At 68.2% G+C, this 56,555-nt stretch carries 48 protein-coding genes (2 of these 48 running past the window's edge); 19 read left to right on the top strand and 29 right to left on the bottom strand.

The annotated features are described in order from the left end of the window. The 5 genes from EV675_RS18020 to recD all read left to right on the top strand — a co-directional run. Positions 1 to 1,265 carry the 3' portion of an ABC transporter permease gene (locus EV675_RS18020; RefSeq protein WP_130358585.1) on the top strand. Its footprint begins 361 nt before the window's first position, so only the last 1,265 of its 1,626 coding nucleotides appear in the window; the start codon falls outside the window, past its left edge; it ends in the stop codon at positions 1,263 to 1,265. A gap of 76 nt (positions 1,266 to 1,341) precedes the next feature. Then, positions 1,342 to 2,367, top strand: a complete 1,026-nt coding sequence (locus EV675_RS18015; RefSeq protein WP_130358584.1) for an extracellular solute-binding protein — start codon at positions 1,342 to 1,344, stop codon at positions 2,365 to 2,367. 66 nt (positions 2,368 to 2,433) lie between these two features. Continuing rightward, a complete protein-coding gene (recC, locus tag EV675_RS18010; RefSeq protein ID WP_130358583.1) occupies positions 2,434 to 5,922 on the top strand; it encodes an exodeoxyribonuclease V subunit gamma in 3,489 nt (1,162 codons plus the stop codon). Further along, complete coding sequence (recB, locus tag EV675_RS18005; protein WP_130358582.1) at positions 5,919 to 9,641, top strand: exodeoxyribonuclease V subunit beta; 3,723 nt, start codon at positions 5,919 to 5,921, stop codon at positions 9,639 to 9,641. Before recC ends, recB begins: the two co-directional genes overlap by 4 nt. Beyond that, positions 9,638 to 11,701, top strand: a complete 2,064-nt coding sequence (recD, locus tag EV675_RS18000; protein ID WP_130358581.1) for an exodeoxyribonuclease V subunit alpha — start codon at positions 9,638 to 9,640, stop codon at positions 11,699 to 11,701. The genes recB and recD overlap by 4 nt, the downstream gene beginning before the upstream one ends. 53 nt (positions 11,702 to 11,754) lie before the next feature. On the opposite strand, the gene EV675_RS17995 is transcribed toward recD, so the two are convergent. The 5 genes from EV675_RS17995 to EV675_RS17975 all read right to left on the bottom strand — a co-directional run bounded on the left by EV675_RS17995 (position 11,755) and on the right by EV675_RS17975 (position 20,030). After that, the gene (locus EV675_RS17995; protein ID WP_130358580.1) at positions 11,755 to 12,135 is read right to left on the bottom strand and encodes a hypothetical protein; all 381 of its coding nucleotides are present in this window, start codon (positions 12,133 to 12,135) and stop codon (positions 11,755 to 11,757) included. Further along, the gene (locus tag EV675_RS17990) at positions 12,122 to 15,589 is read right to left on the bottom strand and encodes a hypothetical protein (RefSeq protein WP_130358579.1); all 3,468 of its coding nucleotides are present in this window, start codon (positions 15,587 to 15,589) and stop codon (positions 12,122 to 12,124) included. Before EV675_RS17990 ends, EV675_RS17995 begins: the two co-directional genes overlap by 14 nt. Before the next feature lie 211 nt (positions 15,590 to 15,800). Continuing rightward, on the bottom strand, positions 15,801 to 16,766 hold the full coding sequence (locus EV675_RS17985; protein WP_130358578.1) for a Bug family tripartite tricarboxylate transporter substrate binding protein: 966 nt from the start codon (positions 16,764 to 16,766) through the stop codon (positions 15,801 to 15,803). A 73-nt stretch (positions 16,767 to 16,839) separates the two neighbouring features. After that, the gene (locus EV675_RS17980) at positions 16,840 to 18,306 is read right to left on the bottom strand and encodes a benzaldehyde dehydrogenase (protein ID WP_130358577.1); all 1,467 of its coding nucleotides are present in this window, start codon (positions 18,304 to 18,306) and stop codon (positions 16,840 to 16,842) included. Further along, positions 18,303 to 20,030, bottom strand: coding sequence for a thiamine pyrophosphate-requiring protein (locus tag EV675_RS17975; protein WP_130358576.1), 1,728 nt, complete (start codon positions 20,028 to 20,030; stop codon positions 18,303 to 18,305). The genes EV675_RS17980 and EV675_RS17975 overlap by 4 nt, the downstream gene beginning before the upstream one ends. A gap of 137 nt (positions 20,031 to 20,167) precedes the next feature. Between EV675_RS17975 and EV675_RS17970 the strand changes: the two genes are divergently transcribed. Continuing rightward, positions 20,168 to 21,067, top strand: a complete 900-nt coding sequence (locus EV675_RS17970) for a LysR family transcriptional regulator (RefSeq protein ID WP_130358575.1) — start codon at positions 20,168 to 20,170, stop codon at positions 21,065 to 21,067. Positions 21,068 to 21,219: 152 nt separating this feature from the next. Here EV675_RS17970 and EV675_RS17965 read toward each other — a convergent pair whose 3' ends face one another. Then, positions 21,220 to 21,660, bottom strand: a complete 441-nt coding sequence (locus EV675_RS17965) for a GNAT family N-acetyltransferase (RefSeq protein ID WP_207221998.1) — start codon at positions 21,658 to 21,660, stop codon at positions 21,220 to 21,222. Between the two features lie 86 nt (positions 21,661 to 21,746). Next, positions 21,747 to 23,060: a serine hydrolase domain-containing protein gene (locus EV675_RS17960; RefSeq protein WP_242621487.1), complete on the bottom strand. Its 1,314-nt coding sequence runs from the start codon at positions 23,058 to 23,060 to the stop codon at positions 21,747 to 21,749. Between the two features lie 219 nt (positions 23,061 to 23,279). Between EV675_RS17960 and EV675_RS17955 the strand changes: the two genes are divergently transcribed. After that, a complete protein-coding gene (locus EV675_RS17955; protein ID WP_130358574.1) occupies positions 23,280 to 24,809 on the top strand; it encodes a TerC family protein in 1,530 nt (509 codons plus the stop codon). Then, positions 24,806 to 26,221 carry an MFS transporter gene (locus EV675_RS17950; protein WP_130358573.1) on the top strand — a complete coding sequence of 472 codons (1,416 nt, stop codon included), beginning with the start codon at positions 24,806 to 24,808 and terminating at the stop codon, positions 26,219 to 26,221. Before EV675_RS17955 ends, EV675_RS17950 begins: the two co-directional genes overlap by 4 nt. On the opposite strand, the gene EV675_RS17945 is transcribed toward EV675_RS17950, so the two are convergent. Further along, the gene (locus EV675_RS17945) at positions 26,218 to 26,787 is read right to left on the bottom strand and encodes a FecR domain-containing protein (RefSeq protein WP_130358572.1); all 570 of its coding nucleotides are present in this window, start codon (positions 26,785 to 26,787) and stop codon (positions 26,218 to 26,220) included. The genes EV675_RS17950 and EV675_RS17945 overlap by 4 nt on opposite strands. 45 nt (positions 26,788 to 26,832) lie before the next feature. Beyond that, on the bottom strand, positions 26,833 to 27,741 hold the full coding sequence (locus tag EV675_RS17940) for a LysR family transcriptional regulator (RefSeq protein ID WP_207221997.1): 909 nt from the start codon (positions 27,739 to 27,741) through the stop codon (positions 26,833 to 26,835). 95 nt (positions 27,742 to 27,836) lie between these two features. Between EV675_RS17940 and EV675_RS17935 the strand changes: the two genes are divergently transcribed. From EV675_RS17935 to EV675_RS17920, 4 genes are all read left to right on the top strand, one after another. Continuing rightward, positions 27,837 to 29,093: an MFS transporter gene (locus EV675_RS17935; RefSeq protein WP_130358571.1), complete on the top strand. Its 1,257-nt coding sequence runs from the start codon at positions 27,837 to 27,839 to the stop codon at positions 29,091 to 29,093. A gap of 181 nt (positions 29,094 to 29,274) precedes the next feature. Next, on the top strand, positions 29,275 to 30,114 hold the full coding sequence (locus tag EV675_RS17930) for a universal stress protein (protein WP_130358570.1): 840 nt from the start codon (positions 29,275 to 29,277) through the stop codon (positions 30,112 to 30,114). A 43-nt stretch (positions 30,115 to 30,157) separates the two neighbouring features. Then, entirely contained in the window at positions 30,158 to 30,559 is a 402-nt protein-coding gene (locus tag EV675_RS17925) for a carboxypeptidase-like regulatory domain-containing protein (RefSeq protein ID WP_130358569.1), read from the top strand. A 34-nt stretch (positions 30,560 to 30,593) separates the two neighbouring features. Next, on the top strand, positions 30,594 to 31,079 hold the full coding sequence (locus EV675_RS17920; protein ID WP_130358568.1) for a universal stress protein: 486 nt from the start codon (positions 30,594 to 30,596) through the stop codon (positions 31,077 to 31,079). Here the strand turns inward: EV675_RS17920 and EV675_RS17915 are convergent. From EV675_RS17915 to EV675_RS17885, 7 genes are all read right to left on the bottom strand, one after another. After that, complete coding sequence (locus EV675_RS17915; protein ID WP_130358567.1) at positions 31,069 to 33,039, bottom strand: PhoX family protein; 1,971 nt, start codon at positions 33,037 to 33,039, stop codon at positions 31,069 to 31,071. The genes EV675_RS17920 and EV675_RS17915 overlap by 11 nt on opposite strands. 157 nt (positions 33,040 to 33,196) lie before the next feature. After that, positions 33,197 to 33,691: a TPM domain-containing protein gene (locus tag EV675_RS17910; protein WP_130358566.1), complete on the bottom strand. Its 495-nt coding sequence runs from the start codon at positions 33,689 to 33,691 to the stop codon at positions 33,197 to 33,199. 2 nt (positions 33,692 to 33,693) lie between these two features. Then, complete coding sequence (locus EV675_RS17905) at positions 33,694 to 34,605, bottom strand: TPM domain-containing protein (RefSeq protein ID WP_130358565.1); 912 nt, start codon at positions 34,603 to 34,605, stop codon at positions 33,694 to 33,696. Continuing rightward, positions 34,602 to 35,183: a LemA family protein gene (locus EV675_RS17900; protein WP_130360186.1), complete on the bottom strand. Its 582-nt coding sequence runs from the start codon at positions 35,181 to 35,183 to the stop codon at positions 34,602 to 34,604. The genes EV675_RS17905 and EV675_RS17900 overlap by 4 nt, the downstream gene beginning before the upstream one ends. A gap of 80 nt (positions 35,184 to 35,263) precedes the next feature. Further along, entirely contained in the window at positions 35,264 to 35,782 is a 519-nt protein-coding gene (locus tag EV675_RS17895) for an anti-virulence regulator CigR family protein (protein WP_165404644.1), read from the bottom strand. A gap of 108 nt (positions 35,783 to 35,890) precedes the next feature. Then, entirely contained in the window at positions 35,891 to 36,697 is an 807-nt protein-coding gene (locus EV675_RS17890; RefSeq protein ID WP_130358564.1) for an ABC transporter permease, read from the bottom strand. Next, positions 36,694 to 37,308 carry an ABC transporter ATP-binding protein gene (locus tag EV675_RS17885; protein WP_207221996.1) on the bottom strand — a complete coding sequence of 205 codons (615 nt, stop codon included), beginning with the start codon at positions 37,306 to 37,308 and terminating at the stop codon, positions 36,694 to 36,696. Before EV675_RS17885 ends, EV675_RS17890 begins: the two co-directional genes overlap by 4 nt. A gap of 160 nt (positions 37,309 to 37,468) precedes the next feature. On the opposite strand from EV675_RS17885, the gene EV675_RS17880 reads away from it, so the two are divergent. After that, positions 37,469 to 38,434 carry a Bug family tripartite tricarboxylate transporter substrate binding protein gene (locus EV675_RS17880; RefSeq protein ID WP_130358562.1) on the top strand — a complete coding sequence of 322 codons (966 nt, stop codon included), beginning with the start codon at positions 37,469 to 37,471 and terminating at the stop codon, positions 38,432 to 38,434. Positions 38,435 to 38,523: 89 nt separating this feature from the next. On the opposite strand, the gene EV675_RS17875 is transcribed toward EV675_RS17880, so the two are convergent. The 6 genes from EV675_RS17875 to EV675_RS17850 are packed head-to-tail and all read right to left on the bottom strand — an operon-like array spanning position 38,524 to position 43,453. Continuing rightward, a complete protein-coding gene (locus EV675_RS17875; protein ID WP_130358561.1) occupies positions 38,524 to 39,516 on the bottom strand; it encodes a tripartite tricarboxylate transporter substrate binding protein in 993 nt (330 codons plus the stop codon). A gap of 40 nt (positions 39,517 to 39,556) precedes the next feature. After that, entirely contained in the window at positions 39,557 to 39,919 is a 363-nt protein-coding gene (locus tag EV675_RS17870) for a cupin domain-containing protein (RefSeq protein WP_130358560.1), read from the bottom strand. Then, complete coding sequence (locus tag EV675_RS17865; protein WP_242621486.1) at positions 39,916 to 40,938, bottom strand: quinone oxidoreductase family protein; 1,023 nt, start codon at positions 40,936 to 40,938, stop codon at positions 39,916 to 39,918. Before EV675_RS17865 ends, EV675_RS17870 begins: the two co-directional genes overlap by 4 nt. Before the next feature lie 17 nt (positions 40,939 to 40,955). Next, a complete protein-coding gene (locus EV675_RS17860) occupies positions 40,956 to 41,837 on the bottom strand; it encodes a beta-keto acid cleavage family enzyme (protein ID WP_130358559.1) in 882 nt (293 codons plus the stop codon). Next, positions 41,834 to 42,601 (bottom strand): SDR family NAD(P)-dependent oxidoreductase, encoded by a 768-nt coding sequence (locus tag EV675_RS17855; RefSeq protein ID WP_130358558.1) that lies wholly within the window; start codon positions 42,599 to 42,601, stop codon positions 41,834 to 41,836. Before EV675_RS17855 ends, EV675_RS17860 begins: the two co-directional genes overlap by 4 nt. 30 nt (positions 42,602 to 42,631) lie before the next feature. After that, the gene (locus tag EV675_RS17850; RefSeq protein ID WP_242621485.1) at positions 42,632 to 43,453 is read right to left on the bottom strand and encodes a dioxygenase family protein; all 822 of its coding nucleotides are present in this window, start codon (positions 43,451 to 43,453) and stop codon (positions 42,632 to 42,634) included. A 128-nt stretch (positions 43,454 to 43,581) separates the two neighbouring features. Between EV675_RS17850 and EV675_RS17845 the strand changes: the two genes are divergently transcribed. The 3 genes from EV675_RS17845 to EV675_RS17835 are packed head-to-tail and all read left to right on the top strand — an operon-like array spanning position 43,582 to position 46,828. Beyond that, positions 43,582 to 44,628 carry a LacI family DNA-binding transcriptional regulator gene (locus tag EV675_RS17845; RefSeq protein ID WP_130358556.1) on the top strand — a complete coding sequence of 349 codons (1,047 nt, stop codon included), beginning with the start codon at positions 43,582 to 43,584 and terminating at the stop codon, positions 44,626 to 44,628. A gap of 48 nt (positions 44,629 to 44,676) precedes the next feature. Next, positions 44,677 to 45,537, top strand: coding sequence for an archaetidylserine decarboxylase (gene asd, locus EV675_RS17840; protein ID WP_130358555.1), 861 nt, complete (start codon positions 44,677 to 44,679; stop codon positions 45,535 to 45,537). A 31-nt stretch (positions 45,538 to 45,568) separates the two neighbouring features. Further along, positions 45,569 to 46,828, top strand: a complete 1,260-nt coding sequence (locus tag EV675_RS17835; protein WP_130358554.1) for a pyridoxal-phosphate-dependent aminotransferase family protein — start codon at positions 45,569 to 45,571, stop codon at positions 46,826 to 46,828. A gap of 118 nt (positions 46,829 to 46,946) precedes the next feature. On the opposite strand, the gene EV675_RS17830 is transcribed toward EV675_RS17835, so the two are convergent. The 7 genes from EV675_RS17830 to EV675_RS17800 form a co-directional block, all read right to left on the bottom strand. Then, entirely contained in the window at positions 46,947 to 47,222 is a 276-nt protein-coding gene (locus EV675_RS17830) for a PsiF family protein (protein ID WP_130358553.1), read from the bottom strand. A gap of 92 nt (positions 47,223 to 47,314) precedes the next feature. Continuing rightward, positions 47,315 to 47,767 carry an aconitase X swivel domain-containing protein gene (locus tag EV675_RS17825; protein ID WP_130358552.1) on the bottom strand — a complete coding sequence of 151 codons (453 nt, stop codon included), beginning with the start codon at positions 47,765 to 47,767 and terminating at the stop codon, positions 47,315 to 47,317. Beyond that, the gene (locus tag EV675_RS17820) at positions 47,764 to 49,047 is read right to left on the bottom strand and encodes an aconitase X (RefSeq protein ID WP_130358551.1); all 1,284 of its coding nucleotides are present in this window, start codon (positions 49,045 to 49,047) and stop codon (positions 47,764 to 47,766) included. Before EV675_RS17820 ends, EV675_RS17825 begins: the two co-directional genes overlap by 4 nt. A 43-nt stretch (positions 49,048 to 49,090) precedes the next feature. Continuing rightward, positions 49,091 to 49,954: an IclR family transcriptional regulator gene (locus tag EV675_RS17815; protein ID WP_130358550.1), complete on the bottom strand. Its 864-nt coding sequence runs from the start codon at positions 49,952 to 49,954 to the stop codon at positions 49,091 to 49,093. A 76-nt stretch (positions 49,955 to 50,030) separates the two neighbouring features. Next, the gene (locus tag EV675_RS17810; protein WP_130358549.1) at positions 50,031 to 51,002 is read right to left on the bottom strand and encodes a tripartite tricarboxylate transporter substrate binding protein; all 972 of its coding nucleotides are present in this window, start codon (positions 51,000 to 51,002) and stop codon (positions 50,031 to 50,033) included. 49 nt (positions 51,003 to 51,051) lie between these two features. Next, a complete protein-coding gene (locus tag EV675_RS17805; protein ID WP_130358548.1) occupies positions 51,052 to 52,320 on the bottom strand; it encodes an FAD-dependent oxidoreductase in 1,269 nt (422 codons plus the stop codon). Between the two features lie 29 nt (positions 52,321 to 52,349). Then, positions 52,350 to 53,363, bottom strand: a complete 1,014-nt coding sequence (locus EV675_RS17800) for a Bug family tripartite tricarboxylate transporter substrate binding protein (protein WP_165404643.1) — start codon at positions 53,361 to 53,363, stop codon at positions 52,350 to 52,352. Between the two features lie 199 nt (positions 53,364 to 53,562). On the opposite strand from EV675_RS17800, the gene ilvD reads away from it, so the two are divergent. The 3 genes from ilvD to EV675_RS17785 all read left to right on the top strand — a co-directional run. Then, a complete protein-coding gene (ilvD, locus tag EV675_RS17795) occupies positions 53,563 to 55,287 on the top strand; it encodes a dihydroxy-acid dehydratase (protein WP_130358546.1) in 1,725 nt (574 codons plus the stop codon). Between the two features lie 185 nt (positions 55,288 to 55,472). Beyond that, complete coding sequence (locus tag EV675_RS17790; protein ID WP_130358545.1) at positions 55,473 to 56,270, top strand: crotonase/enoyl-CoA hydratase family protein; 798 nt, start codon at positions 55,473 to 55,475, stop codon at positions 56,268 to 56,270. Then, positions 56,267 to 56,555: the start of a feruloyl-CoA synthase gene (locus EV675_RS17785; RefSeq protein WP_130358544.1), read on the top strand. It continues 1,583 nt past the right edge of the window; the window shows 289 of its 1,872 coding nt (coding positions 1-289); it begins with the start codon at positions 56,267 to 56,269; the stop codon falls past the right edge of the window. Before EV675_RS17790 ends, EV675_RS17785 begins: the two co-directional genes overlap by 4 nt.

Raw genomic sequence — 56,555 nt, 5'->3', positions numbered from 1 at the left:
TGCGCGATCTGACCGGGCAGGCCCGGTTGCCGTGGTTCCCGGCCATCCGGTCGTGGTACGGAGCGGCGCTGGTCTTCGTCTTCGCCTTCTATCCCTACGTCTATCTGTTGACGCGCACCGCTTTCCTCGAACGCAGCCCGCGCCTGTCCGAGGCCGCGCGCACGCTGGGCTGCGGCCCGGCGCGGGCCTTTTTCGCGGTGGTGCTGCCGCTGGCGCGGCCGGCGGCGGTGGCCGGCATCACGCTGGTACTGATGGAGACGCTGGCCGATTACGGCGCCGTGTCCTACTTCGGCGTGCAGACCTTCACCACGGGCATCTACCGGGCCTGGCTGTCGATGGGAGACCGCATCGCCGCGGCGCAACTGGCATCGGCCCTGCTTGCGTTCGTGGGCGTGCTGGTCTGGCTGGAGCGCCGCAGCCGGACCCGCCTGCGCTTCCACGCGGGGGCCCAGCGCCAAGTGCAGGCGCCGCGCCGACTGTCGGGCCGCCATGCGGTCTGGGCCAATCTGGTGTGTCTCGTGCCGCTCACGCTGGGGTTCCTGCTGCCCGTGGCCATCATGCTGCGGTTCGCCGCCCAGGACCTCCACGTCATCGACTGGAGCCGCTATGCCATGTGGCTGGGCAATACCCTGCGGCTGGCGGCCGCGACCTCGGTGCTGGCCGTGGCGCTGGCGCTGGGGCTGGCCTACGCCGCCCGCCTGGCGCCCGGCCGGCTGGTGCGCGCCGCCAACAGCGTGGCGGGCATGGGCTACGCGGTGCCTGGAGCGGTGCTGGCTGTGGGCCTGCTGATCCTGGTGGGCGCGCTGGACGGCTGGCTGGAGGCCTGGGGATGGTCCTTCCAGGGGACGCTGACCGGTACGCTGACGCTGCTGGTCTACGCCTACCTGGTCCGCTTCCTGGCGGTCGCGCTGCAAACGACGGAAGCGGGGCTGGCCAAGATCACGCCGTCGCTGGACGCCAGCGCGCGCACCCTGGGGGCGGGAACCTGGGAACTGCTGGTGCGGGTGCACCAGCCGCTCTTGCGGCGCAGCCTGCTGACCGCCGCCTTGCTGGTGTTCGTGGACGTGATGAAGGAGTTGCCCGCGACCCTGGTGCTGCGGCCGTTCAATTTCGACACGCTGGCCGTCATCACCGACCATCTGGCCTCGGACGAACGGCTGGGGGAGGCCGCCGTCCCGGCGTTGACCATCGTGCTGGCCGGCCTGTTGCCGGTGATCGTGCTGGCGCGTGCCATTTCCCGACGGGACAAGCTGACGAAAAGCTGAAAGATTTGACGGAAGAGATGGGAATGACAATAATTCCTATCCGTTTTCAACTCGTCCTTGTCCCGAGGCCTCGTCCATGCTCAAGCCTTCCCTGCTGACCGCCGCCTTGCTGGCCGTCTCCGCCGGCGCCCATGCGCAGGAACTGAACATCTATTCCGCCCGCCACTACCAGACGGACGAGCTCCTCTACAAGGGATTCACCGACCAGACCGGCATCAAGATCAACCGCATCGAGGCCGGCGACGCCGCGCTGGTCGAGCGCCTGAAGAGCGAGGGCGCCAAGAGCCCGGCCGACGTGATCCTGATGGTCGATGCCGCGCGGCTGTGGCGCGCCGAGGCCGACGGCCTGTTCCAGCCGGTCAGCTCCAAGATCCTGGCCGAGCGCATTCCCGCCAACCTGCAAGGCGGCGAACCGGGCAAGGACCCGCAATGGTTCGGTTTTTCCACGCGCGCCCGCGTCATCGTCTACAACAAGGCGACCGTCAACCCGGCCGACGTCGATACCTACGAGAAGCTGGCCGACCCGAAGAACAAGGGCAAGGTCTGCACGCGGTCGGGCTCGCACCCCTACATGCTGTCCCTGCTGGGCTCGCTGATCGAGCGCAACGGCGAAGCTGCGGCCGAGAAATGGGCCCGGGGCATGGTGGCCAACATGGCGCGCAACCCGCAAGGCGGCGACACCGACCAGATCAAGGGCGTGGCCTCGGGCGAGTGCGGCGTGGCGTTGACCAACAACTACTACTACGTGCGCATGGCCCGGTCCGACAAGCCCGAGGACAAGGCCGCGATCGCCAAGATCGGCTTCCTGTGGCCCGACCAGGCGGGGCAGGGCGTGCACATGAACGTGGCCGGCGGCGCGGTGGCCCGCCATGCGCCGCACAAGGAAGCCGCGGTCAAGTTCCTGGAATACCTGGCCAGCGACAAGGCGCAGAACTATTTCGCAGCGGGCAACAACGAATGGCCGGCCGTGCGCTCGGTGAAATCCGACAACGCCGCGCTCGAGGCCCTGGGGGCGTTCAAGGCCGAATCGGTGTCGATCGGCGCGATCGGCCGCAACCAGGTCACCGCCCAGAAGATCCTGGACCGTACCGGATACCGTTGATCGCCCCTGCGGGCACGAGGGCGGCTCGGTAGAATGGGGGATTCACCCCCTTCATCGTGCCCGCGCATGTCCGCTGCCTCGCCGCTCGTTCCCGGTTTCATGGTCGTCCACGGCAATCGCCTGGAAGACCTGCGCGGACTGGCGGTGTCGTGGATGCAGCGGGCGCCGCTGCGGCCGCTGGAAAACGAAACCATCCTGGTGCAAAGCAATGGCATTGCCCAGTGGCTCAAGCTCGCGCTGGCCGAAGACCCGCGCGGGCAGGGGCAGGGCTGCGGCATCGCCGCCGCCATCGATGTCCAGCTGCCCGCCCGTTTCCTGTGGCGGGCCTATCGCCTGGTGCTGGGCCGAGACAAACTGCCGGAGACTTCTTCGCTCGATCGCAACGGGCTGACCTGGCGACTGCTGCGCCTGCTGCCGGCGCAGCTGGATCACGAGTTTTTCCTGCCGCTGCGCCGCTTCCTGGCCGACGACGCCAGCATGCGCAAGCGCCATCAGCTTGCCGAAAGGCTGGCCGACCTGTACGACCAGTACCAGGTCTATCGCGCTGACTGGCTGGACGATTGGGAACACGGACGCGACGTGCTGCGCACCTCGCGCCGCGGCACCGTCCCGCTGGCAGAGGAAGACCGCTGGCAGCCGGCCTTGTGGCGCGCGTTGCTGGCCGACGTGGGCGACGATGGCCTGATCCAGAGCCGGGCCGGGGTGCACCGCCGCTTCGTCGCCCGCATGGCGCAGCTGGACGCGCCGCCGCCGGGGCTGCCGCGGCGCGTGATCGTGTTCGGTATCTCTTCCATGCCCGCGCAGGCCCTGGAAGCGCTTGCCGCATTGGCGAAATTCTCGCAGGTGCTGCTGTGCGTCCATAACCCCTGCCAACATCACTGGGCGGACATCGTGGCCGACCAGGACCTGTTGCGCCACCAGTACCGGCGCCAGCGACGCCGGCCCGACATGCCCGCCACCCTGGATGCCGAAACGCTGCACAACTTCGGCAATCCGCTGCTGGCGGCCTGGGGCAAGCAGGGACGCGACTACATCCACCTGCTCGACACCTACGACGTGCCCGAGCGCTACCAGGAACATTTCGCCTCGATCAGCGACCGCCGGATCGATCTCTTCAACGAGGCCCCCGCCGAACATCTGCTGGCGCAGATCCAGGACGACATCCTGAACCTGCGGTCGCTGGCCGAGACCCGCGAGCAATGGCCGCCGATCGACCCGCAGGCGGACGAATCGGTGCGTTTCCACATTGCCCACAGCCCGCAGCGCGAAGTGGAGATCCTGCACGACCAGTTGCTGGCACGCTTCAATGCCGATCCGCAACTGCGTCCCCGCGACGTGATCGTCATGGTGCCGGACATCGATGCCTACGCGCCGCACGTGCGGGCGGTATTCGGGCTGGTGGACCCGGACGACGCCCGCTACATTCCCTTCACGCTGGCCGACCAGGGACAGCGGGGGCGGGAGCCGCTGCTGATCGCGATCGAGCATTTGCTGCGCCTGCCCGACAGCCGCTTCGCCGTCAGCGATATCCTCGACCTGCTGGATGTGCCGGGTGTGCGCAAGCGCTTCGGCATCCGCGAGGGCGAACTGCCCCAGTTGCATCGCTGGATAGAGGGAGCCGGCGTGCGCTGGGGGCTGGATGCGCAGCAGCGGGCCAGCCTGGGCCTGCCCGGCGGCATGGAGCAGAATACGTGGCGCTTCGGCCTGCGCCGCATGTTGCTGGGCTACGCGGTCGGCGCCGGCGGTCCCTACGGCGATATCGAGCCCTATGACGAAGTGGGCGGCCTGGACGCCGCCCTGGTCGGATCCCTGGACGCGCTGGTCGATGCCCTGGACCGGTTCCGCAGCGAACTGGCGGTGCCGGCGGCGCCGGCGCAATGGGGCGACCGCCTGCGCCGGCTGCTGGAAGCCTTCTTCGATCCTGCTTCGGAGCGGGAAGAGGGTATAGCGACCGGCCTGTCGCAGTTGCTGGAAGATTGGCTGGACACCTGCGAAAGCGTGGCGCTGGACGAGGCGCTGCCCCTGATCGTGGTGCGGGAGGCGTGGCTGGCCGGCCTCGACAGGGGCCGCCTGAACCAGCGATTCCTGGCCGGCTCGGTGAATTTCTGCACGCTCATGCCGATGCGCGCCATTCCGTTCAAGATGGTGTGCCTGCTGGGCATGAACGATGGCGACTACCCGCGCACCCAGGCGCCCCCCGACTTCGACCTGATGAGCGGCGACTATCGGCCCGGCGACCGCTCGCGGCGCGAAGACGACCGCTACCTGCTGCTGGAGGCGCTGCTGTCGGCCCGCGAGCAGTTGTACATCAGCTGGGTGGGGCGCAGCGTGCGCGACAACAGCGAGCGGCCGCCGTCGGTGCTGGTGGGCCAGTTGCTGGACCACATCGCGGCCGGGTGGACGCTCGAGGCCGAAGACCACGGGCGATCCCCGGTTGACGCACTGACCACCGTCCACCCGCTGCAACCCTTCAGCGCCCGCTATTTCCTGCACGGCGACGATGCATATTTCAGCTACGCCAGGGAATGGGCCGCGATGTACCAGTCCCCCGACAGCGGCACCGATGCGGCACCGGCCGCCTTGCCCCCTCCCGCCCCACCGGTGTCGACGCTGGACCTGTCCGCGCTGCAGGGCTTTGTCCGCGACCCGCTCAAGGCCTTTTTCAACCAGCGCCTGAAGGTGCATTTCGACGACACCGATCTTGCCTCCGAAGACGAAGAACCCTTCGCGCTCGACGGCCTGGGACACTACCAATTGAGCGAGCAGTTGCTGCAAGCGGCGCTGGACGCTCCCGACGAGGGCGCGGCGCAGGCCAGGCTGAGCGAGGCGGCCCGGGTCCTGCTGCGCAGCGGCCGGCTGCCATTGGCGGGTTTCGGCGAACATGACCTGGCGGCGCTGCTCGAGCCCTTGCCGGCGTTGCTGGACCGCCACCGGGCATGGCGGGCCGCCTGGCCGTGCGAGATCGGGACTTCGGTGGCCGTGGACGTCATGCATGAGGGACTGCGGCTGGAAGGCTGGCTGAGTGGCCTGCGTGGCGACGACAGCGGTGGACATCTGCTGATCGAAGTGGTGCCCAACGAACTGAAGGCCAGGGACAGAAGCCTGAAGTGGCACAGGCTGGTCCGGCCCTGGGTGGCCCACCTGGCCGGCAATGCCATGGGTCTGCGGCTGCGCACGGTGTTGATCGCCACCGATGGCGATGTGACGCTGCCGGCGTGCGCGGCCGAACCGGCACGCCGGTGGCTGGGCGAATTGCTCGATGCCTGGAGGGCCGGCATGCAGGCGCCGCCGCCGGTGGCCGTGCGCACGGCCTTCGCCTGGTTGTCCGCGCTGCCGGACCAGGAGGCGGCGCGCGCCCAGGCGCGCAGGGTCTACGAAGACGGCTTCAATACCGCGGGAGAGTCAGGACGCAGTCCCTACCTGGCGCGTCAGTATCCGGACTTCGAGGCACTGTGGTCCGATGGCGCCTTCGCCGCCTGGGCGGCCACCTTGTATCAGCCGCTCTTGGACGCGGTGACCGGCGCATCCTCCGGTCCGGGCGAGGAGGGTGAATGAACCTCGTCCAGACCTTCGATCCGGGCGAAGACCTGGCCCTGACGCTGCCGCTGCGGGGCAGCCGGCTCATCGAGGCGAGCGCGGGCACGGGCAAGACCTTCACCATCTCGGCGTTGTTCGTGCGGCTGGTGCTGGGCCACGGCGGCGAGCAAGCCGGCTTCGGCCGCGAACTGCTGCCGCCCGAGATCCTGGTGGTGACCTTCACCGATGCCGCCACCCAGGAGCTGCGCGACCGCATCCGCAGCCGCCTGGCGCTGGCCGCGCGTTATTTTCGCGGCGAGATCGACGCCCCCGACGAACTCGTCGCGACGCTGCGCGAACACTATGACGCGCAGCGATGGGCGGAGTGCGCGGGCAAGCTCGACATCGCGGCCCAGTGGATGGACGAGGCCGCGGTGTCGACCATCCACGGATGGTGCCAGCGCATGCTGCGCGAACACGCCTTCGACAGCGGCAGCCTGTTCACCCAGACCCTGGAAACCGACCACACCGGATTGCTGGCCGAGGTCGTGCGAGACTATTGGCGGCAGCATTGCTATCCCCTGCGGGGCGCGGCGCTGGAATGGGCGCAGGCGCATTGGGGCACGCCCGATGGGCTGCGCGGCCGGCTCGCGGGCCTGCTGGCCCATGCGGCACCGGCGCAGGTCGAGCGCCCCCTGCACGAGTTGCTGGATGCGGCGCTGGATGAAAGACAGGCCCGCCTGGCCACGCTGAAAGCACCTTGGCCGGCATGGGTGGCCGAACTGCGGCAGTTGTGCGATGAAGCCTGCGCCGGCAAGCGGGTCAACGCGCGGAAATTCCAGCCACGCTGGTACAACCCCTGGTTCGACAAGCTGCTGGCCTGGGCCGGCGACTCCACGCAGGAGAAGCTGGACCTGGAGAAGGGATTCGAACGCCTGACGCCCGCCTACATGGCCGAGGTGTGCCACCCCGGCCACGTCATCGACCATCCCGCGCTCCATGCCATGGCCGGCTTGAAGCAGCAGCTCGACGCGCTGCCTTCGGCGCAGGCGGCCATGCTGGCCCATGCCGCCGGATGGGTGCGCGCGCGCTTCGATGCCGAGAAGCGCAGGCGCGCGGAAATGGGCTTCGACGACATGCTGGACAACCTGGACGCCGCCCTGCACGGCGAAAACGGCGAACGCCTGGCCCAGGTCATACGGACACAGTTTCCGGTCGCCCTGATCGACGAATTCCAGGATACCGACACGGTCCAGTACCGGATCTTCGACCGCATCTACCAGATCGCCGACCGCCGCGACGATTGCGCGCTGCTGATGATCGGCGATCCCAAGCAGGCCATCTACGCCTTCCGCGGCGCCGACATCTACACCTACCTGCGGGCGCGGCGCGCCACCGAAGGGCGCCATTACACGCTGGGCACGAACTACCGCTCCAGCCGCGACATGGTCGACGCCGTCAACCGGCTGTTCATGGCGGCCGAGCGGCGCGAGCCGGGGCGTGGCGCCTTTCTTTTCCGGCGCGCCAGCGACAATCCACTGCCTTTCCTGCCGGTGCGCGCAAACGGACGCGCCGAGCGCTTCGTGGCTAGCGGCGAGCCGTCCCCGGCGCTGACCTTCTGGTTCGCCGAACAGGACACGCCCATGGGGGCCGGAGCCTATCGGGCCGAGATGGCGGCCGGTTGCGCCGGCCAGATCGTCCGCATGCTGGAAGAGGGCGCGGCAGGCCGCATGGGCTTCGAGCGCGGCGGGCGCATCCGCGGGCTGCGGCAGGCCGACATCGCGGTGCTGGTGCGCGACATGGGCGAGGCGCATGCCATCCGGACGGCGCTGGCGCGGCGCGGCGTGCGCAGCGTCTACCTGTCGGACAAGGATTCCGTTTTCGCCGGCGCCGAGGCGGCGGACACGCTGCTGTGGCTCCAGGCCTGCGCCGAGCCGGACGACGACCGCAAGCTGCGGGCGGCGCTGGCCAGCGCGACCCTGGCGCTGCCGCTGGCCGAACTGGACCGGGTCAACCGGGACGAGCGCATCTGGGAGGAATGGGTGCTGCGGTTCCGCGGCTACCGCGACCGCTGGCGCAGCCAGGGCGTCCTGCCCATGCTGCGGCGCCTGATGGACGACTTCGGACTGCCCGGCGCGCTGGCCCGGCGCACCGACGGCGAGCGGGTTTTGACCAATCTGCTGCACCTGGCCGAAATCCTGCAGCAGGCGGCGGGCGAACTGGACGGCGAACAGGCCTTGATCCGCCATCTGGCCGGCCACCTGGGCCAGGAAGGACAGACCGCCGAGGCGCAGATCCTGCGCCTGGAAAGCGACGAACAATTGGTCAAGGTCGTGACCGTGCACAAGTCCAAGGGACTGGAATACCCGCTGGTGTTCCTGCCTTTCTCCTGTTCCTTCCGTCCCGCCGACAGGTCGCGCCCGCCGCTGCGCTATCACGACGAACAAGGCGGGCTGGTGGTCAGCATCGCGCCCGACGCCGACGAAGAAGTCCTGGCGGACCAGGAGCGCCTGGCCGAGGATCTGCGCCTGCTGTACGTGGCCTTGACCCGCGCGCGCCACGCCTGCTGGCTGGGCGTGGCGGACCTGCGGCCGGGCCGTTCCGGCGGATCGAGCTGGCATCGCTGCGCGCTGGGATATCTGCTTGGCGGCGGCGCCGAGCTTGCCGCGTCGCGCGATCTCGTCGGGCTGTTGCAGGCCGAAGCCGGCGATCTCGACCATGTTCGCGTCGAGCCGTTGCCGGCGCCTGGAGACGGCGTCTTCCGGACGGAACGGCCGGCGATGGCCCGCCCGCGCTACCGCATGCCGCAGCGCCGCACGGGCGAACCCTGGTGGATCGCGTCATACAGTGCGCTGCGCATCGCCAGCCAGGCCGTGGATGACGCAGGACCCGCGGCCGCCGGCCGCCATGGCGACCTGAGCCCGGAAACCCCGGAAGACCAGAAGCTGTTCGACGACGACGCGGGCGACATCGACGAAGGGCAAACGGCCCAGGTGTCCACGGGCAACGGCATGCACAGGTTCCCGCGTGGTCCGGGACCGGGGACCTTCCTGCATGGCTTGTTCGAATGGGCGGGCGAAGAGGGCTTTGCCGACGTCGCGGGCGACGACCGGCGCATCCTCGACGCGGTGGCCCGCCGCTGCAACCGGCGCGGATGGGAGGCCTGGATCACGCCGCTGGCCCGCTGGCTGTCGGCGCTGCTGAACGACGATCTTCCGCTCGGCCCCCGCGGCGCAGCCTTCAGATTGGCCGGGCTGACGTCCTATCAGGTGGAAATGGAATTCTGGTTCGAGAGCCGCCACGCCGACGTCCGCCACATCGACGCGCTGGTGCGCCGCCATGTGCTGGACGATGCGCCGCGCCCGGCCCTGGAGCCGGCCTTGCTGAACGGCATGTTCAAGGGTTTCATGGACCTGGCGTTCGAGCACGAGGGCCGCTACTACGTTGCCGACTACAAATCCAACTGGCTGGGAACTTCCGACGCCGCCTATACGATGGAGGCCATGCGCGGCGAGATCCTGGCCAAGCGATACGACCTGCAGTACGTGCTGTACCTGCTGGCGCTGCACCGGCAGCTCGCCCTGCGGCTGCCCGACTACGATTACGACCGCCACATGGGCGGCGCGGTGTATCTGTTCCTGCGCGGGTCGCGCGCGCCGACCAGGGGCGTGTTCTTCGACCGTCCGCCGCGCGAGCTGATCGAAGCGCTGGATCGCCTGTTCGCGGGCACCCCGCAACCCGCGGAGGCCGGCCGATGACACCGACCGCATTCAACTACGAACTGCCGTTCGATGCCCCAACGCCGACGTCGCCCGACTTGCGCGATCCTCCCGCCTTGCTGTCGATACTCGATGCCTGGGTGGCGCGAGGGTGGCTGCGGCGCCTGGATCGGGCATTCGCCGGTTTCCTGTACGACTGCGAGCCCGATACCGATCCGCAGGTCGCCGTGGCGGCCGCGCTGGCCAGCCATCAACTGGGCCACGGCCATGTCTGCCTGGACCTGGCATCGACGCTGCAGAATCCCGACGAAGCGCTGTCGCTGCCGCCCGAAGGCGAGTCGGCGCTGGCCATGCGCCTGCCCTCCGACGTGCTGCGGGGCCTGGACCTGCCAGGCTGGCAGGGCACCCTGGCGGCCAGCCCTCTGGTCGAAGTCGTCGGGCAGGAAGGAAAGGCCGGCGCCGGCTCGCCCCTGGTGCTGGATGGCCAGCGGCTCTATCTGCGCCGCTACTGGGATTTCGAACGGCGGATTGCCGATGCCCTGCGGCGACGCCTGCGGCAGCCGCCGTTCGAGGTTCCGGATCTGGCCGAGGCCTTGACGCGGCTGTTCGGTCCGCCTTCGGGCGGGCCGGATTGGCAGAAACTTGCATGCGCCATCGCCGCCCGGGGCAGCATAGGCATCGTCACCGGCGGTCCGGGTACCGGCAAGACCACCACCGTGGTACGCCTGCTGGCCCTGCTGCAAATGTCGGCGGCCGCGCAGGGCAGGCCGCTGCGCATCCTGCTTGCCGCGCCTACCGGCAAGGCGGCGGCGCGCCTGTCCGCATCCATCGGGGAACAGGCGGGACGGTTGCCCGTGCCGGATTCCATACGGGCGACCATTCCCACCGACGTCACGACGCTGCACCGCCTGCTGGGCAGCCGTCCCGACACCCGGCACTTCCGCTACCACGCGGGCAATCCCCTGCCGATCGACATGCTGGTGGTGGACGAAGCCTCCATGGTCGACGTGGAGATGATGGCGAACCTGGTCGATGCCTTGCCGGACCCGGCGCGCCTGGTGTTGTTGGGAGACAAGGACCAGCTGGCCTCCGTGGAGGCCGGCGCCGTCCTGGGGGACTTGTGCCAGGATGCGGAAGCGGGGCGTTATTCGGAAGCCACCGTGCGGTGGCTGGAAGCCATCGGCGGCGCGTCCCTGGACGGCGCGGGCCTGCAGCCCGGCGATCCCGTCCGACATGCCATGGCCCAGCAGACCGTCATGCTGCGCCACTCGCGGCGGTTCGGCGCCGACAGCGGCATCGGCCAGCTCGCCGGCGCCGTCAACCGCGGCGACGCCGCCCAGGCGCGGCGCATGCTGGAGCCCTCCGCCGCGCGGCAGGAACCGGACATCCACGACGTGTTCGCCCCCTCGGGCGAGGCACTGGACCGCCTGCTGCTCGATGGCCATGCGGCCTCCGGCGGGAACGGGCCACAGGGTTACGCGCGCTACCTGGACGTCATGCGGCGCCTGCGGCCGCCAGCGGGCACGGCCGCCGACGATCCGGCATGGGAGGCCTGGGCCCGGACGGTGCTCGCCGCCTTCGACGAGTTCCAGTTGCTGTGCGCGCTGCGCAAGGGCGACTACGGCGTCGAGGGACTCAATGCCCGGGTCGCCCGCGCCTTGCTGGCGCGAGGGCTGATCGCACAGGACCATGGATGGTACGAAGGGCGCCCCGTGCTGGTGACCCGCAACGACTACGGACTGGGACTGATGAACGGCGACGTCGGTATCGCGCTGGCGGTGCCGCAGGGGGAGGGCCTGGCGCTGCGGGTGGCGTTCCTGCGCAGCGATGGCGTGGCCGGCGTCCGTTTCGCGCTGCCCAGCCGCCTGAGTGCCGTCGAGACCGTGTTCGCCATGACCGTGCACAAATCGCAGGGGTCGGAATTTGCCCATACCGCCTTGCTGCTGCCCGACAAGCCCAGCCCCATCCTGACGCGCGAACTGGTCTATACGGGAATCACCCGCGCCAAGACCTGGTTCACGCTGATCGAGCCGGCGCCCGGGGTGTTCGAGGAAGCGGTGGCGCGCAGGGTGCGGCGGGTCAGCGGTCTGGTGGTATGACGTGACGCGTTTCCGGGAACTTTGGGCTCCCACGAAGTCGTTCTGCCAGTTTGTCAGTTCGAGAGCAAGGCTGCCAATACGCCAGGCGGTGGCGCCGGCGTAGCCGGCCCCAACGGGTTCCATTGGGGGTTTTCCAAGTGCAATAGCGAGGCAAACACCATTTCCTGCGCCAGCAGGCGGCAATCGCGGGCGATTGCCGCCTGTCTGCGTGCATGGGCGCCGGCCTCGGCCAGGCCATGATCGCCTGACGGTTCCTCCGGCGCGGCCAGGAAGTCCGCGCGCAAGCGTGTGGCGAGCCGGTCGACGATCGAATCGACCGACCGGCTCGCGCGCTGTTGCAACGCCGCCAGAGCCTGGCGCGTGGCCGGATCGTCGGGCAAGTCGAGCAGTGCGGCCGATGAAACGAGGGGCCCGGCGAGGTCAATCGGCGTCATCTTCTTTCTCCAGCGCGGGAATCGCCTTGCCGATCACGGTGCGCCAGACATTGGCCGGAAACTGCGACTTGACCGGCAGCACCAGTTCCGCGTGGGCGCTGGACCGCAAGTACTCATCGTGCATGGCCGCCGCCTCCTGAGCCAACACGGCCTTGCGCAGATTGTCCTGTTGCGCGCGGCGGTGATCGACCGTCCGGACCTTGTCGGGATCCGTTCTTTCCAGTTCGAGCAGTTTTTCGTTCACCCGCTCCTCGATCTTCTGCTTGAACGCCGGCACCGCATCGACGGCGCGCTCGGTCATCTCGCCTCGTTGCAGGACCAGGTCATGCAGCAGTGATTGTTTTTGCTCGGCGGAATAGTCGTGCTTGACGACTTCTTCCAGCAAGGACTCGGCGCCCAATTCGGCGATGTAGTGACCGAGCTTGTTCTGTATGCGCCCCAGCATCTGCTCGAAGATGGAGTCGGTGATATCGAAAGAAAAGACCTTGAGGTACTTTTGCCGCAGGTACGATCGATAGTCGTCGTCGGAATCGGAATCGTTGAATGCCAGGGCGAAACCTGCCGGTTTGTCGACATGGGTCCCTTTCAGACGAGGGTACGCCAGGTCCTCCTGCAGTTCATGCAGCATGCGCAGGTCAAAGCCCTTGGCCCTGAGTTCGTCGATGATGCGGGTCGCGTTGGCTAGCGAGGCAAAGGCGTCGGGATAGGCGCTCCTGGTGAACAGGCTGGCATCGTCCATGATCGCCTGCATGGCCCTGAGCACATCCTTTTTGCTCGAGCGACCGGTGCCCGCCGACGCCTTGCGCAAGGCATCCTGGCGCAAGGCCGCGCCGAGCAGATCGACGCCCGGCGAGCGCTTGCCCTGGGGATTCCGCAGGATGATGGGAACCACGTCGATCCGCGAAGATTGGGTCGACATGGCCGCGCGTCGGGCAGGAGAAACACCGCGGCTTGTACCGGCTGTGCGTTTGCGGTCTGTGTATCGGGGGCGTCGTCCGCCGGAATCCTCGTGCAGTCTCGGATCTCGCGGACGGTCTTCGGAAGCGTGCGCATACCGTGATCCTACCGGCGGCTCTTCGCCGCCACTCGGCGCGCGATAGCGCGGCGACCAGGGATCCGTGCCGTAGAAATGAAGCGGGTCGCCTGGTCCACCCATCCGGCGCGATCTGGACGGCGGCTGGCGCCAACCCGATCCCGGCCCGGGATAAAAGGGCGGCGGTTCTGCCCAGGCCACCGGCAGAGGCAGTATTTCCAGCACGTGAAAGCGCGCATCTCCCGGGCGCACCGAATAGGTGATGGGCTTGGCGGCGACTCCTGGATTCAATCTGAATTCCAGGCAGGTCTCCAGGTTGTCCCTGACCAGGTAAAAATCCTTCAATACGCCGAATTGGGGAAAGATGAGGTCTGAATGGCGGATCGTCGTCCAGGCCATGTTGTTGCGCACCGCCACGGTCAGTTGCTCCGCCATGAACCGGGGCAGGTAATGCCACTCCCCCGACCAGGTATAGGGTATGCGACGGTCGCGCGGCAGCGCTTGCGATGTGGAGGAGGGCGTTGCCCGTGACGGGGCGGCCGCGTGCCTCGCCCGGGATCTGTCGGCCTTGGGTTTGGCCGGCCCAGGGTTCGCCGTGCCTTGCCGCGTATCCGTCGCTGCCGGCCGCGAGGCGGGGGCGGGTCGAGGAACGTCGCTCCTTCCCCATTGGCGCAACTTCGCCGCGCTGAAAGCGTAGCTGCCGGCATTCCTGGATGACTCGGCGGCGGGCTCGTTTTCCTTCAAGAATGGGCGGTCGCCGAGCAGCAGCGGACCGCGGTCCCCATCGCCGTCCTCGCTCACTTCCCTGGGAGGAAGCGGCCGGTCCACGCGCTCCTGCGGCCAGCGTGTCCAGTTGCTGTCGACCTCGTCGGCGCTATAGTGATAACGGCTGGAGTGGGGCTCGGGCGCTGGAGAGGGGAGGGCCGGCGCAACGGGCCGCGGCAAATCATGAAGAGGTTCCTGCCCGGTCATACTGGCGACCGAAATCGAGGCGGCATCCGGCTGTCGATCATCGCTGTCCGTTTCCCCCGAAGACTCGACGGAACCGTCGGAGTCTTCCGCTTCGGAACCGTCGGACCCTTCCGCTTCGCTTGAATCGTCCGTTACGCTCGAGGCATCGCTGTCTGCCAGCGACGCCGGAGCGGGGGCGCAAACAAGAGCCGTCTCAGGCAGGGGAGCGTCGCGCTCCTGGCCGGAAACCTGTTCGTCATCGCTATCGGCCTTCCCGGATGTTCCGGTCGCCTCGATCGAGCTTGCCGCTACGACAACGGACTCGGTCGTCTCACCGATCGCGGCTTGCGAGGCGTGAGCCCCACGATCCTGGTCCTGCGCCGCGAAATAGTCGCCCATGCCTTGCGATGACAGGAAATCAGCGGCCGTCAAAGGGCGGAACGTCGTCGACCGCCTCCTGTCATTCAGGGGTGTTCGCGAGAGCTTCAGGCGCTTGATCTCATGTTCGATGAAGTCCTCGGTACGATGCAGTTCCGCGCGCACCGTGGCAAGCAAGTGTTTCAGTTGCGCTTTGCTGTGCTGTCCGAAAAAAACGACTTCACCGGTCTCCAAGAGCTGTGGCGGCTCTTCAGCCAATTGCAAGGTCCAGCCGAGCTGATTCTGGCGCTCACGGACTTCGTCCAGACGTTGCATCAAGGGCTTGATGGCAGTTTCCTCCTGCTCGGAGACGCCGGCCGCGCGCAACCGTACCGCCAGGCCAGCCACCGCCTGGCGGTACGGCGCCAGTGCTGCCTCCTGCTCGTTGATCCACGACTGCAGTTCGGCAATCCCCCCCTCCAGCACCGCGATATCGCCATCCAGCTTCGCCACTTTCTCGCGGGCGGACCGGATCGAACTCCGGGACGGTTCGATGTGCCTGTGCGTGTCGTGCCGGCCGTTTCTGCTTCGGGCCTTTTCCTTGGCGTGTGCGCGTCTGGCTTCGAGTTCTTCCAGGCGGCTGCACTCGGCATGCAGCTTGCGCGCACAGTCATTTTTTTCGTCGTGCAGGCTGGCCAGCTCCTTGCGGCTGCGCCCGACCCTGGCGGATTTGGCGGCTGACGCCAGTTCGGCGTCCGCGTCGATCTTTTCATACAACAGCTCGACCTGGAGCGATGTGTCCAGGCACGGAAAAACCGCCAATTGCTCCTGGAGCCACTGTGCCGCCTGTTCCTGCTGCTGCCATTCGGAATAGAGGGCCTCCAATTTGCGGTCGGCCCGTCTGCTCAAGGACTTCAAGCCCAGACTGGCCGTTTTCAGCTTGCAGTAGAGGCCCACCCAACTCTTGGCGTTGTCGCTCTGTCGGCTATAGGCCTTGAAGGAGCCGGGGACCAGATAACTATCCACCTTCGTTGCCTGGCTGGAAACGGAGGTATCCGGGAAAGCGCCGGGGTCGTGGTGTCCGAGCCGGGCCGCTGAAGTGGAGGAAAACATCTGGCGTTACCGAGTCGGGGCGGGAGCGGTGGCAGATGGCGCATCGGACGGGGCGGCCAGGAGCTGGTGTTGTTCGGAGGGGCCGGTGCCGGCCGATGCACGGATCATGCTTGGTTCTCGGAAAATTTGGTCGAAGGGCGGCTGCGCCCACCCGTGAAATGGGTAGCCTCGGCCAACGAAAAAGTTCCGGCATCGGCGGGTCTTGCCCGCATCAATCCATGGTCACGCCGGCTTCGACGATGACATGTTTCCAGCGTCCGCGCTCGGCGTCGATGAAGGCCTGCGTCTGTGCGGGTGTGGCCGGCCGGGCTTCTGCGCCGAGAGCCAGGAAGCGTTGCTTCACGCCTTCGTCGGCCAGAATGGCGGTCAGGGCCTCGTTGAGCTTGCCGACGATGCGCGCCGGCGTGCCCGGCGGTGCCATCAGCGCGAACCAGGCGCTGCTCGCGAATGCCGGGAACCCGGCCTCGGCGGCGCTGGGTATGTCCGGGGCGATCGCAGTGCGCGTCTCGTCCGCTACCGCCATGATGCGGACCTTGCCGGTGTCGCGCAGCTTGAGCACGGCCGAAATATTGCCGAAGAAGAGATCGATACGGCCCGCCATCAGGTCGGTCAGCGCCGGCCCCTCTCCCTTGTAGGGAACATGGACCAGCGAAGCGTCCGACATCGTGGCGAACAACTGGCCGGTCAGGTGCGAGGTCGAGCCGTTGCCTTGGGAGCCATAGGTCAGCTTGCCCGGATTGGCCTTGGCATAGGCGATCAGCTCCCGCACCGATTTGACCGGCAGGCCGGACCGGACCGTGATCGTATTGGGACTGCCCGCCAGCAGGCCGACCGAGACAAAGGCCGCGGGCTTGAAGGTCAAGTCCTTGTAAAGGTATTCGTTGATCGACAGCGGCCCCGGCGGCGTGGCCAGCAGGGTATAGCCGTCGGGGGCGGCGGCGTACACCTCCTGGGCGCCGATGTTGCCGCCGGCGCCGGGACGGTTTTCGACGACCACCGGCTGCCCCCAGCGGTCACCCAGTTGCTGACCGACGATACGTGCGAGCGAATCGATGGTGCCCCCGGCAGGGAAATCGACCACGATGCGGATCGGACGCGAAGGGTAATCGCCGGCGGCGACCGCGGTGGAGCAGGCCAGCGCGCAAGCCGCCAGCAATGGATAGGCCAGATATCTCATGGAAGTGTCTCCGCTTCTTGCCGTTCTTCGACGGCTGGACAGATGGATGAAACCGGCGGCGCCGGCAGGGAAGTCAGAAGGGATAGGGGGGCGGCTGGTCCTGGACGGTGACCCATTGCCATTGCGTGAACTCGTCCCAGTTGGCGGGCCCACCGATGCGGCCGCCATTGCCCGAGGCGCCCACGCCACCGAAGGGCACGCGCGGATCGCCCGCCACCGTCTGGTCGTTGATGTGCAGCAGGCCGGCGCGCAGGCGGCGGCCCAGCGCCATCGCTCGCGCCACCGAGCGCGAGACGACGGCGGCCGATAGCCCGTATTCGGTGCGGTTGGCCAAGGCGACCGCTTCGTCCTCGGTGGCGAACGGCGTCACCAGGGCCACCGGTCCGAACACCTCTTCTTCGAAGGCCGGCATGCCGGGCCTCACGCCGTCCAGAACGGTGGCGGCATAGAACGGGCCATCGGCCGCGCCGCCGGCGCACAAGCGCGCGCCGGCGTCCACCGTACGCTTGACCAGTTGATCGACACGTTCGAGCTGGCGGGCATTGATCATGGGGCCGAGCCGCACTCCCGCTTGCCGTGGATCTCCCGTTTTCATGCGGCCGGCCTTCTCGACCAGCAGGCCGGCCAGACGCTCGGCGATGCTTGCCTGGGCCAGGATACGGCCGGTGGCCATGCAGATCTGGCCCTGATGCATCCAGGCGCCGAACGCGGCACAGCCGGCGGCCAGCTCGAGGTCGGCGTCGTCGAGCACGATCAGGGAATTCTTGCCGCCTAGTTCGAGCGATACCTTCTTCAGGTGCTCACCGCACAGGGCCCCCACGCGCCGGCCCGCGGCAGTCGAACCGGTGAATGCCACCATGCGGACCCGCGGGTCGACGCACAGCGCCTCGCCGACGTCGGCGCCGCCGGGCAGCACGTGCAGCAGGCCGGCGGGCAGTCCGGCCTGCTCGAACAGCCGGGCGATGTACAGACCGCCGCTGACCGCAGTCTGCGGATCCGGCTTGAGCAGGACGGCGCTGCCCGTCGCCAGCGCGGGCGCCACGGCGCGGATGGACAGGGTCAATGGGAAATTGGACGGGGCGATCACGCCCACCACGCCGTGCGGAATGCGGCGGCCGTAGCTCAGCTTGCCAGGAGCGGAGGGAAACACCAGTCCCTGTGGCTCGCCCAGCATGGCGGCGGACTGATGCAGGGTCGACAAAGCCGAACGCAGCTCCATGTCGGCCTTGGGCCGGATTGCGCCGGTTTCGCGCATGATCCAGTCCGCCGCTTCGTCGCGGTGGCGTTCGATCAGATCCGCCGCGCGGCGGAAGACCGCAGCCCGTTCTTCATGCGGCATCGCAGCCCATGCCGGCTGGGCGCCGGCGGCCAGCCGGGCCGATGCCGACAGCGTGGCGGGCGTCGCCAGCGTCAGGCATGCGAGCAGGGCGCCATCGGCCTTGTCGGTCGCTTCGTATGCCGGGCCGTCGGCCACGGTCCAGGCACCTTGGAACAGTCTGCCGGTCCAGGTTTCGGGGTTCAGGAGATCCGTGGCGCTCATGCCAACACCTGTTCGGAGATGGGATCGAGCATGACCTCGACGACCGCGCTGCGGCCGCCGCGCACGATCTCCAGCGCCTCTCGCAGCGTGGCGCGCAACGCCTCGCCCTCGCTGACGCGGAAGGCGGCCGCGCCGCTGGCGGCCGCGGCGATGTCGGCCAGCCGCGCGCCGTCCGCCACCGTGATCCAGTAGCGATCCTTGCTCTGCGCGGTAGATTGCGCATGGACCAGGTTGGTGGAGACCTTGGGCGAATTCCAGCCCCGGTTGTTGTAGACCACGGTAAGAATGGGCGCGCCATAGGTCTGCGCCACCCAATAGGTGCTGCTGGGAACGCCGAACAGGAAGCTGCCGTCGCCGCTGAGTGCGATCACCTCGGCCTGCGGATCCGCCAGCTTGACCCCTACGGCGGCGTTGATGCCCCAGCCCAGGCCGCTGCCACCGTTGACGTAGTAGCTGCCGGGCCGGTTCAGGCGCAGCGTCGAAAGAATCGTTTCTGTGCCGGACGGTTCCTCGCACACAATCACCGTGCGCGCGTTGACCAGTTCGCCCACCGCCTGCGTCAACTGCTTGACGGTAATGCCTCCCTGCCTGACCGATAGCGAGGGCAGGGGAGCGGCGGCCACGCGTTCGCGTGCCGCGGCGATCCATTGACGCCGTTCGTCCGGTACCGCCTGCGTGCGATCACGGCCGTAGTCGAGCAATTGCTGCAAGACATAATCGCTGTCGGCAAGATAGCTCCGATGCGCGGGGAAATGCCAGAACCCCATGCTTTCCTTGACCGGATCGGCATCGATGTGGAACAGGCGCGCGCCCGCGGCCGGCTGAGTGCGCGAGACGATCCACGGGACATCCACATCCAGCATCAGGATGAGATCGGCCTCGGCCACCAGCGCGTTGCGACGATAGCCGACATGGTGCGGGTGCCCTCCCGGAAAGTTGACGTACTGCGGCGCGATCTCCGCCACCGGCAGGCCCAGCCGTTCGGACAGTTCCACCAGGCGGCCGACGGCATCCTGGTTGCGCCCCAGGTAGGTGGTCAGCACCAGCGGTCGCATGGCCTGCGACAGCGCCTCATGCAACTCCGCCACGGCCTCTTCGCGCAAACCGCCCAGGCGGGCAGGGGACCAGTGCGCGAGCGCCTCGTCGGACAAGGGTTCGGCCTGGCCCTCCCAGACTTCTCGCGCCCCCGTCAGGTAGATCGGCCCTTCCGGCACCGTGGTCGCTACCTGCACCGCGCGCATCAGCACGCTATCGAGCATTTCGGGCGCGCGCAGTTCGTAGGTCCACTTCATGTACTGAGCGGCGATCTCGTGCTGGCGCGGCGCGTCCTGCGTGTAGTGGATGAACTCCGTGCGCGCCCCGGTGCGATCGCCGCTGACGGTCACCGGCGACAGGCCGGCCACGATGATGGCCGGCACGCGGCCCCGCGCGGCGTTGTGCAGGCTGCAGCCCAGGTTCTGGGTGCCCACGTCCACGTGGACCAGCACCATCTGAGGACGGCGCGTCACCATGGCATAGCCGTGGGCGGCGGTAAGGGCGGTCATTTCGTGCGGGCAGACGACGATCCTCGGCATGGCGCCGCCAGCTTCGTCGATGGCCGCGAAGGCCTCGATGAAGGCCGGGTGATCGCTGCCCAGGTTGGTGAAGAAGTAGTCCACGCCCAGCCTGGCGGCAAGCTCCAGCAGGCGGCGCGCGGCAGTGACGGTAACTGCCTGGGAAGTCATGACTGCGGTATCTCCATGTTCGTTGCGGGCCGCGTCTGGCGTGCGCTCGCGTCGGAATTCATAGTAGGCTTGCCGTAGTCATTTTTTAAGTTTATTTACTGTATTCCAGGAATTGATTAAATGAATTCTGAAAGGCCATGAACACCTACCGTTCCGACCTCAATCTGTTCTCGGTTTTCCAGGCCATGCTCGAAACCCGCAGCGTGACGCTGGCCGCCGATCGCTTCGGCATCACCCAGCCGGCGATGAGCAATGCCTTGACCCGGCTGCGCCAGCTCCTGGGCGATCCCTTGTTCGTCAACAGCACGAGCGGCATGCAGCCCACGCCTTACGCGCTCGAAATCGCCGAGACCGTAATCAACGCCTTGAGCGGTTTGCAGCAGGCGCTGGATCACCGCAAGAACTTCGATCCCGGCGTCAGTGAACAGATTTTTCGCTTTCACATTCCCGACATGGGACAGGTAAACATCCTGCCCATGCTGCTGGAGCGCCTGCAGCAGGTGGCGCCGAAGGTGCGCGTACAGACCGAAACCTTGGCTCAGGAAGACATACGCATCGGGCTCGAGAACGGGCGCATCCATTTCGCCGCGGGCCATCTGCCCAGGCTGCGCGGCAGCCGGCTGAGGACACAGCACTTGTTCGAGGAACGCTACGTGGTCCTGATGCGCGCCGGACATGCTCTGTCGCGAAGCGCGTTGACCCAGAAATCGCTGCTGCAAGCCTCGCATGCGGTCGTAACGTCCGTCGGCGGCGGACACCAGGTCATCGAGGAAGTGCTGTTGAAGAAACACGCCCGCATCGTCACGTACTTTCCCAACATCATGGCCCTGGCCATGACGCTGGCCCGTACCGATCTGATCGCCATCGTGCCGCGCCGAGTCGCCACGGAACTGTCCAAGGGAGGAACGCTGCAGGTCGCGCAACTGCCCATCGCCATGCCGACCTTCGACGTGGGGGTTTTCTGGCACGAACGTTCGCACACCAGTCCGGCGTGCATCTGGATGCGGGAACAGATGATCGATCTGTTCATGACGTGAGCCCCGGGGCGGCTTCCTCAATAACACGCATAATGTGTATTATGTAAAGTAATGTATTAGGAAACGTGAATCATCGTGTCCCAGTTACTCCCTACACATGCTGGCCTACGGCGCTCCGGTCGAGGTTTGCCGCAACCTTCTCGCCGCCCGCCCTATCCCAGCACCTTCCTGTACTGAACGAACCCGCTTTTCTCCGCCACCTGGTCATATAGCCGCATCGCCTGCGCATTGCTCTCGTGGGTCAGCCAATGCACGCGTGCCGCGTTGGCGTCGTCGGCGGCCCGGTAGACGTGTTCGATCAGCGCCCGGCCCACGCCTTGTCCGCGATACTCTGGCAGCGCGTACAGGTCCTGGAGGTAGACGTAGTCTCCCGGCGTCCAGCAACTACGATGGAAGATGTAGTGCGCCAGCCCGACCAGACGGCCATCGGATTCGGCGACCGCGCAATGCATGGGTTCGCGTTCGTCCATCATCCGAGCCCAGGTCAGTTGCGTCGTTTCCGGCGGGATATCTACCCGGTAGAAAGTCTGGTAGCCGCGCCACAACGGCAGCCATTGATCGAAGTCCGTCTCGACGGCAGGGCGGATGAGCATGGCGGGAATGTTCCTTGTGAATGAACCGCGGGACGAAGGAAAGGGGACGGCGCCCCGCCCTCCTCGTCCCGGCGGCCGCCCTGCCCTTATTGCAGCGCCTTCACCACCGCGTCGAAGAAAGCCGTGTTGTTGACGACGCCCGCGCCCGTGGGCTTGGACTGCGCGCCCCAGGTCACGATGACCACTTTTTCCTTCTGGTTGATGTAGATGTTCTGGCCGAAGATGCCGGTCGCATAGAACGCCTTGTCGATCGCCGACTGGCCGTCGGTGTTCACCCACCACATGTAGCCGTAGTAAGGCAAGGGATCGCCGCCGCTGAGCGACTTGCCGCTGCCGGCATCGGCCACCCAGTTGTTGGGCAGGATGGATTTGCCGTCGATCACGCCATCGTTCATGAAGAATAGCCCGAAGCGGCCCCAGTCGCGAAGCGTGGCGCTCAGGCCGCTGCCGCCGATCTCGATGCCGTCCGGCGAGTCCAGCCACCAGTTGGCCTCGGCTTCCATGCCGAACTTGGACCAGATCTTCTCGGACAGGTAGTGGGCCAGCGGTTTCTTGATCGCACCGTGCAGCAGTTCGCCGGCGATCTGCGTTTCCCCCGTGCTGTAGTTGAAGGTGGATCCGGGCGCTGCCGCGCGCGGCAGCTTGCTCATCAGCTCGAGGGCCGTGCCAGGTTTCTGGCCGATCTGGGCTTCCAGCAGCGCCCGGCGGTCCGAGGCGGGATTGGTATAGGTCTCGTCCCACTTCACGCCCGAGGACATCATCAGCACGTCGCGCACGGTGGCGCCGTCGTAGGCGCTGCCGGCCAGTTTGGGCACGTACTTGACCACCTGGTCGTGCACGCTGCCAATCAGGCCGTCCTGGATGGCGACGCCGATCAGCGTCGAGGTGATGGACTTGGCGACGGACATGGACATCCAGCGGGTCTTCTCGGTGTTGCCGTACTGGTAGGTCTCATAGGCGATCTCGCCGTTCTTGAGCACCAGCAGGCCCGAGACCCGGTTCAGCGCCAGGTAGTCGTAGATGTCGTAGTTCTTGCCGCCGGCCGTGAACTTGATGGCGGGCAGTTGCTTGGCGGCCTTGGGCAGCGGGCGCGGCGTGGCGGCGGGAGCGATGCTGCGGGTCGGGAACAGACGGTCGATGTTGCGGAAGGTGTTCACCGCGAGATCGGGGGTCAGGGTGCCGTCGTACATCTGCCGTACCGTGCCTATCGGTTCCTTCGCGTGCGGATAGGTATTGGCAGGCGGTTCGGGAGGCGCGGGCGGCGGATCATCGTCGCTGCCACAGCCGGCCAGGCCGATCAGGCCGGCCAGCGCCAGGCTGTAGACGAGGCTGCGGCCAGGCCGCGGCATCCAGGAAGGACGGGATGAGGACGGGGGTACGGATGCTGCGTGGATTGTCACCTTTGTTCTCCTTATCGTGGCCAGCGGCCCGGACGCGGTCCGCCGCAGGCGCCAACGCAAGCAATATGCGCGCCATTGCGGCTCATGCATGGCCGCTCCGGACCAGGGAGCACGCGTGCCGTGGATACTTGCGGAAACGCGGAATCGACACCCCCACGATGTCCGGATTCCCGGACGTCATGCGACACTGCGGGATCTTCCCTTCCCGCGGAGCAAGCCATGGATTGGTTGATGGACCCCACCGCCTGGGCCGGCCTGCTGACCCTGATCGTGCTCGAGATCGTGCTGGGCATCGACAACCTGGTCTTCATCGCCATCCTGGCCGACAAGCTGCCGGCCGCCCAACGGGACCGGGCCCGGGTCATCGGCCTGTCGCTGGCCCTGGTCATGAGGCTGGCGCTGCTGTCCGCCATCTCCTGGCTGGCCACGCTGACCCGCCCGCTGTTCAGCGTGGCGGGTTTCTCGTTCGCGGGACGCGACCTGATCCTGCTGGCCGGCGGTTTGTTCCTGCTGTTCAAGGCCACGCTGGAACTGCACGAAAGGCTGGAAGGCAGCGGCGACCACGCGGGCAACCGCAAGGTCGAGGCGGGGTTCTGGCTGGTCATCGCGCAGATCGTGCTGCTCGACGCCGTTTTCTCGCTGGACTCGGTGATCACCGCCGTGGGCATGGTCAACGAGCTGTCCATCATGATGATCGCGGTCGTCGTGGCCATGGCCATCATGCTGTTTGCGTCCAAGCCGCTCACGCGCTTCGTCAATGCCCATCCGACAGTCGTGGTGCTGTGCCTGAGCTTTCTGCTGATGATCGGCCTGAGCCTGGTGTCGGACGGGCTGGGGTTCCATATCCCCAAGGGCTATCTGTACGCGGCCATCGGTTTCTCCATCCTGATCGAGGCCTTCAACCAGACCGCCCGCCGCAACGCGCTCAAGCACGCCGCGCGCCGGCCGCTGCGGGCGCGGACCGCCGATGCGATCCTGACGATGCTGGGCGGCCATCGCACCGCCCAGGCAACGGAGGAAGGCGCGCCCTCTCCGACGCCCGGCGCCTTCGCCGAAGAAGAACGCCACATGGTCAGCGGCGTACTGACGCTGGCCGACCGTTCGGTACGCTCCATCATGACGCCGCGCTCGGAGATCTCCTGGGTGGACCTGACGGCCGGCGCGGACGAACAGCGCGCGCGCATCCTCGATACGCCCCACAGCTACATGCCGGTCTGCCGACGGCATTTCGACGACATCGTCGGAGTGGCCCGCGCCAAGGACCTCCTGGCCGACCTGCTCGAATCCGGGACCATCGACGCCTCCCGGCTGCGCGCTCCCATCTACGTCCACGAATCGATACCCATCCTCGACCTGATGGATGTGCTGCGCGATTCTCGTGGCCAACTGGTCCTGGTGACCGATGAATACGGCGCGGTGCTCGGATTGGTCACGCCAGTGGACGTGCTGGAGGCCATCGCCGGCGACTTCCCCGACGAGGACGAGGCGCCGTCCATACAGCCTCAGGGGCCGGGGCGCTGGCGCATGGACGGCTCGGCCGACCTGCGGCACGTGGAGCAGGCTCTGGGCATGCCTTCGGGATTGGCCGGCGCCGGCTACACCAGCCTGGCCGGCTTCTTGCTGGCCAAGTTCGCCGAACTGCCTCCCGTGGGCGCCTGGCTGGACCACGCCGGCTACCGCTACACCGTCAGGGAACTGGACGACAACCGCATCTCCATGGTGGAGGTGACCAGACTGGACGAACCATGACCCGAACCGACCTGCCGAACCGCCTCGACCGGCTGCCCTGGTCGCCCTGGCACACCCGCGTCGCCGTCGCGCTGGGCGTGGCCTGGGTGCTCGATGGGCTGGAGGTCACGCTGGTCGGCAGCGTGGGCGGCGTCCTGGAGCGCGGCGATACGCTGGCCCTGAGCGCGGCGCAGGTCGGCTGGTCGGGCTCGCTGTACATCGCGGGCGCGGTGCTGGGCGCGCTGGCCTTCGGCCGGATGACCGACCGCCTGGGACGCCGGCGGCTGTTCCTGATCACCCTGGCGATCTACATGGCCGGGAGCCTGGCGACGGCCTTCGCGCCCGGCTTCGCCTTCTTCGCCGCCTGCCGCTTCGTGACGGGCCTGGGCATAGGCGGGGAATACGCCGCGATCAATTCCGCCATCGACGAACTGATACCCGCCCGGGTACGCGGACGGGTGAACCTGGCCATCAACGGCAGCTTCTGGCTGGGCGCGGCCCTGGGGGCGGGACTGAGCCTGGTGCTGCTGGATGCGCGTGTGCTGGGCCCGGTCTGGGGATGGCGCGCGGCCTTCCTGGCCGGCGGCGTCATGGCGGCCGCCATCCTGCTGGTGCGGCGCCACGTGCCGGAAAGCCCGCGCTGGCTGGCCGCGCACGGCAGGCTGGACGAGGCCCGCCGCATCGTGCTCGCGGTCGAGGCCGAAGCCGTCCGCCGCCATGGCGCGCTGCCATCGGTCGCGGGCACCTCGCCCGTGGCGGGGCGCTCCCCCACCCTGCTCCAGGTCGCCCGCATCCTGCTGCGCGACTATCGCCGCCGCAGCGCCGTGGCCCTCGGCATGATGGTGGCCCAGGCGTTTTTCTACAACGCCATCTTCTTCACGTATTCGCTGGTGCTGACGCGTTTCCACGGCGTGGCCGAAGGCCGCGTCGGCCTGTACGTCTTTCCGTTCGCGCTGGCCAATGTGCTGGGCCCGCTGCTGCTGGGACCGCTGTTCGATCTCGTCGGCCGCCGGCGCATGATCGCGGCCACCTATGTCTCGGCCGGCCTGGGGCTGGCGCTGACCGGCTGGGCCTTCGCGCAGGGGTGGCTGGACGCGCGCAGCCAGGCATGGTGCTGGTCGGCGGTATTCTTCCTGGCCTCGGCGGCGGCCAGCTCCGCCTACCTGACCGTGAGCGAGGTTTTCCCGCTGGAGATGCGGGCAGTGGCGATCGCGGTGTTCTACGCGGTGGGGACGGGGCTGGGGGGATTCGCCGGCCCCGCCCTGTTCGGCGAACTGATAGGCACCGGCAGCCACGCGGCCGTGGCCGCCGGCTATGCGGTGGCGGCGGCCATGATGGTAGCCGCGGGACTGGGCGCGCTGCGCCATGGCGTGGACGCCGAACGCAAGTCGCTGGAAGACATCGCGCCGCCCCTGCCCGGGAACCGGTCCTAGCGCGCGGGGGCCGGGTCCGCGTGCGTGAGCTGGTGGGTGCGCGTGCCCATGTCCACGGTCAGGGCGTCGCCCGGTTGCAGATCCACGAACTCGCGCGGGCCGGCCGTCACGGTACGCACCTTGAGCTTGCCTTCCACGAGTTCGACCCGCAGGCGCTCGGGCTCGGCCACGACCCGGAACAGGACGTCGGGCGTCTCGATGCGAGTGCCGTCGATGACCACCTCGTTCACGCCCCACTGCACCGAAAAGGCGGCGCGGTACTGCCAGCGCACGTGGAAGGATGCCTGGCCGCGGGCCAGGATCACCTGGCGCCGGCGCGAGTAGTACGCCACCGACAGCGAGGTATCGGGACCGGCGTCGATGCGGGAACCGTCGGGCAGGTCCAGCGACCCGCCCTGGCCTTCGGTGCGAAGCTGTTCGCCGAACTGGGGGGAGCTCTCGCGCATGACCCAGCTGACCGTCAGGGCGCCCACCAGCCCCAGCGCCAGCGCCAGGCAGGCCCAGCCCAGCCAGCGTTTCCAGGTCGACGTCTGCGTGGAGGGCATGCGGGGGGAAGGCTGGGACATGGCGGAGCGACAGAAAGGGAGCGGCAGGAATGCGGTTGCCGACGATTATAAGGACGCGGGCTCGGGCCCCATCGCCAGGCGCCGGAAAGCCGCCCCGGTGGCCGAGGCGCCGTCGCGGCGGCTGGCCAGCCACAGCTTCGAGGCGGCCTCGGGCTCGCGCAACGTCCGGATGACCACGCCGGCCACGTCCAGCCGGCGCACCGAGGCCGGCAGGATGGAGACACCCAGCCGCGCCGCCACCAGCCCGGCTATGGTCACCACTTCCCGGGCCTCTTGGGCGATGCGGGGCGCATAGCCTGCCGTCCGGCACAGGTTCAGCACCTGGCTGTAGACGCCAGTGCCCGCGCCCGGCGCGAAGAAAACGAAGGATTCCTGCGCCAGCGCGGCAACGCCCAACGCCTCGCTTGCTTCGGCCAGCCGATGCTGGCGCGGCAAGACCGCCACCAGCGGGTCGGACAACAGGGGGTGGGCATCGAGTTCCGCGGGAAAGGCACCGCTGGCGGGCAGGCGCATGAAGCCCACGTCGCTGCGCCCGTCCAGCAGGGCCTGGATCTGCTCCTGGCTGGTCTCTTCGATCAGTTGCACCGCCACGGCCGGATACCGTTCGCGGAAACGCGACAGCAGGTGGGGCAGCGCGCCGGTCAGGACGGCGCTTTCGGTGAAGCCCACCCGCAGCGTGCCCATTTCGCCGCGCGCGGCCCGCGCCGCGATGGACGCCGCGCGTTCGGCCTGGGCCAGCAGCGCGCGGGCCTCGGGCAGGAACAACTGGCCGGCCTCGGTCAGGGAAACCTGGCGCTTGCTGCGATGAAGCAGCCGGGCGCCCAGATCCTGCTCCAGGGCCTGCAATTGCTGGCTCAGCGGTGGCTGCGAAATGCCCAGGCGGGTCGCCGCCCGGCCGAAATGCAGTTCCTCGGCCACCGCCACGAAATACCGCACCCGGCGTAGATCGATCATAGGGATTCGATATTACTGAGCATGATTTCAGTATTGGACGATATCAGACAAAAAGCCTAGAGTTAACCCCTAGATCCGTTACCCGCTCGACCGCCATGTCTTCCGCTCCGCCCGTCGGCGCCCCCGCGCCTTCCGTGGCCAACACCGTTTCTCCCGCCCCGCCGTCCGGCCACATCGAACGCGGCACGCCGGCCTTCTGGCGAGCGGTGGTCGCGCTGTTTGCCTCCGGTTTCTCGACCTTCTCGCTGCTGTATTTCGTGCAGCCGCTGATGCCGCTGTTCGCCCACGATTTCGGCCTGTCAGCCGCGACCAGCAGCCTGGCGCTGTCGCTTTCCACCGCCCTGCTGGCGGTCTCCATGCTGGTGGCCAGCGCCGTGTCCGAGCGGCTGGGGCGGCGCACACTGATGTTCGCCTCGCTGCTGGGTTCGGCGGCCCTGACCACCGCGATGGTTCTGTTTCCGCAGTGGCCGGCGCTGCTGACGCTGCGCGCCTTGATGGGCATCACCCTGAGCGGCCTGCCGGCCGTCGCCATGGCCTACGTGGGCGAGGAAATGGAACCCCGCGCGGCCGGGCTCGCCATGGGCCTGTACATAGGCGGGTCCGCCATCGGCGGCATGTCCGGCCGCCTGCTGGCCGGCGTGGTCGCCGACGGCCACGGCTGGCGCGTCGCGGCCCTGGTCATCGGCCTGATCGGCTTCGCCGGCGCGGTGCTGTTCTGGAAGACCCTGCCCGCGTCGCGCCATTTCAAGCCGCGCGCACTGGACCTGGCCAGTGCCCTGGGCAGCTTCCGCTCCCACCTGCGCAACCCGATCATGCTGCGCTTGTATGCCCAGGGGTTCCTGCTGATGGGCGGCTTCGTCGCCGTGTACAACTACATCGGCTTCCGGCTGCTGGCCCCGCCGTTCTCGCTCAACCATGCCGTGGTCGGCATGGTCTCGGTGGTCTACCTGGCCGGCATCGTCAGTTCTGCCTGGATGGGCGACCTGGCGGCCCGCCTGGGACACGGGCGCGTCATGGCGGCGGGCGTCCTGCTGCAACTGGCAGGCGCGCTGCTGACCCTGTCGGGCAATTTGTGGCTGCTGGTCCTTGGAATGGCGGTGCTGACCTTCGGCTTCTTCGGCGCGCACTCCATCTGCAGTTCCTGGGTGGCGCGGGCCGCCCGGCAGGGCCGCGCCCAGGCATCGTCCCTGTACCTGTTCGGTTACTACTGCGGCTCCAGCCTGATCGGGCTGGGGGGCGGCTACGCGCTGGACCTGGCCGGTTGGAACGGCTTCATCGGCCTGGTGGTCGTCCTGCTGGCGCTGGCCGCGGCCAATGCCGTCCTGCTGGCGCGGCGTTCGGCGGCGGTCTAGCAACCGTTCAGTTCTGGTTACCAAGTCCCCGGCCGGCGCCCTTTCCTTTTGGCTTTTTTCGTACCAGACTATTCATGAGTTGCCACCGTCGCCCACGCGTGCGGCGGACTTGAGCCAGATCAAGGTTCACGCATCGCGTCGCGGCTAGGATGGAGTCATCCACTCACGGCTGGAGGCGCATATGCTGGGACGTATCGCAGTTCATCTGGATCTGGACCGGGGCTGCAGGCGGCGCGTGCGCGCCGCGGCGCAACTGGCCGCCGAGCACGATGCCGCCCTGGTCGGCATCCACGCCAGCTTCGGCCGCCCCCTCCCCTATCTCTACGAAGGCTTCTTCGTTTCCGACGACGTCAATCGCATGCTGCGACAGCGCGTGGACGACGACCGCGCCGCCACCGAGGCGCTGCTGCAGGAAGTCGCGGGCGAAACCGGCGTGACGGCGCATTGGCGAACCGGCAACGGCCTGGCCGAGAACGTCCTGTGCGAACAGGCCCGTTATTGCGACCTGCTGGTCATGAGCCAGCCCGACGACGCCGACCCGGGTCCGCAGCAGATGCCGGTGCTGGTGGCCGCCGTGATGCTGGGGGCGGGCCGCCCCGTCCTGATGCTGCCGTCGGTGGGCGAATTGAACGCCATCGGCCGCCGCGTGCTTTTCTGCTGGGACGAGCGCCGCGAATCGGCCCGCGCGCTGGCCGATGCCGGCCCCATCCTGGAAGAAGCCTCCGAACTGTTCGCGCTGCGGGTCGACCCGCCGTCCGAACCGGAACAGGCCGCCCAGGTCAAGCGGGCCGACTTCCTCGCCTACTGCGCCGGGCGGCAATATCCCATCCCGCAGGAAACCGTGCGCGAGAGCGCGGGGATAGGGATAGGCAATTGCATCCTGAACGCGGCCGCGGACAACGCCTGCGACCTGATCGTGATGGGCGCCTACGGCCACAGCCGCGTGCGGGAGGCGGTCCTGGGCGGCACGACACGAACCCTGCTGGAGTCGATGACCGTGCCGGTCCTGTTTTCCCATTGATCCTCGGGCCTGGACGGCCCGAGGGTCGACAAGGAGCAGCACCATGAAGCAGAACCTGCGATGGGCGGCGCCGCTGGCGCTTGCGCTGGCGGCCGCGTGGCCGCTGGCCGGCCTGGCGATGGACAAGGGCGAGCAGAACGGCATCGCCTATGTGACGGGTGGCGTGGGCCAGGATGAATCGACCGCCATCCGCGGCATGGCCAGGGACTACAGCCTGCGCCTGCTGGCCGCGGCCAAGAGCGGCGAATACGTGGCCGACGTGCGCGTGGCCATCCACGACAGCGGCGGCAAGGACGTCCTGTCCGTGACCACCCGGGGCCCCTATCTGCTGGCCAGGCTCGCGCCGGGCAATTACCGGATCGATGCCGAATACGGATCGGCCAGACAAAGCCGCCAGGTCCGCGTGCCCGCCTCGGGACGCGCCGACGTTTCCTTCTATTTCTGACCGGACCGGTCACCCGCCATTCAAGGAGCAACCCATGTACCAGCGCATACTCGTCCCCGTCGACGGCAGCCCCACCTCTAACCGCGGGCTGGACGAGGCCTTGCGCATCGCCGCCCTGACCAAGGGCCAGCTGCGCCTGATGCACGTCATCGACGAGTTGTCGCTGGCCGGGTCTATGGGCGCCTACGCCGCGTATTCCGACTGGATCAACGTCCTGCGCGCCAACGGCGCCGAACTGATCCAGCAGGCGCAGGCCAAGGCGAAGGCCGCAGGCATCGCGGCGGACACGGTGCTGCACGATAACTTTGCCGGCCCCGTTCACGAACTGGTGATCCAGGAAGCGCGCAAGTGGCCGGCCGACCTGATCGTGATCGGCACGCACGGCCGGCGCGGCCTGCCCCGCATGATGCTGGGCAGCAGCGCCGAGAAGATCCTGCGCGAGTCGCCGGTGCCCGTGCTGCTGGTCCGGCTGCCCGAGACCGGCGGCGACGCCGGCCCGGGCGCGTCCGTCAACCCTTGAGCTTGATGCTCGTGGGATCGGCGGTCAGGTAGCCCACCGCGGCGCCGAATCGGTCCTTGTAGTTGCTGCGGATCAGCGGGTCCAGCGTGTCCTTGACCTTGTCGTGCAGCGAACTCCAGTCACCGGCGTGCTGGAAGTTGCTCATGATGTAGGTCCAGCCGTTGATCTCGTCCACCGCGTGCAGGCCGGTCGACTCGCCGCCCGCGGGCACCGACAGCAGCCGCGACAGCGACTTGGTGTCGACGTTGTAGGCCCACAGGAAGTTGTTCACGTGCGCGCCGCTGTCCTCGCCGATGAACAGGGTGCGCAGCTTTTCCGAGAACTTCAGGTTGTCGGGGTTGGCGACCCGCTCGGGGTTGGCCTTGTTGCCCAGCGCGTCGGCGGCGATGTCCTCGCCCACCAGCAGCATTCTGGTGTGCACCGGCATCCATTCGCTGTTGATGGCCGCGCCGGCCTGGTCCTTCTGGCCGCCGGCCAAGGTGTGGGCCAGCACGCCGCCGGCGATCAGCGCCTTGTCCAGCGCGATGCCGCTCTGCTCGTTCCAGCCCTTGGCGTTGCCTTTGACCATGGAGTCCTGGATGTTCTGCAGGGCCGAGTAGGCGACCTTGTCCTTGATGTTGACCGTGGTGCCTTCCATCTTGGTGAAGCCCATGCTGCCGCCCGCCAGATAGGCGTAGCGGTGGGTTTCCAGGAAGGCCGCGGCCTTCTCCATGCCCGGCTTGACCTTGATCCAGTTGGCCGCGCCGTTCGAGAAGATCTTCGTGTAGGTGTCGTCCGAGGGATCGGCCTTGAGCACGGTCATGATGTCCGCGGGATCGAGGGTATTGGCCATCTGCTCGATTTCCGCGCTGGTGGCGTGGCCCAGCTTGATCCAGGTCAGGTTCGCGCCCGCGGCCGCCGGGTCCACCGAGAAGCCGGCGCCCAGCTTGGCGACGTACAACGTGCCCGCCGACAGGTCCTTTTCCTTGTCCGCCACGAACACGAACAGGCCGCTGTTGGTGGCGTCGTCGCCCATCAGCACCGTGCGGTTGTCGGGCATGACCTGGATCAGCTCGTGCGAGATCCGGCCCATGCAATAGTGCTTCTTGATCGAGCCCGTGCCGTCCGGGTTCACCGTCACTTCGGGAATGTGGCCGTAGTGGTAGGGACGGGCCTTGGTTTCGTCGCCGTACACGTTCTTGCTGAAGGCCTTGAACTGGGCGTTGGTGGAGACGAACGGCGCGTCGGGCTCGTACTCTTCGCTGGACAGGTGGGTGTTCCAGGGCGACAGGCTGGCGCCGCAGGTAATCCACAGACCGTGCGCCGACGAGGTGTCGACGTTGTGGTACTTGACCAGGCTCAGCTTGCCCGTGGCCTGGTCCTGGTCCAGGGTCAGGACGGCGATGGGCGACGGCAGCGTGCCGTAGGTATCGGCGCCGCTCTGGTCGCGCGTCGTGTATTCGAACTGCACCACGGCGAACACGGCCTTGCCCTTGATGCCGGGCACGTTGGCATTGGACAGCGCCAGCAGCGAAGTGCCGTCGGGCGAGTCCGAGAAGATCTGGCGCTCCTTGCCCGCCACCGACTTGTCGATGATCGGCTTGTTGTCGATGTCCACGTAGCCGCCGGCCAGGATCTTGCCGCCCTTGCCGTCCGAGACCATGTCGCCGGTGATGAAGAAGGGTTGGTACGCCAGCTTGTAGGCGTGGGAGCTGCCGTCGCTCAGTTTCACGGTCAGCGTGGAATTCACCGTGGTCGTGGCCATCGCGGCGGGATTGGACAGCGACGGCGCGGGCGTGGACGTGAACGAGGCCGACACGAAATCCGCTGACGGCTGGGGCGTGGGCGTGATGGGGTCGTCGTCCCCGCCACAGGCGGCCAGCAGGGACGCGGTAACCGTCCCGAGAGGCAGCATGGCGGGCGCGCCGGCCAGGAACTTCAGCGCCTGGCGGCGCGAGTTGTTGAGTAACGTATCGGACATTGTTCTGGTTTCCAAGGAGGGGTGCGTTGCAACGTCGAATCGACGCGGCATCCCGGTTCCGGAAACCAGGGAATCATGCCTCCCGATTCGCGTCTGGGCGAATGCTAGGAGGCATGGGTGACACTTTCATGAAAGGGACGTGGCCGTCCCCCGGACGCTACATGATCTGCGGACGATCGGGCAGCGTGTTGACGCGCGCCGCGCCGGGATAGTGGCGGGCGAGCGACTCGCCCAGGGACTTGATGCCATCGACCACCCCCTGTTCGTAGCGGCCATGGCCGAACGCTTCCTGGATGCCGCGGCAGACGGCTTCCCAGGTTCCGGCGCCTTCGCAGGCGTGGATGCCGCGGTCGCAGACGATCTCGACCGCATGGTCGGCCATCAGCACATACAGCAGGATGCCGTTGTTGGCCGGCGTGTCCCACACGCCTTGCAGCGCGAAGACTTCCAGCGCCCGTTCCCGCGGCGACTGCTGCTGCCACAGCGGGCCCATGTCCAGAGCGGCCTCGACCACGAAACGGATCTGCCCGTCATGGCGGGACTCGACCTCGCGAATGGTCTGTTCGATGCGGTCCAGCGCCTGGGCCGGGAAGGCCTGGTGCGCCGCGCGGCGGGTCGTCGCCAGATGCTTGAGGAATCGTTTGATCGCCATGCCTACCACCGTCCCGAGGCGCCGCCGCCACCGAAGCCACCGCCGCCCCCGCCTCCAAAGCCGCCTCCGCCGAATCCTCCGCCGCCAAAGCCGCCCCCTCCCCGGCCGCCTCGATGGCTGCCGCCGTAGCCGCCAGGCAATCCGGCGAAGCCGCCGCCCACCAGCGTGAAGAAGAACGCCAGCAAGGCGCCCACGATCGCGATGGCCACCGCGCCGGACAGCAGCCAGGCCGCCCCACCCACGATGCCGCCGGTCAGAAGCGCGCCCGGCAGCCGGCCCAGCGCGCGCCGCAGCATGCCGCCCGCCACCAGGGCGACGATCAGCAACACCGGCGCAATGCCCTCCAGGTCACCGCCTTCCTGCGCGGCGCGCTCGGGTGGCGGCGGCAGCGGTTCGCCGTCGATGAGGCGCATGATGCGGTCGGCGCCCTGGGAAATGCCGCCGTAGTAGTCGCCTTCGCGGAACCGGGGCGTGACGATCTCGTTCAGGATGCGGTTGGCGGTGGCATCGTTCAGGACGCCCTCCAGGCCGTAGCCCACCTCGATCCGCATGCGCCGGTCGTCCTTGGCCACCAGGAACAGTACGCCGTCGTCCACGTTCTTGCGGCCGGGCTTCCAGGCCTCGGCCACCCGCAGCGAATACTGCTCGACGCTCTCGGGCGCGGTGCTGGGAACGATCAGGATGGCGAGCTGGCTGCCCTTGCGTTCCTGGAAGGCACGCAACTGCTGTTCCAGTCCGGACCGCTGCTCGGCGGTCAGCGTCGAGGTCAGGTCGGTGACGAGCCCGCCGAACGGCGGAATCGCCACCAGGCCGTCATTGGCGGCCTGGGCCGGCGCGGCCGCCAGCCAGAACGCGGCCGCGGCGGCCGCCAGCCAGGCGGCCGCCCTGCGCCCCCAGGCCCGCCATGCGCTCATCGCGCGCCCGCGGGCTTGTTGCCGCCGAAGTCGACGGTAGGCGGCGTGGAAATGGCGCTTTCGTTGGCCACCGAGAAATTGGCCTTGACCGGATAGCCGAAGGCCTTCGCGGTCAGGTTGCTCGGGAACGAACGCACGATCACGTTGTAGTCCTGGACCGACTTGATGTAGCGGTTGCGGGCCACGGTGATCCGGTTCTCGGTGCCTTCGAGCTGCGCCTGCAGGTCGCGGAAGTTCTCGTTGGCCTTCAGGTCCGGATAGCGCTCCACCACCACCATCAGGCGCGACAGCGCGCTGGTCAGCTGCTGCTGGGCGGCGTCGAACTTGGCGAAGGCCTCGGGATCGTTGACCAGTTCCGGCGTGGCGTTGATGCCGGTGGCCTGCGCCCGGGCGTTGACCACGGCGGTCAGCGTCTCCTGCTCGTGGCTGGCATAGCCTTTGACCGTGTTGACCAGATTGGGGATGAGGTCCGCGCGCCGCTGGTACTGGTTCAGGACTTCGGACCACCCGGCCTTGACCTGTTCGTCCGCGCGTTGCAGGTCGTTGTAGCCGCAGCCGGACAGCGTAGCCGCCAGCATGACGAGGAAGGCAGTGATCAGGCTTCGCACCTTGTTCTCCTTGGAAATGAGCGCTTGGGAATGAATGCTGGGTAATGGGTTCAACGGAATACGTCGGCGAGCACGTCGGCCACGACCAGGGTGGCCAGGGACACCAGGATCAGATCCGTGCCCGCCACCCGCCATTCGTACCCGGGATAGACCGGCAGCCTCGCCAGCATGTCGGACGGCACGGCCTTCTTGGCGATGCCCGGTGGCAGCGGCTTGCCGCGCGCCAGGTTCTTGCGTATGCCCGGGGGCAAGGGGCCGTAGCCGACGGCGCGGTAGTCGGAAGCGTAGTCGCGCGCCAGCGACACGGTGATGCCTGCGCGGACCAGGTCGTCGCCGCCACCGGAGCGCCTGCCCTGGCCGGACCCGCCGCCCTTGCCCGGCGCCTTGTCGCCCTGCCCGTGGCCCTTGCCTCCCTGGCCTCCCTGGCCTTTCCCACCACCGTGGCTGCCGCCCGCATGGGCGTTGCCGTTGCCTTTGCTACCGGGCGGATCGGCCCAGGCCGGCGTCATGCCAAGCGAACCTGCCAGCAGCAGGACCAGGAAAATTTCGCGTCGCGGTTTGCGCATCATTTGCGTTCGGCTCCTCGAGCACAGGGGTGCAACGAACCAAGCATAGCGCAAGGCCACGAGCGGCGGTCCCGACAAGGTATCCAGTTGCAGCGGCCGGTTGCAGCGGCGTCAGCCCCGCGGCCGCGAGGCCAGCCGCTCCAGCCTCAGGCGATCGCGCGCGTCCGTCAGCCGCCACACCGCCAGATAGACCGAGCCGGCCGAAGCCGCGAACCCGCCGCCGGCCAGCAGGAACATCAGCAGGATCTGGTACTTGGCCGATTCGATGGGATCCATGCCGGCCAGGATCTGCCCGGTCATGATGCCGGGCATGGTGATGACGCCGGCCGCCGCCATCTGGTTCATGACCGGCAGCACCCCCGCCCGCACGGCAGCGCGGATGATGCTTCGGAAGGCGGCATAGCGGTCGGCGCCCAGGGCCAGCCGGGCCTCGATGGCCGCCCGTTCGTGCGATACCGAGGTGAACACCCCGTTCAAGGCCAGGCTGGCGCTGTTCATGGCGGTGCCCAGCACGATGCCGGCCAGCGGGATCGCATGGCGCGGGTCGTACCAGGGATCAGGACGCAGCGCCGTGGCCAGCGCCAGCAGCGCGATGCCCAGCGTGGCGATGCCCACCGGCACGCCGCCCACGCCGTAGCGCCAGGCACCCTGGAAGCGCCGCTCCTGCCTGGAACCGACCTCGTGGCAGGCCGCGGCGATCATCAGCGCCACGACCGCGCCGGTCACCCAGGGCGAGGTCAGCGCGAACACCTGCCGCAGGAACAGGCCCACCAGGATCAATTGCACGACCATGCGCGCCGCCGCCACCAGCAGCGGCCGCTGGATCCCCAGCGCCAGGCGCAGCGACAGCGCGGCGCTGGCCAGCACCAGCACGGCCGCCATGGCCAGCTCCAGCGGGGTCAGCGAAATGGGACTCATGGCGTTTCGCCCTCCAGCCCCCCGGGCGTCATGCGCAGCCGCCGGGTGGCGATGCGCGCGGCCTGCGCCGCGTCGTGCGTGACCACCAGCAGCCCGGTGCCCTGTTCGCGCAGCCGCGCCAGCAGGGCCTCGACCCGGCCGGTGGCTTCGGGGTCCAGGGCCGAGGTCGGTTCGTCCAGCAGCAGGAAACGCGGCGCCTGCGAGATGGCGCGCACCAGCGCGAGCCGCTGGCGCTGGCCGGTCGACAGCGTGGTCACGGGCGCCTCGAACAGCGCATCGGCCAGCCCCAGCTCCGGCAGCAGCGCGCGGGCCCGGTCCGGATACGCCATGTGATCGGCCACGATGTCCGTCCACCATCCCGCATCGGCCGCGACATAGGTCACCTGGCGGCGAAACGTCGGCGCCGGCATGCGGTTGCGATCCGTGCCGTCCAGTTCGACGCGGCCCCGGGCCGGTTCGAGGTCGGCGATCATGCGCAGCAGCAGGCTCTTGCCCACGCCGGACGGCCCGGACAACGCCACGCACTCCCCGCCCTCGACACGCAGGTCGAAAGGACCCGCGAGGCGGCCGTGCAAACCATTCACGATCAGGGAGGAAGAAGTGTCGGTCAAGGTGGTATTCGTCCATGGACCGCCCTGCCGGACGGAGCGACAGTCTAGCGCGAAGCCCGCGTGGCACGGGGCTTTCCCGCTCATGCACGTATAATCGATAGTTGCTCGCGGCAACCATAAGACCACAAAGCCCATTTACCATTTCAAGGTTGTTTCACCTATGTATCGCGCACTCGCCGCCGCCCTCGTGTTGGGTACCCTGGCCGTCGCCCCGGCTCATGCCGGCCCCTATCCCGACCGCCCCGTCCGCATCATCAACCCGTTCCCGCCCGGCACGAACACCGACACGGTCGCGCGCCTGCTTGCCCAGAAGCTGCAACAGAACTGGGGCCAGGCCACCATCGTCGAGAACAAGACCGGCGCGGGCGGCGCGATCGGCGCGAGCTTCGTCGCCAAGTCGCCGGCCGACGGCTACACCCTGCTGCTGACGTCCTCGTCCACGCACCTGGTGGCACCCGTACTGCGCAAGGACGTGCCCTACGACGCGAACAAGGACTTCACGCCCATCATGACGGTGACCGTGTCGCCGCACGTGGTCGTCGCCACCCGTTCGCTGCCCGTCAAGGACTTCAAGGATTTCGTGGCCTACGTGAAGTCGCACCCGGGCACGACCTTCGCGTCCTCGGGCAACGGCACCGGCTACCATCTGGCGGGCGAACTGTTCGCCCACGGCGTCGGCGCCAGCATGCTGCACATCCCCTACCGCGGCGCGGCGCCGGCCATGAACGACCTGATGGGCGGACAGGTGCAGTCCATGTTCGACTCCCCGGGCAGCGTCGCCCCCAACGCCAAGAGCGGCCGCGTCCATGCGCTGGCCGTCATGGGCCCCAAGCGCTGGCCCACCCTGCCCGACGTCCCCACCACGGTGGAACTGGGCTATCCCCAGTTGCAGTTCTCCACCTGGCTGGGCCTGTACGCGCCGGCGAACACCCCGCCCGACGTGATCGCCAAGATCACCAACATCCTGACCACCGAACTGTCCAAGCCGGGCATGCGTGAACAGTTCGACCAGATGGGCTCGCAACTGAACATGATCGTGGGCAAGGACTTCGCCAAGTTCATGCTGGACGGCCAGGCCTCGCTGAAGAAGCTGGCCGAGGAAGCCAAGCTGCCGATGCTGGACTGATCGCGTTTCTCTGAAACTGAAAACGGCCTCGCTTTCGAAAGAAGCGAGGCCGTTTTTCCTGGCGGACGACAGGCGGAAGCGGCGCTGCGCTACTCGATCTTTATGCCGGCGGCTTTCACGAGCCGGGACGCGGACTTCGTTTCATCCGCCAGATATTTCTCGAAGGCCTTCTGGTCCATCGGCATGGGAGCGGCCCCCAGGTTGGCGAAGCGGGTCTTGATGTCGGGCATCTCCAGCACCTTCAGCACGCCGGCGTGGATCTTGTCGACCACGGGCTGCGGCGTTTTGGCGGGCGCGAACAGGCCCACCCAGAACGTATAGGCGGCGGCCGGCAGGTTCGAGTCGGTCATCGAGGGCACGTCGGGCAGCGCGGCCGAGCGCGCGGCGGTGCCGACGGCCAGCGCCTGCAGCTTGCCGTCCTTGATCATGGGCAGCGCCGACACCAGCGGCGCGAAGAACCAGGTCGTGCGGCCCGCGATGGTCTCGGTGATGGCTTCGGGCGTCCCGCGGAACGGCACGTGCACGGCCTCGATGCCGGCGGCCACGCGGAACTGCTCCGCGTTCATGTGCGTGGCCGAGCCGTTGCCGGCCGATGCATAGAACAGCTTGCCGGGATCGGCCTTGGCCTTGGCGATCAGGTCGCCCAGGTTCTTGAAACCGGCCGAGGGCGAGACCACCAGCACGTTGGGCAGGCTGGCCAGCGGCGTGATGCCCTCGAAGTCCTTGAGCGTGTCGTACGGCAGGTTCGGATAGATGGACGGATTGACCAGGTGGCCCGAGCTGTGGATCAGCAGCGTGTAGCCATCGGCCGGCGCCTTGGCGACCTGGGCCGCGCCCAGCGTGCCGCCCGCGCCGGGCTTGTTCTCGACCACGATCTGCGCGCCCAGGATGGGGCCCAGCTTGTCGGCGATCGAGCGCGCCACCACGTCGGTGCCGCTGCCCGCGGTGAACGGGACGATGAAGCGGATGGGGCCGCCCTGGGGCCAGTTGCCCTGGGCCTGGGCGCTGGCGCCAGCGGCCAGCATGGTCGCGGCCGCGAGGACGCGCAGCGAGATCCGGCGAGCGTGGGAAGGTCGTTGCATGGTGTGTCTCCTCTCTGGTTTATCGAATGGAACGGCGGCCCTAGCCCTGGACGGGCGGGCTGAACGGCATGGCCAGCAGCACCGATGCCGTGCGGCCGCTGCGGTTGATCAACTGGCGTTTTTCTCCCGGCGCGAGGCGGCAGGAATCCAGGCGCCCCAGCGTGGCCTCCTGGCGTATCCCGTCCAGCTCGCTCACGATGGTGAGTTCGCCTTCCAGGACCACGTAGTGCTTCTCCATGGGCGAGCCATCCAGCGAGGTATGGCCGCCCGGCTCCAGTGTCGAGACGCCCAGCCACAGCTGTTCGGCCGGGCCGGCTTCCCTGCCCTGCAGGCGCACGCAGCGCATGTCGAAGTGGTTGGGGGCCTCGTAGACCGGGGCCTCGGGATAGCGGGTGACGTTCATGCCTCGGCGTCCCACGGACGCAGCACGATGCGCTGGTCCGAGCCGCCTATCACCGTGCGATAGGCGGCGAGCGCGTCGGTCAGCGCGTAGACGGCATCGGCATCGACGGGGAATGGCCGCAGCGTGCCGGCCTCGAACCCCGGCCGCAGCGCCCGCAGGTGCGCGGCCGCCTCGGTGCAGTCCATGGCCAGCGAATCCACGCCCACGTAGGTGTGCATGGCGCGATAGAACGTGAAGATGTCGAACGGCACGGGGCGCTCGACCGTGGAGATGAAGATCTGCGTGGCGCGCTTGGCCATGGCCTGGTTGGCCGCCTGGAAGTACGGGCTGCCCACGGTGTTGTAGACGAGGTCCACGCCGCGGCCATCGGTCAGCTCGCGCAGCCGCGCGGCGACGTCTTCCCGGCTGGCGTCCACCACCTCGACGGGCGCGCAGGCGAAGCCGGCATAGGGGCCCGGCCGGCGCTGGACCGCGATGACCCGCGCCCCGGCCTGCGCCGCGAGCTGCACCGAGGCCTGCCCCACCTTGCCGTTGGCGCCCATGACGGCGACCACCTGGCCCGGTTGCGGCATGCCGCTGCGCTGGAAGCCTTCATGGGCCGTCACGAACGGCACGCCTATCGATCCGGCGGCATCGAAGTCCAGGCCCGAGGGCATTTCCTCCAGCGCGGCCAGCGGCAGCGTCAGCCAGGCGGCATGCGAGCCGTCCCGCGTGATGCCCAGGTCGCCGCCCGAGCCCCAGACGCGGCGGCCTATCCACTCGGTGGGTCCGGCCACCACCGTGCCGGCGAAGTCGCGGCCGGGCGTGCGCGGCCAGACGGCCTGCGGCATCAGGCCCATTGCCGCCTTGACGTCGCTGGGATTGACGGCCGCGCTGGCCACCTTGACGATGGCGTGGCCGGGCGCCGGCCGGGGCATGGCCAGGGTTTCGATGGCCGGGGCGAGGTGGGCGGCGGACTCGGCTTTCGCCAGCACGCGCACGGCCGGTCCGGATTGGGTTGCTTGCATGACGGTGGACATGATCGGTAACGGTTCCTTCAATGCTTGATGGGCAGGCCCAGCATGTCGCGCGCCTCGCCGGCGGTCGCCACGCTTCCTCCCAGGTCCTGCACGATGCGCGCGGCGCGCTCGACCAGCGCCGCGTTGCCGGGCGCCAGGACGCCGCGGGACAGGTAGATGTTGTCTTCCAGGCCGACGCGGACGTGGCCGCCCGACACGAAGGCGGCCGCCAGCATCGGAAACTCGTGGCGCCCGACCCCGAAGGCGGACCAGAAGGCCCCCGCCGGCAAGAGGCCGCGGGCGTACAACAGCGTCTCGGGGGTGGCCTCGAAGCCGTACTTGACGCCGGTGACGAAGGTCCACATGCCCGGCCCGTCCAGCGTCCCGTCGGCGATCAGATCTCGCGCGAGATGGATGTCGCCGCTGTCGAAGATCTCCAGCTCCGGCTTGACGCCCGCCTCGCGGATCACGCCGGCCATGACGCGCACGTTGCGCGGGGTGTTGATGACGACTTCGGCGCCCGAATTCATGGTGTTCAGGTCCAGCGAGCAGACGTCGGGCCGCAGCCGCGCGATGTGCTCGACCCTTTTTTCCGGCGGCAGCAGCGTGGTGCCCGGACCGGCCACGCGCGGCTCGGCCTCGCTCGGCACGTAGCGGCCGCCCGGGCCGGTGGTCAGGTTGACGATGACTTCCCGGTTCTCGGCCCGGATGCGGCGGATGACCTCGTCGTACAGGGCGACGTCCATCGACGGGCGGCCGGTTTGCGGATCGCGCACATGGATATGGACCTGCGCCGCGCCGGCACGGGCTGCCTCCAGCGCCGAATTGGCGATCTGCTCGGGTGTGATGGGAAGATGCGGCGTCTGCTCCGGCTTGGTCAGGTTGCCGGTGATCGCGCAGGTGATGACGGTCGGGTTCACAGGTGGCGCCCTCCATCGACCACGATGCGGGTGCCGGTGGCAAAGCGCAGCGAGGTGGCGCAGGCTTCCACCGCGGCGGCGATGTCGTCGGTGGTGCCGATGCGGCCCAGCGGCGTGGTGGCCGCGGTCTTGGCGTTGAAATCGGCGCCCCGGCCCGGCACGAAGGTGGAATCGACCACACCCGGACTGACCGACAGCACGCGCACCTGCGGCGCGAGCACGCGCGCCAGGGCTTCGCCCACGACGTCCACGCTGGCCTTGGCCGCGACGTAGGCCAGGTTGCTGCCGACGCCGGTGAAGGCGGCGATCGAGGACAGCGTCACGATCAGACCGTCGCCGCTTTCCTTGAGCAGGGGCGCGAAGGCGCGGATGGTGGAGAAGACGCCCCGGAAATTGACTTTGAGAATGTCGTCGATCAGCTCGTCGGTCAGCGCGTCCAGGTCGGCCGCGGGCACGGGCTTGGTATAGCCGGCGCTGTTGACCAGGATGTGGCAGGTGCCGAAGTCGGCGCGCACGCGGTCGGCCGCCGCCTTCAGGGCCGGGCTGTCGGTAATGGAGGCGGCGACTTCGGCGTGCCCCGCTCCGGGCAGTTCGGCCACCCGGGCCGCGGCGGCGGGATCGCCGTTGTGCAGCAGCACGCAGCGGGCCCCGCGGGCCGCCAGGCGCCGGGCGCTGGCATGGCCGATGGCGCCGGTTCCGCCGGCGATCACGGCCACCTTGCCGTCCAGGCGGTCCTGCGGCGCGAATGGGGTTGCTTGAGTCATGAGGAGTTCCTTAGGGAATGCGTGGGGAAATCAGGGAATCGGGGGGTGCGGGAAGACCATCTCGCCTTCCAGCAGCGTGAAGCAGTGGTCGAACACCGCGACGTCGCCGCCCGGGCGCGGCTCCACCCGGTACTGGCCGACCAGCCTGCGCGTCACGCCGAAGGTGGGATCGCTGTGCAGGAATTCCGAATCGTCGGCGTAGACCTGGGTGATCAGGACCTTGTAGCCGGGCTTGGAGAACATGAAATGCAGGTGCGCCGGCCGGAACTCGTGGCGCTCCTGGGCGCGCAGCAGCACCCCGCCCGGGCCGTCCACCGGCACCGGATAGCCAGCCGGCCGCACCGAACGGAAGCGGAAACGGCCGTTCTCGTCGGTGGTGAAGCGGCCGCGCAGGTTCATGTCGGGCTGGGTCTCGTCCTGGTTCTCGTACAGCCCGCTGGGCGAGGCATGCCAGATGTCGACCGTGACGCCCGCCAGCGGCCTGCCCTCGCGGTCCTGGACCAATCCGCTGCCTTCCAGCGGGATGCCCGGCGTGCCCGGCGCCGCGAGCGACGCGCCGGGTTCCAGGCTGGGCGAATTGGCGCGCCAGAACGGGCCCAGCAGGGCAGCGTCCGACTCGCCGTGATGGTCGGCGTTGTTCAGCAGCGCCACCAGCGACGACACGCCCAGCAGGTCGGCCACCAGCACCGCCTCGTTCTTGGTGTCGCAGGTGGCTTGCCCGATGGCGTTGACATAGTCCAGCGCGTATTCGAATTCGGCCTCGGTCAGGCGGGTTTCCAGCACGAAGGCGTGCAGGTGCCGGACCAGGCTGCAAAGCAGTTCCTTGATCCGGGCGTCGGATGTGTTTGCCATCGATTGCACAACGATGGGCGTCAATGATTCGGGAGTGCTTGGCAACATTTGGCAAAACCTCATGCTATCGATAGCATTCAGTTTATCCGGTTCGTTCCGCTTGTCAACAAGGAGATTTCCCGCAAACCATGCGCCGGCACTTCGCTATCATCTCGTCCATGCCCAAGCGTTCCTCCGCCGCCACTCTTGCCGACATCGCCCTGCACGCCCAGGTGCACAAGACCACCGCCTCGCGCGCGCTGGATCCCGAACGCCGCCACATGGTCAGCCCCGAGGTGGTGGGCCGTGTCGAAGCGGCCGCCCGCGCCCTGAACTACCGCGTCAACCGCGCCGCGTCGGCGCTGCGCACGGGGCGCTCCGGCACGGTCGGGGTATTGCTGCCGGACATCACCAACCCGGTGTTCCCGCCCATCCTGCGCGGCATCGAGCAGGCGCTGGCGGCAGAGGGCTTTTTCGTGCTGGTGGCGGACACCGGCAACGAACAGGCGCCCGACCAGGCCGCGGACCGCATGCTGGCCCAGCGGGTCGAGGGGCTGATCATCGCCACCTCCAGCCTGCACGACCCGCTGGTCGAGCGCCTGGTGCGCGACCAGGTCAAGGTCGTGCTGGTCAACCGCCGCGACGAGGACGGCAGCCTGCCCGCCGTCGTCAGCGACGACATGCTGGGCATGAAACTGGCCGTCGACCATCTGGTGTCCATCGGCCATCGCCGTATCGCCCATCTGTCCGGCCCCCTGGCGCTGTCCACCGGCTCGCTGCGACAGGCCGGCTTTCGCCAGGCCATGGCCGCGCACGGGCTGGAGCCGGCCGGCTTCGCCGAGTGCGATGCCTATTCCTGCGATGCCGGCGAGGACGGCACGCGCAGGCTGCTGGACAGCGAAGCCGAGTTCACCGCCATCGTCGCCGCCAACGACCTGATCGCGCTGGGCGCGATCCAGGCCCTGCAAGCGCAGGGGCGCAAGGTGCCGCAGGACGTCTCGGTCGTGGGGCACAACGACATGCCGCTGATGGACCGCGTCTCCCCTCCCCTGACCACCGTGCGCATCCTGCACTACGAAATGGGCTTCCGGGCGGCCCGTTTGTTGCTGGACAGCCTGCGCGGCGTGCCGGGCACGACCTCCACCGTCGTCCTGCGGCCCGAACTGGTCGTGCGCGGCTCGTCCGCACCGCTGTAATATCCCTGGCGCAAACCCGAACCTGCCTCGCCCGCGCGAGGCCCCGACATGTCCATCAAAGACCAGCTTTTCATCTACGGCCAATACCTCGCGCCCCAGGCGCTCGTCTCCAGCCTGTTCGGACGCCTCGCGCACTGCCGCGTCGCCGGCCTGAAGAACCTCGCCATCGCCCGCTTCATCCGCCGGTACGGCGTGGACATGAGCGAGGCGCTGGAACCCGATCCCACCGCCTACGAACACTTCAACGCCTTCTTCACCCGCGCGCTCAAGCCCGGCGCGCGGCCGCTGGACCCCGCGCCCGGCGCCGTCCTGTGTCCCGCCGACGGCGCCATCAGTCAGTTGGGCTCCATCCGCGGCGGCCGCATCTTCCAGGCCAAGGGCCACGATTTCAGCGCCGAGGAACTGCTGGGCGGCGACGCGCAGCGCGCCAGCGCCTACCGGGACGGCAGCTTCGCCACCATCTACCTTTCCCCCCGCGACTATCACCGGGTGCACATGCCGGTAGCCGGCACCCTGCGCGAAACCGTCTACATCCCGGGGCGCCTGTTCTCGGTCAACCCGCTCACGGCCAGGACGGTGCCGCGGTTGTTCGCACGCAACGAACGCCTGGCCTGCCTGTTCGACACCGAACTCGGTCCCATGGCCGTGGTGCTGGTGGGCGCCATGATCGTGGGCGCCATGGAAACCGTCTGGGGCGGCCAGGTCGCCCCGCACGGCTCGCGCATCGTGACGACGCGCTACGACGACGGCGCCGTGCGGCTGGACAAAGGCGCCGAGATGGGCCGCTTCCAGCTCGGCTCGACCGTGGTCCTGTTGTTCGGCGCCGGCCGCATCGATTGGAGCGATGCGCTGGGGCCGCTCAGCGGGCTGCGCATGGGCCAGGCGCTCGGACGCGCGGTGAATCTATAATTGGAGCTGTCGCACAGCCGTTTTATCCAACATGCCCACCCGTCCGCTTCGCGCCGCCGAAGAAACCGCCGACCCCGCTTCCTCGACCGACCACCCCCCGCTTGTCTACTCGCAGCCGCCCCGCGTACGCCTGCTGAGCGACATCCTGCCCGACGATCCCCTGCTGATGATGGGCGCCGGCCCCGTGCCCATCCCCGACGTGGTGGCCCACGCCAATTCGGTGGTCATCAACCACCTGGGCGCGACCATGTCGACCATCATCTCGCAGGTCAAGCAGATGGCCGGCTACGTGTTCCAGACGAAGTCGGAATGGGTGCTGGGCGTGGCCGGACCGGGCTCGGCCGCGATGGAGATGGCGATCTGCAACCTGGTATCCCCGGGCAGCAAGGTGCTGTGCGTGGTCAACGGCTTCTTCAGCGCCCGCATGGCCGAGATGAGCCGCCGCCTGGACGCCGACGTCGTCACGCTGGACGTCGAGGGCAACCAGGCCGCCTCGGCGCAGCAGGTGGAACAGGCGATCGAGCAGCACCGCCCCGACGTGCTGACCATCGTCCAGGGCGAAACCTCCAACACGGTCTTCAACCGCGAACTGCCCGCCATCGCCCGGGCCGCCAAGAAGCGCGGCTGCCTGGTCGTGGTCGATGCGGTCTGCACGCTCAGCACCATGCCGCTGCAGATGGACGACTGGCAGATCGATGCCGTCATCACCGGCGGCCAGAAGGGCCTGTCGTCGATACCCGGCGTGTCGCTGATCGCGTTCTCCAACGATGCCTGGGAACACATCAGCCGGCGCAAGACGCCCAATACCCATTGGGTGCTCGATGCCAGGCTGGCCGAGAATTTCTGGCACAAGGGGTCCTACCACTACACCGCCCCTGTGTCCGGCGTGCTGGCGCTGCACGAGGCGCTGCGGCTGGTCTGCGCCGAGACGCTGCCGGTGCGCTTCGCGCGCCATTCGCGCTCGTCCTTCGCCTTGCAGAACGGCATCGAGGCCATGGGCCTGCGCCTGTTCGCGCCGCCGGCTTCGCGCCTGAACTCGGTGGTCGGCATCACGGTGCCGGAAGGCCTGACCAATACCGGCATCTGCGCCCATATCTCCGAGCGCTACCGGGTCGAGATCTCGGGCTCGTTCGGCCTGCCCATCGTCCGCATCGGCCAGATGGGCGAACAGTGCCGGGCCCACAACCTGTTCCGCACGCTGCATGCGCTGGGTTCGACCATGCGCGACCTGGGCGCCAAGGTCGACATGCCCGCCAGCATGGCCACGCTGGAATACAGCCTGCAGGTGTAGCCCCCCCCTACGCGCTTCGCGCGCCCCCCAGGGGGCGATGCGGGTGGACCGGCGGAGCCGGATCCACCGCATCCTGGGTCTGCGTGGGATATCTCGGTGCGAAGCACCGCTTACTTGCTTAGCTCGCGCTCAGGCATTGTTTCATGAAGGCTTTGCGGTCGTCGCCTTTTTTGCCGGTGGCTTCCTTGTTGCAGGCGGTCATTTTTTCCTGCTGGGTCATTTTCTTGGCGGACAGGCATTCTTTCATGAAGGCCTTGCGGTCGTCGCCCTTGCGGTCGCCGGCGTCCTTGTTACAAGTGGTCATCTTGTTCTGCTGGGTGTTTTCGGCGGCGAGGGCGGGGCCGGTCACTGCCAGGAACAGGGCGGTCAGGGACACTGCTAGCGTTTTTTTCATCGTGAACTCCGAACCTTGGTTTGCTGGGACTCCGGTCGCCCACGGCTGACTGCCGGGCGGCAGCTCATTATCGTGCTCGACCGGAGAAATGCCTAGCCCCTGGTCCGCTTGGTCACCTCGACCCGTCCCAGGTCGCCGTCGACCCGGACCCAGTCTCCCGTCTCGATCACCGACAGGGGGTCGACGTCGAAGTCGGTCACCGACGGCGCGTGCGTGACCACGGCCCCGAGCGCGATCTTGGTCGTCATCTCGTTGAACAGCATCGCCGCCGGGGCCATGCCGGAGATGCGGGCGATGTGGAATTGCCCGGACCAGCCCGACGAGCCCTTCGCGCCGGGAAACACCAGCACCTTGCCGGCGAAGCTGATGCCGCGCAGTTCGTGGCGGGTCTCGATGACGGTGCCGGTACGGGGGTCGATGCCGCCCCAGCCGGAGATCCGGTCGCGCGTGACCAGCGCCTCGCCCTCGGCGTGTCCGCCCACGATGCCCCGGCCTTGCAGCACGATGATCCCGGTTGCGGCCGTGGAACTGCCCTGCCCGCTCATCGCAAACCTCCTTTCCAGCGGCCCGTCACCGCGGCCTCGACGCAATCGGCGGTGCTGCCGAACCAGGCCTGTATGCCCATGATGGCCGGCAGGTAGTGGACCTGTTTGGCCGAATCCACCGCAGCCACCTTGGTGCCTGGGGGAATGACGCGCCCCAGCGCCGAACAGGTATCCGACATCAGGTAGCCGCCCGCCTCTTCGATGATCCGGGTGTAGCCGTTCTGGTCCGCGATCTGCCTGGTCGCCCGGGGCGTGAAGATCCAGAGTTCGGTGTTCTCGTGCACGCGCCTGCCCTGCAGCAGCCGGCACACTTCCCAGATCTGCTCGATGCTGTAGTGCGGGCAGCCCAGCATGACGAAATCGACGTCGGGATCGCGCGCCGTGGCGTTCAGGTTCTCGTAGGTCTCGCGCAGTTCCCTGGGACCGAAGCGGAACACCTCGCGCGGGCGGTTGCCGCCGAAGGCCGCCTCCACCGTCGGCGCCTCGGGGGTGAAGCCGGGGATGTGATACATCTCCACGCCGCCCGACGATGCCGCCGCTGCGCCGAAGTGCTTGAGCTTGAGGGTGCTGGGCGCCAAGCCGGCGCCGACGATGACGGGCACCTTGTCCTGCACCTTGTCGCCCACGTAGTAGCCCAGCATGCCCCAGTCCGACATCGACTCGACGGGCATGTCCAGCTCCACCAGGTGGGTGCCGCGCCGCTCGGACTCGATGTGGTAGCCCCAGTAGGGAATGCGGCCTGTCAGCATGGCCGCGCCCGTGCTCTCGCGCCCTTCCGCGTTCGACCGCGCGCCCAGCACGGCGTTGATGTAGATGACGGCCGAAGACTCCATCCATGCGCAATGTTCGCCCCGCGCCGGCAGGTTGCCGACCTGGTAAGGCGTGCAGGTATTCAGGAGCTGCACGCCCAGGCCCGCGCTGTAGGCATCGCCCTTGCGGAAGATGCGCACGACCTCTTCGCCCACCCCCTGCCGGGCCGCGTGCTCGGGGTCGATGCCCTGTTGCAGGTGGCTGCTGTAGACCTCGACGGGCGGAATCGCGACCACCTCGGCGCTGTCCAGGTTGAACTCGGAGAACACCGCGTCCAGGCCGCCCCGTTCATCGGCGAACTTGCGCATGAACGGCGTGGTGGCGCCGATGGTACCCGCCACGTTGCGGGTCTCGACCAGGCGCTCGGCGCCCAGCGCATTGCCGTAGCGCAGCAGCAGGTCCATGGCCTTCTGCCTGGCCGCGCCATGCGCGCCGTCGAGCATGGCTTTCTCGTGATCCGTCAGTCGCATTGCCGCCCTCCTTCCTGGCAGCCGGCCCGCGACGCCGCGCGGGTCAGGAAACCTTGAGCAATTTGTCCGGCAGCGGCACCTTGCCGCCCGTGTCGCGCGCGATGGCCTGCGCGGTCTCGATCAGCCGCGGCGCCACTTCGTTGCGCAGGCGCTTCTCGGTGAACGAGAAGGCCGGCCCGCCGCAGTTCAGCGCCATGATCTCGCCGCCCGGCACGACCAGCGGTACCGCCACCGAATTGATGTCGCGGTGGAACTCGCCCAGCGACAGGCAGTAGCCCTGCGTCCGCGCATCCCGCTGCGAACGCTCCAGCCCTTTCTCCAGACGGGCCCACTCCGCCTCGCCGCATTCCTTGCGGATGCTGTGCAGCAGGCGGTCCTTTTCGTACTGGTCGGTCATCGCGCTCAGGTAGGCGCGCCCCAGCGCCGAACTGGCCACCGAGAAACGCGACCCCACCCGCAGCCGCGCCAGCAGCAGCGCCGACTGCGGCGAGGCCGTCTCGATCAGCACGATGTGCAACTCGTCGCGTATCGCCAGATAGACCGAGCCTTCTGTCTCGTTGGCCAGCGCCAGCATGTGCGGGCGCGCGATCGACCGCGTGTCCACCCCACCCAGGAAAGCCTGGGCCAGCGACACCACGCCGGCCGCCAGCGAGAATCGCTCGGTCTCGGGCTCCTGCTTCATCAGCCCCAGCGAAACCAGCGTAGTGGCCAGGCGCGTGACCGTGGGCTTGGGGATGCCTGTCATCGCGGCCAGCTCGGCATTGCTCAGGACGCGCAGGTCCTCGCGAAAGCAGCGCAGCACCGCGATCCCCCGCTCCAGGGCGGACACGGTGCCGCTGGGCTCGGCCGCGGCGGACGCCCGCCGGGTCTTGGCGGCGGGCTGGGCTCGGGGGGCGCTTCGTGGCATGGCGGGACTCCGGAGGCGGCGGTGAAAAGAGACCGTCCATTTTATAGAGAAGCCGACAGGTTTCCATGGACGCGCCTTAATCGGCCGTGGCGCCCGAGGCCTTCACCACCGGCGCCCATTTCTCGATCTCGGTCTTGACCAGGGCATCGAACTCCTCGGGCGTGCCGGGCGCCGAGGTCAGGCCCACCTCGGCCAGGCGCGCCTTGAAGTCCGCGCTGCGCAGGATGGTCCCCACGTCGGCGCTGATCTTGTTGATCACCTCGCGCGGCGTCGCCGCCGGCGCCACCAGGCCGAAGATGCTCTGCACATTGAAGCCCGGGATGGTCTCCGCCACAGTAGGGATGTCCGGAGCGCTGGGATCCCGCGTCTTGCCGGTGACGGCGATGGGCTTGAGCTTGCCCGACTTGATGTAGGGCATGGACGAGAACAGCGGGTCGATCAGCAGCGGCACGCGGCCGGCCATCACCTCGGTGTAGGCGGGGCCGCTGCCCTTGTAGGGAATGTGCAGCATGTCCACGCCGGTCATGCTCTTGAGCAGTTCGCCGGTCAGGTGCATGGAACTCCCGCTGCCCGGCGAGGCATAGCTCATCTTGCCCGGGTCCTTCTTGGCCATCGCGATCACGCCGGCCAGGTCGCTGGCCGGCAGCGACGGCGTGGCGGTGATGACGATCTGCGAAGTCACCAGCATGGAAACCCCCGCCAGATCCTTGACCGTGTCGAAGGGCATGCTCTTGCGCAGCGTCGGGTTGATGACGTGCGAGGTCACGACGATGCCCAGCGTGTAGCCGTCGGGCGCGGACTTGGCGACGTGGTCGGTGCCGACCACCGTGTTGGCGCCGGGCTTGTACATCACCACCACCGGCTGCCCCCAGGCTTTCTGCAGGCGCTCGGACAGAAGGCGGCCCAGGATGTCGATGGCGCCGCCCGGGGCATTGGGCACGATCAGCGTGACGGGCCTGGACGGATAGGCGGGGCCGGCTGCGGCCACGGCATGGGTGGCGCTTGCGGCGCAGACGGCGCCCAGCAGGGACGCGAACAGGATTTTCATGGTGTCTCCTTCGGAAATGGCGCGGGGACGCCGGCGTCCCCGCTTATGCTCAGATGTTGGCGCGTATGCGTTCCTGCAGGGCCGGCACGTCCACGTCCCGCACCTTCCCGCCCAGGGTCAGGTCCAGCGCGTGGGCGGCCGCAGCGCCCATGGCGATGCACGGCCCCATGACCCGCACGCTGGACAGCGCCGCCGCATCGGCGTCGATGCAGCGCCCGGCCGCCACGAGATTGTCGCTGCCGGCCGGAATCAGGCTGCGCAGCGGCACCGTGTGCACGTGGTCTTCGCCGAAGGGTTCCCACACGTAGCCCTCGGGTTGGTCATGCAGCTCCACCGGCCACGAGGTCCGCGCGACGGTGTCCGGGAAACGCGTGGCCGCGCGCACCTCGTCCGTCGTCAACTGGTGCAGGCCGGCGATCCAGCGCGTCTGCCGGATACCCGGCAAGGCGTAGGCGCGGATGCGTGCCGCGCCGAAGGCCCGCGGATACTCTGCCTTCAGGAATTCGATGACGCGATCCACCTGTTCGCGGCCGGCCAGGGCCGTGGCCGAGGCCGCCAGCGGGTCCAGCGGCGTTTCCATGTGGGTCATGTTCATCGCCGCCACGCCCCGTCCGGGGAAGCGGAAGAACAGCCCGTCGTCGCGCGAGATGCCGTACTGCGCCGCCTTTTCCTTGATGCGCGCGGTGAAGGCCTCGCGCGTGGGCAGATGGGCCTCGTCCAGGTGTTCGAGCACGAACATCTGGGTGCCGAAGATCGGCACGTCGGGCTCGCGGCAGTCCAGGCCCGCCAGCCACGCCAGCGCCGCGTCGCCGCTGGCATCGACATAGCCGCGCGCATCCACGTGCACGTCGCCATAGCGGGTGGCCAGCTCCAGCCGCTGCAGCCGGCCGCCTTCGCGCCGCGCCTCGCGCAGCACCGCGCCCAACACCACCGTGATGCCGGCGTCGCGGATCTTCTGTTCGATCCAGCGGCCCAGCGCCACCTCGTCGTAGTAGACGACCGTGGTCAGCGGCCCCACGTTGTGGTGCAGCGCGCCGGCCTTGCCCAGGTCCTCGAGGATGCCGTCGGCGATGCCATGGGTGAGCTGGATGCGGTTCGGTCCGTTCGAGAACAATCCGCAGAAGGTGCCGATGATCGACCCCACCGCCTGGCCGCCCAGCATGGGCAGGCTGTCCACCAGCACGACCCGGCGGCCCAGCGCCGCCGCCTCGAGCGCGGCCGAGACCCCCGAGATGCCGGCCCCGACCACGCACAGGTCGGCATCGACGTGCCAGGGCCGGCTTTCGGTTCGTCGGACGGTTCGTACTTGGTTTGCCATGCGGATTCTCCTTGATGCGGCAATGCTCTTCAGTTTTTCAGGCCCAGGCGCGCGACCATGGCCTTCTCGCGCTCGTAGGAAGCGCGCATTTCCTCGGTGAAGCCGGCCGTGTCCCGGTAGCCGGGGATAAGGTCGAACTTCTCGAGGATTTCCTGGTGCGCGGGCTGGTCGATGGCCCGCTTGTAGGCGTCGTGCAGCACGCGCACGACCGCCGGATCCATGTTCTTCGGACCGACCAGGCCGATCGGCGAGGTGTAGACGATGGGCAGGCCCAGCTCCGTTGCCGTGGGCACGTCGGGAAACTTCTCCAGCCGCGACTCGCTGAAGGTCACGAGCAGCCGCATCTTGCCGGCCTGCACCTGGGGTGACCAACTGGCCGAATCGGACATCGCGTCCACGTGTCCGCCCAGCGCCGCCTGGATGACGTCGGCGCTGCCCTTCATCGGAATGACGTTGAATTTCACGCCCTTTAGGCGCGCGACCTCCTCCATCAGGAGATGGCCGCCATTGGCGAAACCCACCGTGCCATAGCTGACCTGGCCGGGGCGGGCGCGGGCGGCGGCGATCAGGTCTTCGAAGCTGCGCAGCGGGGAATCGGCGCGTACCGCGATGCCGAATGGACTCGTCACCAGGCAAAGGATCCAGGTCAGGTCGCGCAGCGCGTCGTAGCGCACCTTCTGCAGATGCGGCATGCGGACCTGGATCTGCAGGGCCTGGGTCAGGAGGTAGCCGTCGCCGCGCTCCTGCCGGGCCATGGCATCGGCGCCCAGCAGCAGGTTCGCGCCGGGACGATTCTCGATGATGATCGGCTGGTTGTTCAGGAACGGCGCGGCGAGCTTGTCCACGAACCGCTGGTAGACATCCAGCAACCCGCCGGCGCTGGCCGGCACGATGATGGTGATGGGCCGGTTGGGAAATCCCTGGCTGGCCGTTGCCAGGCTGGGCAAGGCAAGGGCGGGCACGCCCGCCGCCAGGCCACGCAGCAGTTGCCGGCGGCCGGACCACGTGCCGGGACCGGCGGGGCTTCGCGGGTACATGCTCATGTCGTCTCCTGTTCCGGCATCCATGCCGTGTCGAATTCGGTCCGGGGCGGATCCGCGGCAGATTCTCCGGCAGCCGCGCCGAACGCGTCAATATTTTTCGAAATTGTGTTTCATTTTAATTTTAACCACGGATCGCCGTTGCTCGGAAGACTTGCCGAATGATAAATTGAAATAACGTTTCAATTTTTATGGAGACCTCATGTCCTCGTCCGAAACAGGCAAGGCTGCGCCTCGCCGTCCGCTGCGCAGCAACTTCGAACCCGGCACCTCGCGCTGGGCGGTCAGGCGGGCGCAATGGCGCGCGCTGGGCCTGACCGACGCCGACATGGAAAAACCCAAGATCGCCGTGGTCAATACCTCGTCGGAACTGTCGAGCTGTTTCAGCCACCTGGACGGCGTCGCGGCCGCGGTCAAGCAGTCCATACGCGAGGCCGGCGGCCTGCCCTTCGAGGTGCGCACCGCCGCGCCCAGCGACTTCATCACCAGCGCCGGCGCCCGCGGCGGCTACATCCTTCCCAGCCGCGACCTGATCGCCAACGACATCGAAGTGGCGGTGGAAGGCGCCCTGCTGGACGGCATGATCTGCCTGGCCTCGTGCGACAAGACCACGCCCGGCCAGCTCATGGCGGCCGCCCGTCTGGACCTGCCCACGTTGGTCGTGGTGTGCGGCTATCAGCGCAGCGGCCACCACAGGCAGCAGCACGTCGACATCGAGGAAGTGTTCCTGGCGGCGGGGCACGTCGCGGCCGGCCGCATGGATCCGGCGGAGCTGACGGCGATGAGCGAGCAGGCGGTGCGCGGCCCCGGCGTCTGTGCCGGCATCGGCACCGCCAACTCCATGCACATGGTGTGCGAGGCGCTGGGCATGGCCCTGCCCGGCAGCGCGCCCGTGGCCGCCAACAGCCCGCGCATGATGGCCACGGTCGAGCAGGCCGGCGCCCGCATCGTCCAGATGGTCTGGGACGACCTGCGCCCGCGCGCCATCCTGACCCCCGAGGCCTTCGCCAACGCGGCCCGCGTGGTCCTCGCGCTGGGCGGCTCCATCAATACCATCAAACACTTGCAGGCCATCGCCAACGAAGCGCAAGCCGGCGTGGACGTCTACCGATTGTTCGAGCGGCTGGCTGACAGCACGCCCCTGATCGCCGCCATCCGCCCCAACGGCGACCACTCCATCGAGGACCTGGAACGCGCGGGCGGAACGCTGGCGGTGTTCAAGCGCCTGGCCGGCCTCTACCACCCGGGCGCGCCGACCGTGTCGGGCCGGCCCCTGGGCGAAGCCGTGGACCGGGCCCAGGTGCGCGACGAAGCCATCCTGCGCCCCGCCGACCAGCCGCTGTCCGCCCGCCCCTCCATCGTCATCCTGCGCGGATCGCTCGCGCCCGAAGGCGGGATCGTCAAGCTGGGCCTGGCCACCGGCAAGGCCATGCGCTTCGAGGGGCCGGCACGCGTGTTCGAGTCGCAGGAAGACGCCATCGCGGCCTTGCAGCGCGGCGAGATCGAACGCGGCACCGTGGTCGTGATGCGCGGGCTGGGCGTGCGCGGCGGGCCGGGCATGGGCATGGCCTCGCGCTTCGTGTTCGTCCTGGACGGCGCGGGACTGGGCGAGCATGTCGCGGTCGTCACCGACGGACAGCTTTCCGGCCTGGTCAACAAAGGGCTGGTCGTGGGCGAGGTCTCGCCCGAGGCCGCGGCCGGCGGGCCGCTGGGGCTGGTCCAGGACGGCGATCCCATCGCCATCGACATCGATGCGCGCACCGTGGACCTGAAGGTGGCCGACCCGGAACTGGCCCGCCGCCGCGCGGCCTTCGCGCCGCCCCCCGCCGGACGGGTGCGCGGCTGGCTGTCGGTGTACGAGCAGGTCGTGCGGCCCCTGCCCGAGGGCGCGGTCATCACCCACACCGGGCCGGGTGGCGCGCGCTGACCCCGCAAGGCGGCCGGCTCGGTAGACGATTATTCTTCTTAATCATATTGTCATGACCGGGCCGGATCCAAGCTTTCTCGAACTCTCTTTCTTGCTCTCTGAATTCCTGTATTGAACCTAGGGTAAGCCCCAGCGTTTCATGCGAAAAATTAGTTCATACTAATAACTAATACAGAGAACACTCCATGGCGCTCGCCGTGGATACCAGTGGAGAAGACAGCTTGTTGTCCGTCGATACCAGCGGGCCGATCGGGCGCATTGCGCTCGCTCGCCCCGGCAAACGCAATGCGCTGAACGATGACCTGATCGCCCAGTTGCACATTGCCTTCATCAACATGCCCGAGCATGTGCGCGCGGTCATCCTCACGGGCGAAGGCGAGCACTTCTGTTCCGGATTGGACCTGTCGGAGTTGCGCCAGCGCAGCGTGGCCGACGGCATCGTCCACTCCCGCGGCTGGCATGCCGCCTTCGAGCAGATCCAGTTCGGCAAGGTCCCCGTCGTGGCGGTGCTGCACGGCGCCGTGGTCGGCGGCGGCCTGGAGCTGGCCAGCGCCTGCCACATCCGCATCGCCGAACACACCGCCTTCTACGGGCTGCCCGAAGGCCAGCGCGGTCTGTTCGTCGGCGGGGGCGGCTCGGTGCGCATCTCGCGCCTGATCGGCGTCGCACGCATGAGCGACATGATGCTGACCGGCCGCGTCTACGATGCGCACGAAGGCCTTGCCGCGGGCCTGTCGCAATACCTGGTTCCCGAGGGCGCCGGGCTGGCCAAGGCCGAGGAACTGGCCGCGCGCATCGCCGCCAACGCCCCGCTCAGCAACTATGCCGTGCTGCAGGCCCTGCCCCGCATCGCCGACCAGTCTCAAAGCGAAGGCCTGTTCACCGAATCACTGATGGCCGCCATCGCGCAGGGCGACATCGACGCCAAGGCCAGGCTGGAAGCCTTCCTGCAAGGGCGCGCCGCCAAGGTGGGCAAGCCATGACCACCGCGCACATCCCCTACCGCCAGGCATCGCGGGGAGGTTCGCTGTCCGCGCACATCGAGCGCCGGGACGATGGCACGCTGCGCCTGCGCTCGACCGAACCGCTGCGCCCCTACCCCGGACGCCTGACGGACTGCCTGCTGCATTGGGCGGCCATGTATCCCGACCGCCTGTTCGCCGCCAAGCGGCGGGACGGCGGTGCCTGGACCGAGATGCGCTACGGCGACGCCCTGCACAAGGCCCGCGCCATCGCGCAGGCGCTGATCGACCGTGGCTTGTCGGTGG

It is taken from the genome of Pigmentiphaga kullae (assembly GCF_004216695.1).
GTDB classification, from domain to species: Bacteria; Pseudomonadota; Gammaproteobacteria; order Burkholderiales; family Burkholderiaceae_B; genus Pigmentiphaga; species Pigmentiphaga kullae.
The sequence above is the reverse complement of the archived record's forward strand: the minus strand, read 5'-3'. Positions and strand labels throughout refer to the sequence as shown.

Excerpts from the sequence above, each read along its gene's own strand:
- EV675_RS17990 (WP_130358579.1), bottom strand. The coding sequence starts at position 15,589 with ATGTTTTCCTCCACTTCAGCGGCCCGGCTCGGACACCACGACCCCGGC.
- EV675_RS17945 (WP_130358572.1), bottom strand. The coding sequence starts at position 26,787 with ATGTCCCAGCCTTCCCCCCGCATGCCCTCCACGCAGACGTCGACCTGG.
- EV675_RS17935 (WP_130358571.1), top strand. The coding sequence starts at position 27,837 with ATGTCTTCCGCTCCGCCCGTCGGCGCCCCCGCGCCTTCCGTGGCCAAC.
- EV675_RS17975 (WP_130358576.1), bottom strand. The coding sequence starts at position 20,030 with ATGACTTCCCAGGCAGTTACCGTCACTGCCGCGCGCCGCCTGCTGGAG.
- EV675_RS17965 (WP_207221998.1), bottom strand. The coding sequence starts at position 21,660 with ATGCTCATCCGCCCTGCCGTCGAGACGGACTTCGATCAATGGCTGCCG.
- EV675_RS17830 (WP_130358553.1), bottom strand. The coding sequence starts at position 47,222 with ATGAAAAAAACGCTAGCAGTGTCCCTGACCGCCCTGTTCCTGGCAGTG.
- EV675_RS17925 (WP_130358569.1), top strand. The coding sequence starts at position 30,158 with ATGAAGCAGAACCTGCGATGGGCGGCGCCGCTGGCGCTTGCGCTGGCG.
- EV675_RS17825 (WP_130358552.1), bottom strand. The coding sequence starts at position 47,767 with ATGAGCGGGCAGGGCAGTTCCACGGCCGCAACCGGGATCATCGTGCTG.
- EV675_RS17955 (WP_130358574.1), top strand. The coding sequence starts at position 23,280 with ATGGATTGGTTGATGGACCCCACCGCCTGGGCCGGCCTGCTGACCCTG.
- EV675_RS17940 (WP_207221997.1), bottom strand. The coding sequence starts at position 27,741 with ATGATCGATCTACGCCGGGTGCGGTATTTCGTGGCGGTGGCCGAGGAA.
- EV675_RS17970 (WP_130358575.1), top strand. The coding sequence starts at position 20,168 with ATGAACACCTACCGTTCCGACCTCAATCTGTTCTCGGTTTTCCAGGCC.
- EV675_RS17800 (WP_165404643.1), bottom strand. The coding sequence starts at position 53,363 with ATGAGCATGTACCCGCGAAGCCCCGCCGGTCCCGGCACGTGGTCCGGC.
- EV675_RS17880 (WP_130358562.1), top strand. The coding sequence starts at position 37,469 with ATGTATCGCGCACTCGCCGCCGCCCTCGTGTTGGGTACCCTGGCCGTC.
- EV675_RS17905 (WP_130358565.1), bottom strand. The coding sequence starts at position 34,605 with ATGAGCGCATGGCGGGCCTGGGGGCGCAGGGCGGCCGCCTGGCTGGCG.
- EV675_RS17950 (WP_130358573.1), top strand. The coding sequence starts at position 24,806 with ATGACCCGAACCGACCTGCCGAACCGCCTCGACCGGCTGCCCTGGTCG.
- EV675_RS17850 (WP_242621485.1), bottom strand. The coding sequence starts at position 43,453 with ATGGCAAACACATCCGACGCCCGGATCAAGGAACTGCTTTGCAGCCTG.
- EV675_RS17855 (WP_130358558.1), bottom strand. The coding sequence starts at position 42,601 with ATGACTCAAGCAACCCCATTCGCGCCGCAGGACCGCCTGGACGGCAAG.
- EV675_RS17980 (WP_130358577.1), bottom strand. The coding sequence starts at position 18,306 with ATGAGCGCCACGGATCTCCTGAACCCCGAAACCTGGACCGGCAGACTG.
- EV675_RS17805 (WP_130358548.1), bottom strand. The coding sequence starts at position 52,320 with ATGGCAAACCAAGTACGAACCGTCCGACGAACCGAAAGCCGGCCCTGG.
- EV675_RS17900 (WP_130360186.1), bottom strand. The coding sequence starts at position 35,183 with ATGCTGGCGGCTACGCTGTCCGGCTGCGGCTACAACGACCTGCAACGC.
- EV675_RS17870 (WP_130358560.1), bottom strand. The coding sequence starts at position 39,919 with ATGAACGTCACCCGCTATCCCGAGGCCCCGGTCTACGAGGCCCCCAAC.
- asd (WP_130358555.1), top strand. The coding sequence starts at position 44,677 with ATGTCCATCAAAGACCAGCTTTTCATCTACGGCCAATACCTCGCGCCC.
- EV675_RS17890 (WP_130358564.1), bottom strand. The coding sequence starts at position 36,697 with ATGAGTCCCATTTCGCTGACCCCGCTGGAGCTGGCCATGGCGGCCGTG.
- EV675_RS17875 (WP_130358561.1), bottom strand. The coding sequence starts at position 39,516 with ATGCAACGACCTTCCCACGCTCGCCGGATCTCGCTGCGCGTCCTCGCG.
- EV675_RS17865 (WP_242621486.1), bottom strand. The coding sequence starts at position 40,938 with ATGTCCACCGTCATGCAAGCAACCCAATCCGGACCGGCCGTGCGCGTG.
- EV675_RS17930 (WP_130358570.1), top strand. The coding sequence starts at position 29,275 with ATGCTGGGACGTATCGCAGTTCATCTGGATCTGGACCGGGGCTGCAGG.
- EV675_RS17820 (WP_130358551.1), bottom strand. The coding sequence starts at position 49,047 with ATGCGACTGACGGATCACGAGAAAGCCATGCTCGACGGCGCGCATGGC.
- ilvD (WP_130358546.1), top strand. The coding sequence starts at position 53,563 with ATGTCCTCGTCCGAAACAGGCAAGGCTGCGCCTCGCCGTCCGCTGCGC.
- recB (WP_130358582.1), top strand. The coding sequence starts at position 5,919 with ATGAACCTCGTCCAGACCTTCGATCCGGGCGAAGACCTGGCCCTGACG.
- EV675_RS17915 (WP_130358567.1), bottom strand. The coding sequence starts at position 33,039 with ATGTCCGATACGTTACTCAACAACTCGCGCCGCCAGGCGCTGAAGTTC.
- EV675_RS17910 (WP_130358566.1), bottom strand. The coding sequence starts at position 33,691 with ATGGCGATCAAACGATTCCTCAAGCATCTGGCGACGACCCGCCGCGCG.
- EV675_RS17835 (WP_130358554.1), top strand. The coding sequence starts at position 45,569 with ATGCCCACCCGTCCGCTTCGCGCCGCCGAAGAAACCGCCGACCCCGCT.
- EV675_RS17895 (WP_165404644.1), bottom strand. The coding sequence starts at position 35,782 with ATGATGCGCAAACCGCGACGCGAAATTTTCCTGGTCCTGCTGCTGGCA.
- EV675_RS18015 (WP_130358584.1), top strand. The coding sequence starts at position 1,342 with ATGCTCAAGCCTTCCCTGCTGACCGCCGCCTTGCTGGCCGTCTCCGCC.
- EV675_RS17845 (WP_130358556.1), top strand. The coding sequence starts at position 43,582 with ATGCGCCGGCACTTCGCTATCATCTCGTCCATGCCCAAGCGTTCCTCC.
- recD (WP_130358581.1), top strand. The coding sequence starts at position 9,638 with ATGACACCGACCGCATTCAACTACGAACTGCCGTTCGATGCCCCAACG.
- EV675_RS17790 (WP_130358545.1), top strand. The coding sequence starts at position 55,473 with ATGGCGCTCGCCGTGGATACCAGTGGAGAAGACAGCTTGTTGTCCGTC.
- recC (WP_130358583.1), top strand. The coding sequence starts at position 2,434 with ATGTCCGCTGCCTCGCCGCTCGTTCCCGGTTTCATGGTCGTCCACGGC.
- EV675_RS17815 (WP_130358550.1), bottom strand. The coding sequence starts at position 49,954 with ATGCCACGAAGCGCCCCCCGAGCCCAGCCCGCCGCCAAGACCCGGCGG.
- EV675_RS17920 (WP_130358568.1), top strand. The coding sequence starts at position 30,594 with ATGTACCAGCGCATACTCGTCCCCGTCGACGGCAGCCCCACCTCTAAC.
- EV675_RS17995 (WP_130358580.1), bottom strand. The coding sequence starts at position 12,135 with ATGACGCCGATTGACCTCGCCGGGCCCCTCGTTTCATCGGCCGCACTG.
- EV675_RS17810 (WP_130358549.1), bottom strand. The coding sequence starts at position 51,002 with ATGAAAATCCTGTTCGCGTCCCTGCTGGGCGCCGTCTGCGCCGCAAGC.
- EV675_RS17985 (WP_130358578.1), bottom strand. The coding sequence starts at position 16,766 with ATGAGATATCTGGCCTATCCATTGCTGGCGGCTTGCGCGCTGGCCTGC.